Source organism: Stenotrophomonas forensis (assembly GCF_028752115.1).
GTDB lineage: Bacteria > Pseudomonadota > Gammaproteobacteria > Xanthomonadales > Xanthomonadaceae > Stenotrophomonas > Stenotrophomonas forensis.
This window is the reverse complement of sequence record NZ_CP082270.1, coordinates 2434249-2489997: the sequence shown is the minus strand read 5'-3', so window position 1 is coordinate 2489997 and position 55749 is coordinate 2434249. Positions and strand designations below refer to the sequence as shown.

Below are 55749 nucleotides of genomic sequence, written 5' to 3'. Positions count from 1 at the left end.
TGGAAGCAATGAGATAGGCGCCGCCGTCGGCTGCTAATGAAACGATCGAGGGCCTGATGATCCCTTTGGGAGCCATCTCGGATTCAACCCTCGCAGGTCCAAATGGCTCGGCCTTAACCTGGACGATGGCAACACCGAGGCCCAGAGGGCCGCCCACCTCGCGAGCCGGCGGGCAATCAACCCGGACATCGACCCCCCCATCACCCGCTCGCTGATTACCACCCCAAAACACGGCAGCTGGATCCAGGCCGGCGCGCTGGAGCTGAGAACGACACAGGCGGGCCAGCAGCTCTCTGGCTTGGCCGTCGTCCAAGGCTTGGATGTGGTTGGTCTGAATATCGAAGAGAGGGTGCATGGGGCCATTGTCGCAAGGTATGTGCGCCCTGGGCAGCTTGTTCAGAGGCCATCCAGCCGTGGAGGCTTTTGCTGGGCTGTAACTAGAACTTGCAGGTCTCGGCAGGATGGCGGGTATCGCTTTCGGGGCGGGTTGGACCCGAAACCATTGATGTAAGCGGAACGCACCGAAGGAGGCGGCCCCAGCGTCGCGGGCACGGCGGCAGAGCCCGAAGTCGACGTGAGCGTAACCGCCCAGGGGTTCTCGAAGAGCTGCATCAATCTTCTGCAGCTTTCCCACGCATCCTGGCCGCATCAATTCTCGTCTGGGCCGACACCTACTTGCTTACTTAGGATCATGTCCCTGAGCACCTCAAAATTCCCAATAGAATCAACAAGGGGCACGATCCTAAGCAAAGGGACAAGAACCAAGAAAACTGACAGAAGGAGGACCAGTGCTGATCGAAGCACCTGACAGAATTTCGCAATCTTGGTATATTTAGAATGCGTTGCGCTTTAAACACCTTGAGACTACTAGCGCTTCCCATCCAAACTCGTTGAGGTGCGTTGCGCTCGAGAATCAGCGCGGCCTGTTGCGTCGGATCTACTAAGTCGCGCAACAGCACTTAGCGCTCAGCGCAACATCCTGGCCGCAGACCTGCGGGCGCCACTGGGTGGCACCCCCTTCTTTGGCAACCTTCTTTGTGGATCTCGCAAGAGCCAGCTGCGCCTAGCTTGGCCAGCGCATGATTCCACTGCCGCGCGCAAGAAACCGCTTGACCAAGTGGCGCCACTGCAAACTGTGCGGGCCGCAGGGCGACCGACTCATCCGAGAGGGGGGGGCGCTAGTTCAACCCTGGTCCTAGCCAGCCCTTCCCGTGTCGCACCATCCTCGCTGGCGACCTGAACTCTGCATCTCGCGGCGAAGGGCATATCTATTCACACCCTGAAAAATGCACTGGACTGTCGAAGCTCAAGCCAGCTGGGGCCCATGCCTGGGCCTTCACGTAAAGAGGGGGCGCTGCAGCAGGTGGAGCTGGGCGCAAATCTCACGTTTTGAGACCGCCGTCACTAAACGAAACCTTAACTAGCGCTTATAACGATTTATTAATGGGTTGCAGATGGCGGTTGGATGTGCTCTACTGTAATGAGAGGGGTTTTACGTTCATGTGAATATTCCTCTCTAAAAAAGCCACCCCTCAAGGGGCGGCTTCTTCCCAAAGAAGCAGGAAGCGAGCCCAGAAATCCTGAGCATCAAATAGCGAATCGAACGATTATAGCAGCAATTCGGCCAAATAGAAGAGCTGAATGGTGCTATGGCCAGGCCTTCTGGATCTATCTCCTGCGTAGCCGACAAGGAGTTAGACCATTGATTGATCGATTGACCGTACGAAAAGCCAGTCGCTTAGCGGTAGCGACAGTAGAAGAGCTAGCTGAGCAGGACCGGAAGTACCGGCGCAGCAATAATTCGGAAGGGATGTCCTTCCCACTCTGGTACACCAACTGTATCAAGCTAGCTGCCAAAGACGTATGTTCCGGCATGAGCGCCAACGACGCGTGTGCACGGGTGGCGAAGTTCCCAGGCGTACTGAAGGAGAAGGCAGAAGGCCTTGTCCGAAATGTCGCAGATATCGTCGCTGCAAACGACGATCTGGACTTCACCCCCCGGCAGAGTCCGCCCAGGTGCTCGGCCACTGTCGATGGTGTCTTGCTGTCTACCGGCCAAGATGTGATCGCCACACATCAGGATGGAAAGCTGGCCTTTCTCTATCTGCACGTGGTGGACGCCCCCCTCAAAGAGGAGCAGGCCCAAGCCCAGCTACACTTGGCGCAGTTCATTGCTGACGCCAAGGAGCTCAATGCAGACGTCATCATTGTGGACGTGGCCCGCAAGAAGCTAATTACCACGAGCGAACCCTACGATGCTGAGGAAGTCAGGGCGATCGTCGCATCCGCGGTTAGCAAATTGAACTGATCGTTAGCTCTTGCTCTGCAGGCAATGGAACGGGGCTCGCCATGCGGCGAGCCCCGCAGCGCTACTCTTAGCTCTCCAACACGATAAAGCAGGATTTGAGTGATTTTGGGAAGCTTCAGAAGGAGCATGCTGAGCACTCCGCTCACCGCGAGTGCGGCGGTGCCAGCCAATTGATAGATTTTCCACGACACTCGCCGACGTACCGCTCACGCTGAGCCGCGCCCTAGAACTTCATCCTGACGCCGCCGTTCACCACAAATCCTTCCAGCGGCGCCCACGCATCCACGGTCCACTGGCCATCGTCGGCGCGGCGAGGCCGCAACATCGGGTTGTAGCCGCTCTGGCGGACGTTGAGGATGTTTTCCAGGTTGAGGAACAGGCTGACTCTTCCCAGCACGATCTCTCCCAGCGCACCGACTTCCAGATACGGTCGGCTGCGTCGGCGCCAGGGATTGTCATCCAGCGCTTGGATGCCGGTGTAGTACGCCTCGAGGCCTATGCGGCCACGGTCATGCTGCTCCCACATGGCAACCAGGCCTGCGCTATGCCGGGGTGTGAGTGAAACCAGACGGCGGCCGGCGCCTTCCTCACCAGGTTCGCGCGCATCGGTGTAGACATAACTGCCGGTCACCGTGATGTCTTGCCAGCGATAGCGCAGCAGCAGTTCACTACCCCGTGTGCGGGTGACGCCCTCCACATTGGCCAGTTGCACACGTTCACCTGGGGCGGTCGCAGATTCCACCAGGCGTACCGCATGGTCGATGTCAGATGCGAACACGCTGAGATTCATCTCCCAGGGGCCATGCACATAGCCTGCATCGATGGACCCGGTTGTAGCGATTTCCGCGCGAAGGCCGGTGAGCGGCTCCAGGCGTGACAGGCCAGCGGCTTCGATCTGCTCGACGAAGGGCGTGGGAGCGTAGAAGCCTCTGCCGATCGACGCGCGCAGGGTCCACTCGTCAGGGCGGAACAACAGTGACACGCGGGGACTGAAGTGCCCGCCATAGGCGCTGTGGTCATCCCAGCGCGCACTGCCGGAAAGCGTGAGGTCATCGCGCAGCGCCTGCTCGGCCTGCACGAACAGGGCGGGCACGGTGTAGCGGTAATCAAACTGCGGGTATCTGGCGGAACGGAACCGGTCCTGCTGCGCGGCAATGCCCGCCAGCCAGCTGGTGGCGCCTACGCCGGACGCATAGCTGATTTCCGCAAATCCGGTCTGATGGGTGTCGTTGTCCTGCTCAGGGCCATACCCGTGGTCGTGATCGGTGGACATGGCCGATGCGCGCAGCTGCAGGCGGTCGCTCTCGCGCACTGGAACATCGACCACCGCGCCGGCATCAACGCGCTCCGTGCGCTGCGTGAGAGCGAAGGGCTGCCCGTCGTGCGCCCATTGACCGGGCAGTGTTCCGCCCAGCCGACTCTCGCGCATAGCGCCTGCCGTCAGCAGTGCGCGCGCTCCGTTTTCCGATTCCCAGAACAGCCGCGGCCGGACCGTGGCACGCTCGTAGCCCGGGATGTCGGCCCAGCCGTCTCCGTCCAGGTCCTGCCGGTCCTGCCGATGGTAGCCACCCACCACAGAAAGGCCCCAGTGCTCGGCCAGCGGCCCGGCTGCGTAGCCGGTTACGTCCTGCCCGCCACGGTTGGTGGCATTGAGCAGCATTTCGGCCTCGGCGGTTTCCTTGGGCCGGCGCGATATCAGGTTCACCACGCCGCCCAACGCTGCCGGACCGTACAACGCCGACGCGCTACCCTTGATGATCTCGACACTGCCAAGGTCGGTCGGGGGAATCTGCAGCAGGCCGATGGACGATGACTGGCCGCCGTACAGCGGCAGACCATCGGCCAGCAGTTGGGTATACCGGCCGCGCAGGCCCTGGATGCGGATGTTGGATGCGCCCATGCCCGGCGAGGTGTTCTGCACCCGCACGCCCGCCGTCTCGGCCACAAGCATGGAGACGTTGCCCGGCGACATCAGCAGCTTCTCTTCGATCTCTTCCTGCGACACGACGTCAACCCGGATCGGTTCGTCGGAAACGCGACGGCCTGACCGGGTTGACTGCACCACCACCGCATCCAGCTCCACGGCCTCGTCGTGGTGGTCGTCGTGCGCGGCGGGCGGTTCACGCGCATTCGCCGGGGCAAGGGCGGACAGCAGGGCGGCGCTCAGCGCCAGGGCCAGCGGATGAGGTAATAAGGTCATGTGTCGTCAGGGCAGCAAGGCCACGCGGTGGCGAAGTAGCCCGGCGTTGTAAACCTTGATGCGGCTACAAGGTCAAGCGGGAGACTGCGGCTGAAGGGCTTCCAGCACCCTGCAATCGGCCACGCGGCCGCCCGGGCAATTGCCGATCATCCGCTCCAGCTCGCCCTGCAGCGCCTGCAGGTCATGGATCCGGCGCGTGATGTCCGCGATATGCGCCCTCACCACCGCGTCCACCGAACTGCACTCGTGTTCGCGCTGTTCACCCAAGGCAATCAACTCGCGAATCTGTTCGATGGGAAACCCCAGTTCCCGGGCGCGGCGCACGAACGAAAGACGCCTCTGGTCCTGGCTGCCGTAGTAGCGGTAGTTGCCCTCAGACCGCAGCGGTGGCTGCAGCAAGCCGATCTTTTCGTAATAGCGGATGGTCTCGGCCTTGGTGCCGGTCTGGCGGGCCAACTGGCCGATGGTGAGATGGACGGACATAGGCTTGACCTTGTAGCGGCTACAGGGTTGATAACGGCTGCCTCACCTTTTTTCAAGCCCGGGCCAACCCGGCGGGAGACCCCCATGGACCGTTGCTGCGGGCACAAGCGCCAGGAACTGGAAGCGTTGGCCCTCCATACCGCGCAGCGGCGCGTACTGGTGGCGGTACTGCTCATCAACCTGGCGATGTTCTTCATCGAGTTCGGCGCGGGCATCGTGGCGCACTCAAGCGCCTTGCAGGCCGATGCAGTGGACATGCTGGGCGACGCGATCGTGTACGGCCTGAGCTTGTGGGCGGTGAGCCGGGGTGCACGCTGGGAGGCCTGCGCAGCCCTCGCCAAGGGGCTGCTGATCCTGGCTTTCTTCTTCTTCATCGTGGTGGAGGTGGCCAGTAAGCTGGTCCACGGCGTGCCACCTTCGAGCGGCTTGATGCTGCGGTTTGGTGCCATCGCGCTGGTGGCCAATCTGATTTGCCTGGCATTGCTGTGGCGGTTTCGCGCACTCAACATCAACATGAAAAGCACCTTCGAGTGTTCCCGCAATGATGTCGCCGCCAACATTGGTGTACTGGTGGCCGCCGGTGGCGTTGCGGTAACCGGAAGCGGCTGGCCGGACATCGCCGCAGGCGCGGTGATCGCGCTCCTGTTCCTGAAATCCGCTGTGGGCGTGATTGGCGAGGCGTGGCCCACGTGGCGTGCAGCAGCCAAGCGGTGACGCCACTGCATTGGGTACGAAGAGTCACGTTGCGAATGGAGCATGAGACTCGGATTACTCGCCACCGCGATAAGCAGGCGAGGCCTGACGACGGTCACCGACTAGAATCATGACCCCCGTTGTGTCCGCGCGTAGCTAGCAATAGAGGTTCTTGATTGAGTTCTGGGCGTGCAGCAGAAGCGGCTTGGCTATTTGCGTCCACGATGGCCTACATAGCCCTTGGCAGAGCTCCGCTTTCCCGCCTCATGAAGGCGACTAATGCGCTCTTCCATGCGACGCTCAACTTCCGAATGTGGAATGCTCGGGCGAGTCCCTGCAAGACTTGCCGCCACCTTCTCATTCAGCCACGCATCGTAGGACGAAATTCTATCGTCGCCATTTGGCTTCCCTGAGTTTCGCTTACCTTGATCTTTCATACTGACGTTGTAGCTCGATAGGATCGGGGGGGGGGCATGAAGTCGGCATCTGCAACTTTCACGTCTGCGTTTAGTGCTCCAGATGGAACCCTTGCACAGGAGAAGCCAAACAGCTGAGGGGCGTTACCTAACTTGCGTTTCAAGCTCAGGCCATCGCTCGACACCTCTTCCCGACCGGACGCTGGATCGAGGGATCCGAATTCCCTCGCAGTGACGGATTGGTCTACGCATATCCAGATCGCGATAGGCTCGCATCCCGGCTCTTGATGCGGGCGTCCCGCTGAATCGGCCCAGCCAGAAGATCATCTGAAGGAACTGCCCATGACTGAAGGCAATAACATGTGCTTCGTCAGTTCCCGAATCAAACAAGCTAAGCGCGCTATACGCTCGCTCGACCAGCATGGAGAACGATTCGGCACCGGGCCCATCCACGTAGTCCGGATCTCCGCGCCGCCAGTACTCATCCACCCACTGCTTTCGCTCAGCAGGGGTTGTTCCCGCACACTTGCCAGGGCATAGATAGGTGAACTCCTGTAAGGGCTGCTGCTGGACAACGAGACCAAACCGCTCTGCAGTGGGAGATGCCGTCTGAAGTGATCGCAGGTAGGGGGAGCTCCAGACAGCTATCACTGGGGACGGGAGCGCGGACTCCGCCAGCTGCCTGGCCTGCGCCTCGCCCGCAGATGTCAAGGGAATTGATGCAGGATCGTGCGTTACCAGGCCGGCATTTGCCGAGCTTTCTGCATGTCTAATCAGCGTTAGCATTTCCCACACCCCTTGATCGGGCCCGTAGCGGGGCCGCCTTATTTCGCCCCTCTGAGCATCACGCGGACTTCGGTGACTTCAGTCGCGGGCGAATACGCTTTGCCCCGATGATGAGGTCTGTGTTGGCATCAAGAAAGGCTCCCATGTCGCTGCGTCGTTGAAGCACCTTCGCAGGTATTTCAATGTTCAGCCTCCGTGCAATCGATACGGCATAGCTCACCTGGGCAGAAGTCGGAGGCTTCAGGTCCCAGTCGAGACAATCCGATAGGACTGGTAAGAGACGCCTCGAGATTCGAACAGCAAATTCCTGCCGCTCGGGATCGTGGGCGAGACGCTCCCATTGCTCCTGTATGGCCTCAAGCAGGCCAGGCGAGGCGGCTAGATCTAGCAGGAGGTCGTAATCGGGATCAATTAGAAGCAGCGCCATGGCTTCGCCTGATGATACCTATAAGTAGTCTACCTTTGAGGTGGTAGCTATAGAAGTAGCCGAGGCCCAATCCTGTGCGCCATGCAGGAAGAGAACTTCGCCCTCCGACTTGGCTCCGCCATTCGAACCAGCCGACTGGCGACCGGCTGGAGCCAAGAGCGATTCGCGGACGCGATATCGATGCATCGCGCCTACTACAGCGCGATAGAACGCGGCGAGAAGAACATCACCCTTGGCACTCTGATCCGGCTTGCCAATGGGCTAGGCCTCCGGCCTTCTGAGCTTCTTGCTGCTGCTGAGCTCTAACCTGACAGGAAGTTGGAAGATGGCACAGGCCTTGACGCCCTTCATCTCGTCTGCCCCAACTCCCTATCGGGGTCCATGAGCTACTGAAGTCGGGCAGGGGAGGGGTACCGCCACTGCCAAATGGAGGAGAGTCCTCCCTTGACCGATTGCCAACGCCAATCTCAGCAATCGGCGTCATTGAATTGAAACAATAGGGGCAAATAATTCGATATTTCTAGATCTATGGTATAGATCATATGCGTAAGCTGAACATCCTTTTTCTTTGCTCGGGCAACTCGGCGCGAAGCATTCTTGCCGAAGTGCTCGCCAATCATCTCGGCCGCGCCCGGCTTCATGCACACAGCGCCGGAAGCCACCCCAAGGGCCAGGTGCACCCAATGGCTCTGCAGGTACTTCAAGAGGTCGGCCTCGAAACTCACGGGCTCTCCAGCAAGCCGTGGGAGGTCTTCGCGGGTACTACCGCAAAGCACATGGACCTGATCATTACGGTCTGTGATCGCGCAGCTGGAGAGACATGCCCGGTTTGGCCTGGCCAGCCGATTACGGCGCACTGGGGCATTCCTGATCCATCTGCCATCACCGGCAGCGACGAGCAGGTGCACAAGGCATTTCTTGTGGCACTTCATCAGCTTCAGCACCGCATAGCGCTGCTGCTGGCACTCAAACCTGAAGCACTGGATCGGATGACACTGCAATCTCACGTACGCGATTTGGGCGGTGCCGAATTGGTGCGTCAGCCTGCGGGGCGCGATGGATCATCCGCCACATAGGCTTGGACTTGCTTCACCACCTCACGCGCATATCGCGTCACTCCAATCAGCGTTGCGGACGCCGACCCGTTCCAGTCTCCGTAGCCCAATAGCCAGACAGAGGGCACAACGATAGACCGAAGCTCGCTCTCGTCCAGATCCACACGCCCCTGCCCATTGATGACGCCCAGGCCTTCTAAGTGCGATAGGGCAGGACCAAAACCGGTGCACCAGATCACCGCATCAAAAATGCGGTGGCTGCCGTCAGCCCATTCCATACCAGTTGTCGTGAAGCGTATGGGCGGAGGAATCGAGTTCAGCACTCCGCGTTCGCGGGCGTCCCGAACCGACGGCACCATGACGATATCTCCAAAGCCCCCGGGCAGCTCGGGGCTGCGTCCCTCCTGCCGAGCTCTCCATCTCTCAGTGGCACGCTCGAACAGTACGCGTCCATCGACATCGTCCGGCAGGAAGACTGGCGGTCTCTCTGTGATCCAGGTGGTCTCGGCCACTCTGGATACCTCCGCCAAGATCTGCGCGCCGGAGTTACCCCCACCAATGATGGCGACACGCAGGCCGGATAAAGGGGCAGGGCTGGAGTACTGAGCTGAGTGCAGCTGGATGCCCCCAAATACACCTAACCCCTCGTACGGCGGAATGTAGGGGCAGCGCCAAGTACCTGAGGCGCTGATCACCGCAAGCGATCGCCACCGCCTGCCATCGGCCGCATCCACCACTAGCCGACCGTCTGAGTGACGGACCCCCTGCACCTGTACCGGACGAGCAATGTGCAGCGCGTACTTTTGCTCATATCGTGCCAGGTAATCGAGTATCTCGGCTCGTGTGGGGTAGAGCGCCTGACTCGTCGGCATCGGCCAGCCAGCAATAGAGCTCCAGCTTGCCGGTGAGAACAGGCTGAGCGATTGCCAAGCATGCTGCCACGCCCCTCCTGGCGATGTCTCCCCATCTAGAATGATGTAAGACAATCCGCTGCGTCGCAGAAAGTAGCCTGCTGACAGCCCGGATTGGCCACCCCCAATTACCACAACATCAACGCTATCCATCCATGCTTTCCCATGCCAAGGCTATGCAGCTTGCTGCAGCTGAGCGAAGCCCATAAATGCATCTAGGTACCGCTCGGCATCCAGTGCGGCCATGCAGCCGAAGCCGGCCGAGGTGATCGCCTGGCGGTAGTGCTGGTCGGCCACGTCGCCGGCGGCGAACACGCCTTCCACCGAGGTCTGGGTGGCATTGCCGCCCAGACCCGAGCGGATCTCCAGGTAGCCGTTGTTCATCGCCAGCTGGCCGTCGAACAGGGTGGTGTTCGGGTGGTGGCCGATGGCCACGAAGAAGCCGTGGGCATCGATGTCGCGGGTGCTGCCGTCCAGGGTGGACTTCACGCGCACACCGGTCACGCCGGCGTCGTTGCCCAGCACTTCTTCCACCTGGTGGTGCCAGACGGTCTCGATCTTGCCTTCGGCCACCTTCTTGAACAGCTTGTCCTGCATGATCTTCTCCGCCTTCAGCGTGTCGCGGCGGTGGACCAGGTAGACCTTGCGGGCGATGTTGGACAGGTACAGGGCCTCTTCCACGGCGGTGTTGCCGCCACCGACCACGACCACGTCCTGGTCGCGGTAGAAGAAGCCGTCACAGGTAGCACAGGCGGACACGCCGCGGCCCTTGAATTCTTCTTCGGTCGGGATGCCCAGGTACTTGGCGGTGGCGCCGGTGGCGATGATCAGCGCATCGCAGGTGTACTCGTGGCTGTCGCCGATCAGCTTGAACGGGCGCTGCGACACGTCGGCGGTGTGGATGTGGTCGAAGATGACCTCGGTCTCGAAGCGCTCGGCGTGGGCCTGCATGCGCGCCATCAGGTCCGGGCCCATCAGGGCGTGGGCGTCCCCCGGCCAGTTGTCCACCTCGGTGGTGGTCATCAGTTGGCCACCCTGCTGCAGGCCGGTGATGACGACCGGCTTGAGGTTGGCGCGGGCGGCGTAGACGGCGGCGGTCCAACCGGCCGGGCCGGAACCGAGGATAAGCAAGGGGATGTGTCGAGTCGCGCTCATGGCTCAATGGCTCCTTGCATCGCCAGGAAAGTAGCGCTTGCCCAGCCGCAGGGCGACATGGACCAGCAGGATCAGCACCGGCACTTCCACCAGCGGACCGATGACCGCCGCGAAGGCGACCGGCGAGGCCAAGCCGAAGGCAGCGATGGCAACGGCGATGGCCAGCTCAAAGTTGTTGCCCGCCGCGGTGAAAGCGATTGCGGTGGTGCGCGGGTAGTCCTTGGCAATGAGCTTGCCCAAGAAGAAGCTCAGGACGAACTGAATGATGAAATAGAGCGTCAATGGGATTGCGATTCGCACCGCATCCATTGGGATACGAAGCACATCGCCTCCCTTCAGGCTGAACATGGCGACGATCGTGAAGAGCAGGGCAGCTAGAGTGATCGGACTGATCGCCGGCAAAAACTTTTCCTCATACCAGCGCACGCCCTTGCGCGCCTTGAGCCAACGGCTGGTAAGGAACCCCGCAAGGAAGGGGATGCCCAAGTAGATCAGAACCGCCTCGGCAATGGTCCAGAAGCTGACGTCAATGACGCTACCCTGTAGGCCGAACACTGGCGGCAGCCAAGACAAGAAGAACCACGCATACACACTGAACAGCGCTATCTGGAAGATCGAATTAAAGGCCACCAAGCCCGCCACATACTGCCCGTCACCACGGGCAAGCTGGTTCCAGACCAACACCATGGCGATGCAGCGTGCCAAGCCAATCAGAATAAGGCCGGTCATGTATTCGGGGTAGTCGCGCAGAAACAACACTGCCAGCCCAAACATGAGGAACGGACCGATGATCCAGTTCTGCAGCAGGGAGAGCATCAGCACGCGCTTGTCGGCGAACACCTTGGGAAGCTCTTCGTACTTCACCTTTGCAAGCGGCGGATACATCATCAGGATCAGCCCAATCGCGATCGGGACGTTGGTCGAGCCTATAGACAGGCTGTGGAGCGCCTTGGGCACGCCGTCGAACATTGCGCCCAGGCCGACGCCCAAGGCCATCGCCATGAAGATCCAGAGCGTTAGGTACCGGTCCAGGAAGGACAGGCGAGGGGAATCAGTGGTCATGGTAGGTCTCGAGAAAAGCGATTAATCGATCTGCGCAATCGGGTCGAGGCGGGCCTTCAGCGCCGTGCGGTCGTCCCAGGCGCTTTCGGGGATGTCGAGGAAGGCCTGGAGGCGTCTCTTGATGATCTGATGTGCGCGATCGAAGGCTCCTGCCTTCTCCGCATCCGAACCGCCGACGCCGGCGGGATCGAACAGGCCCCAATGGACGCGTACGAAGTCACCAAACACCACCGGGCATGCCTCGGCGGCGGCGCTATCGCACACAGTGACGATCAGATCCATCGCAGCCGAATCAGCTTCGGCAAATTCGTCCCAAGACTTGCTTCGCATTCCATCGACAGGAAAGCCTTCGCGCTGCAACTGGGCAATTGCAAACGGATTGACGCGACCGGCCGGCTGGCTGCCCGCACTGAAGGAGAGATAGCGCCCTTCGCCCCATTTTTTGAGAGTCGATTCAGCAAGCACGCTGCGAGCAGAGTTGCCAGTACACAAGAACAGAACACGACGGATCATTTGAGCTATCTCAATGAGGGGAAGGTCAGCAGCCAGCGGGACGTTCGCAGGCTTGCTCGTCGGCACAACAGTTTTCGGTCAGGTAGGCCACAAGCGCGTTCATCGCATCGAACTCAGCTCGATAACAGATCGTGCGACCGCGCTGCTCAGCGGTGATCAACCCGGCCGCCAGCAACTCCTTCAAATGGAAGGAAAGGGTGGCGCCAGGAAGGGAGAGGGCTTGGGCTATGTCGCCCGCAAGCTTCCCGCCACCGCCCGCTTGGACCAGCAGACGGAAGATCGAAAGTCGGGTGGCGTGGCCCAGGGCAGCCAGAGCGTGGGTTGCGTTTTTATGTTCCATGCTTCTAGAATAGTCGAAGCGAATTAGCAGGACAACCCCGTGCAACAGCTTCCCAACCTCGTCCCCGGCGCCTTGGACCTTCCCTCGGTCGAAAAGCTGAACGAACCCAATCCCGCGCCACATCGGCCCCGCATCTTGATCCTGTACGGCTCCCTGCGGCCGCAGTCATTTAGCCGGAAGCTGGCTTTGGAAGCGCAGCGGTTGCTGGAGCACTTCGGGGCTGAAACGCGCCTATTTGATCCGCACGAGCTCCCGATGCTTGACTCGGTGCCAGCCTCCCACCCCAAGGTCCAAGAACTGCGTCAGGCCTCATTGTGGTCCGAAGGGCACGTGTGGGTCAGCCCGGAACGCCATGGCACCTTGACCGCTGCGTTCAAGAACCAAATTGACTGGCTGCCACTGGAGGAGGGGAGCGTACGCCCGACCCAAGGTCGCACTCTGGCAGTGATGCAGGTCTGCGGTGGCTCCCAGTCCTTCAATGTGGTCAACGCTTTGCGCGTTCTCGGCCGCTGGATGCGGATGGTCACGATTCCGAACCAGTCCTCAGTAGCCAAGGCCTGGCAGGAGTTCGATGACGAAGGACGCATGAAGCCTTCGGCCTACTACGATCGCGTCGTGGATGTGATGGAGGAACTGGTCAAGTTCACGCTCCTCGTGCGTGGCCGCAGTGACTACCTGGTCGATCGCTACAGCGAACGGAAGGGGGCTGTCGAAGCAGCCGCCCTGACCGCCGCGGCCGGCGTCGTCGAGACTGCATTGAATGAAAAGGAGAGCGCATGAACGCTGTCATCTATCACAACCCCAAGTGCGGCACATCGCGAAACACCTTGGCGCTGATCCGCCATGCCGGCATTGAGCCTGAAGTCATTGAGTATTTGGTCGCTCCACCCAGCCGAGCGCGCCTTGTCGAGCTGATTGCCGCCGCCGGATTGGATGTTCGCAGTGCGATCCGCCAGAAGGGGACGCCATATCTGGAACTGGGGTTGGACGATCCCGCGCTGAGCGACGAGGCGCTGCTGGATGCCATGCTGGCCAATCCCATTCTCATCAATCGACCCTTCGTCCAGACCACGATGGGCACACGCCTGTGCCGGCCGTCTGAGGTGGTCCTGGACATCCTGCCAGAAGTGCACGAGCCGTTTACGAAGGAAGATGGCGAAGTGGTAATCGATCAGGACGGGAAGCGCATTCGCTGAGCAGCTGAACGCCAGGGAGAGTTCGAGAGCATGCAAAGCACGCCCAGCCACTCGCAAAGGCTGCCCTGGCTGATCGTTGCACTGGGGGCGGGCCAGATCATTGCTTGGTCCAGCAGCTATTACTTGTTGGCCGTTCTGGCGCTTCCTATGTCCAGAAGCACTGGCTGGTCGCTCGGGCTGCTGGTCGGAGGCCTCTCCACTGGGTTGATCATAGCCGGACTGCTGGCTCCTCTGGCCGGTCGTACCATCGACAGGCGGGGAGGGCGCGCCGTGCTGGCGGCCAGCTCGGCAGTGTTTGCCCTGGGTTTGGTGGTGCTAGCCAGGTCCCACTCCCTAGCAACCTATTACCTTGGCTGGGCGGTACTGGGCATTGCCATGTCTGCGGGCCTGTATGACGCTGCATTCTCAACGCTTGGACAGCTACTCGGGGCAAAAGCGAAGCGATCGATTGCCGGCCTGACCTTGGTGGCCGGCTTTGCAAGCACGCTCGGCTGGCCCGTGCTGACCTACCTTGACGACACCATGGGATGGCGCGGAGCGCTGTGGGCAGCCGCCGCATTCAACCTGCTTGTTGCATTGCCCATCCACTTGCTCGCCATTCCAAAGCGTCAGGCTCTTACTGCGTCAGGCCCGGATCAGCCAGCAACCGTTGCCGCCCGCCCCAATACTGCAGCAACCATTTCGGCTGCAACACCGCCTACACACTGGCTTGTGCTCATCGGCCTGCTGCTGACCTGTCAGGCAGCGATCATGGCGACGCTGTCGGTGCATCTGATTGCATTGCTGGGTGCCATCGGACTGGCGCCCTCGCTGGCCCTTCTCGCCGGGATGATCATCGGCCCCGCACAGGTTGTCGCTCGCTTGCTTGAGATGTACTGCGGGCGAGGCGTGCACCCCACCTGGTCTGCGCGGGCAGGAGTTGCTGCGACCTTGGTGGCTCTTCTGCTGCTACTCACCGGATACCCGTGGGTCGCGATCATTGCATTCGTGATTTACGGTGCCGGCAACGGGATCCTCACGGTGGCCCGTGGCACCCTTCCGTTGGCCGTGATCGGATCGGCGGACTACGGCAAGACTATGGGCCAACTTGCTCGGCCCATGCTTATGGCGCAGGCGGCGGCGCCGCCGCTTGCAGCCGTTGCATTGGAGCGCACCGGACCTACCTGGCTGATCTGCCTATTGGCGCTGCTCGCCACCGTTTCCTTGGTCGGAAGCCGTTGGCTGCCAGTCAAGATGGAGGGCATGCGCCATTGAATGTGGCTGAGCATCGGCTCACTGGCTGCGACACGCTCCAGGCAGTGAAGTAGCCCAGGGTCGCGCCAGGAGGAATGAACTCGGATGACGCGCAAGGCTAGTCAGCCCTCCGCCTACAGGGCATCCTCGCCGGAAGTCCTCTCCTCTGAAATCCCCCCGGGAAGGAAGCGCCGAGTCCCCTTCAATGACGAACGCAAGGCCGACCAATCGTGGCTACATCAATCAGACCCGCATTGCTAAGTACTGAAGTGATTGAGCTACTCAAAGAGCTGAAACTTCCTACAGAGGACCTTCTCGAAAGGCCAGATCGAGCCATCTTCCATGCAGTATTTGAAGACCACGAACTCTGTGGTGTGGTTGCAATGGAACCTCATGGCCATCTGGCCTTGCTCCGCTCGCTCGCCGTGAAGAGACAGCACCAACGAAACGGATTTGGGCAGGCCCTTGTTGCTCATGCAATCGAGGTTGCGCGGAAATCAGGCATAGAGGTGGTCTACCTTTTAACAACTTCATCGAGCCACTTCTTTCAGGGCGTTGGCTTCAGCATCGTCGCAAGAGATGCCGTTCCAATTCAGATACGCGAGACGAGCCAATTCTCCACACTGTGCCCCGCCACATGCGCAGTGATGCGCAAGGAGCTCTAAGAGCGCTCACAAGAGCGCTCAACCAATCACGGTCGGTCGAGTTGAGCAGCTTGCTGGTCCTTCGACAGCGCGACAACACTAGACGCTATCTCTGTCGCGTGATCACCAATCTTCTCAAGATTCTTTATGACGTAGAGAAGGTGAATGAGCCCTACGGCGACCTGGTCTTGCTCGGCAATTCCCTGAAGGATCTCCTTAAACAGAATTGAATGCAGGCCAGAGATGGCAGCGTCATGCTTGAGAACGCGCCCCGCCAGCTCTGCATCTCGCTTCTCGAACGCTACACAAGCGTCTCGGAACTGAATCTGGGCGAGTTCGATCATCTCCAGAAGTGACCCAATCAAATCTTCCGTGGGGCCTGCCCAGGTCATATCCTGCAGATTGTTGCTCTACGGCCCTACCTAGCAGAACGACCTTCGTTTCGACCCGTGCAAGCTCGGAATCCAATGAGGCATGAGGAATTCCTTCCATAGCACTCTCCAGGCTCGATTAGCAGACAGTCAAATCGTGATCCGGATGCTGTAATGTCCCAGTGAAGCCTGCGACCGGCCCCTATCTGCAGGAGCATAAGTTCCAGTGACTGACTTGGACCACATCTAGGGCGCTAGACGGGTGCGCAACTCCTGGCGCGTGCAAGGCTCGAGCCCATGCGACCTCCTTCCACCATGCCGCTGAAACGAGTATCACCGACCTAGGTCTCTCGCTGTCAGCCTTCAGAATTGCGCGACTGAATTGAGCTGAGCTGCGCTACTGGCAGTGCACCGAGATTCACGAGTTGCTCCCGGGACTCACGATACACGCTGTAGAACGACGACCACCTGCTGTACCCACCAAGCTCACCCACTGCCCGAAGCAGCGCAACGTGAGACGCGGTGAGAAGAGCAATCTGTGACTCCAACTTTTCTATGTAGAGATCGCGATCCGCGAGCGCCGCTGCAGCTTCGGTGCTAGCCAGCTTTCCAGGTCTTCCGCACCATTTTCGGTACTCAGCTTGCCGCTCCTGATACTGCGACAGAAGGCGACTACGTTCTTTGCTTCGCGTAATTGATGACGCGGCATTGATGCCAGGATGCAACCGAGCGACGGCACGTGCAGTGATGTTCACATCGCGGGATAGAAGATCATCAAGAACCACCAGCATTTCAGGATCAGATTTCTCCTGGCTTCCATCCAAACTATCAGTACTCATCGATAACTCCCTTGCGGCGGGGAAGTGAAAGGTCCGGACCATCGGGAAATGGCTTCTCACCATAGGGTGTGTTCAAGAGCATGCGTACGCCATCAAGCCTAACCTTCGCGTGGCTGATCTGATTGGTTCGTCCAACGCTATTTGATGGCCTGCCTTCCGCCAGTTCAATCGCAGCAATCAGCTTCACTTCTAGGGATCGAAGATGAGACCGATTCTCTGGCAAGTTAGTCGCCGAGAGATGCCGACAGCCCGAGAAGCACTCCAGGTGTTTCGGACAGGGATCTACGGTGAAGCTATTCAAGCAATGACCATAGGGCGTTGCGTGAAATCCGTCGGCCTCCACCTTCAGGAACTCGAAGGCAGCCGCATCGCCTTCTTCACTCTGTATCCTCTTGAATGAATCCACGATTGGACCTGTGGCCCGACCAGCTTGTATCAACTTTGCGACCGTGCTCGCTTTGTCGCCAAGTGAGGTTTCAACGTCGACAGGAAGCTCCAGCTGATCCAGATCCTCGGCGAGGCTACGATGATCATACACATAACTCTGAGCGACACTTCGACGATTGAAGCGCTTTGAGATTATTGTATCTGCAACCCCGAGGCGAAAAAGCTCCGTGTTCTGCAGGTGGCGAAGGGAGTGCGATGTTAGTGTTGAGCTGCGATCTTCATCGGACCCGCCATAGCGGGTGAATAAGGTTTCATTAGACTTTTGCTCGCCAAGGTACATGTTGACAAGTGAGGGGTCAGGTCGCCCGACAGAGAAGTACCGCGTTACATCGCATAGACCATCATTTCTCTCTTCACTAAGAGATCGTTTCGGGTGAAGGAAGAGGAACTCCCAAGGAGCGAATCTGCGATCCACCAGCTCAAAGTATTCTGTATCAGGAAGCTTGGAGGTCGTCATCGTCCGAACATAGCTCTCGACATCCTCGACCCTTACAAAAACAGAGTGTAGATCGCGGCCGGCACGGAATGGCAAGGGCTCTCCTCTAGAATCCCTGAGCACCAAAGGGTGATTGCGAGCGTCCGCGAGCCTTCGAAAGTACACCTCAATGGCAGCGCTGGGCTTTGCATCCCTCTGAGCTAACATCTGCATCTGTGTGAGCTGAACCTCATCAAAGAGATCACTTGAATAATTCTTGCGGCAAAGGGCTATCCATTTCTGCCTGAGGCCGCTTGGCAAGTCGAGCCAGAAGGAATTTCCAGTTAGGTGGGGATAGATCTGAGTCGCATGAACAAGGTCGCAAGGCTCAAAGCCGGGGAACAGGCGCCCCGACTCGGTCTGCATGCGCAATGTCCTTCTCATTGGGGCGGTAATTGCCTCCGCACGGCTTAGAGTGTCCGAAACAATCTCCTCAAATATCGCCGGTACGTAGTGCGTCTTCTCGATTAGAGCAGTGCTTTTCGCTGCCTTTGACCGCTGCTTCTCCGCAAAGTGACGAATCATGAGCGCCTTCGAGAATCCGCCTAGACGATCCGCAGACTTGCCTCCCGCGTCGTAATAGTGACGCTCGGTGCGCCAATCCGCCGGCAATGAAGTGGCCTCACCAATTCTGAAACCAGTAAGAATCATCGTTCGAATCGCTGCAAATCGCAGTTCGTCCATGAAACTCAAGGGTTGCTCCGTCATGACAATTCTCACCAACTCCCAGAATGCGCGACGTTCCGGCAGGCGCTCAGAGGACTTCCGATCCTCAAGACTCTCCCTGATCTCGGACTGCGACTTAAGATAGCTGGCACGTTGGCTCTGGCGAGGTTTGATTCGTTGAGAAGACAGGGCAGGGGAGAGCGGGCCATGATCCGATAGGTGATTGCCATCGAACACGACCCTAACAAGTCCAACGATCAGGTCCCTCAGCTTTCCTGATGCCTGGAGCCTACCCCCGACCTCCATTGCTGTAGAGATGTCGTCAATCGAGATGTCCCATGGTTCTGTTTCACCAACACAAGTAGCCAGAACTCGAAGGGGGCGTACCACATTGTTCGCCACATGGCCGGGCGAATTCCGGCGCATGAAGACCTGCTCCAGGACCGTCGCTTTGATAAGATTTTGCCAGCTCTGCGAAAGAATGACAGGCTCGCGCATAGGTAGCGCGCTAGACAGACGAATCTCGTTAAGGACAGCAAGAGCTGCAGGCTCTGACCCGAAGTGCCGGAGATATAGCTTAGGAGTGACCCCGCCGGCCAAGGCTGTGATGTTCCACTCATCGCCCCTGACCGCCGATCCAGTAGCGTCTAGAGCAATATCCCACGTCAGGAGTTGAGCTGCGGCAATTTCCTTTCCAAGCTGGACAAATGCCTTGAAGTGAAAGCTCATTTGCCAAGATCCTCCAGTTCCGCGACAACAGCCTTGACATCGGAGATTGTTCTCTCCAACTGAAGATAGGTGGGCGAGACCGAGTCGCTACGCGACGAATCGAGGAAGAACCTGGCGATTCCGCGAAGATCATCCAGAACCTTAGAATGCATTTCTACGTCTTGGACGGGCATGAACCTTCTGCACCCGTAGCACGACATTATTGGATTGAAGGGGCAAGCCGGCTGGCCTGATGTACAACCACCTATTCCCGCGATCGCCACACCGTGCGGAACTCCAGCAATCTGTTGGTCACCCTTGAGCCGAGCGAGCTCCTCCGGCGTGATGTATCGATGATGAGCTATGCTCGCCACGCGCTGGTAGATCTCTGATATCCCGAGCGCTCGATTCACCCGCTCGGCCTGATTTATGGACGTCTCGTAGTAGACAAGCGCTGTCGATGAATTTGAGTGACCAAGAAACTCGGCCAGCTCTTCATGACTGGCGCCAGCGTCCACCAGTCGTTGAGCGGCAGTGTGGCGGAGGTTGTAGGTCGACTCATCGCCCCCCGTTAATCTCCGCAACAGCGCGCTGATGCGCAGGCCAGCTTCATACGAAGATCCAACGCCAAAAGCTCTATCCGCAGCTTCCGCGCCATTGGATTGCGCTAGCATACTGAGAGAAACGAAGATGGAAGCCCACTCAAACTTCACTCGGCGCAACAGCGCCTTGGCTACCACATTGCTTCTCTGCTTCACCATGCGGAACGTCAGATGGACCGACGGAGTTTGGCCCTTCGGATCGGCGCGAATCCGAATATCACGAAAGGTAAGCGACGCGATTTGCACGGGCCGCATTGCAAATTGATAGGCGCAAAGCAGCATTGCAGCATCTTGTAGCGATACTTCATCGACCTTGCCCCCATCCAGGCTGCAGGCAGACTCATCCAGGAAACGCACAACCGCCGCTTCCGCCTCGGCGGAAAGAAATGCACCACCGGACCGAACTACCGCGTACTTGTCGTAGAACGGCAAGGGCAGGGTGGTGAGCAACTCCAAGTAGTCTTCTGACCACCCGTTCAGGCGATGCTTCGAAAGAAGATGCAGCATCGCCTTGGCGCATGCGTATGTGTGCCTGGGAAGATCTAACTCCATAAAGCTAGCCCAAACTGCCGCAACTCCCGCAGGTCCAGCCGACAGCAACCTACTGGCATACTCCGGAGAAATATTCCTTCCAGCAGACACATACAGCAATGCAGTTACTGAAGCGACATCCTCCCCGATTAGAAGCACGAAAACGTGCTTCATTAGCTGAGCAAGGTGCTCGGAGCTGTACTCAAAGGAGAGGGGAGTGACGCGTCCCGCGTAGTGGACACCTACCTTGCTACAACTTGCAATGTCCCTTATGGAACGTTGCCTGTCATCAAAATCATCGTGGTATCGGACTAGTGACGGCAGGGCGGGGAGTGAGGCGACGACCTCACGTATCACACCCGAATCACCTGCAGGATAGGCCTCTTTGGATAGATCCATGTCATACCCCCGGCATCTCTAGAAGTTAAGCGCCCTCAGGACATCAACCCTTGCGTCAAACTCGCTGTTCCAGACGGTCGACAGGCGATCCTCGAACACCGCTCGGGCATAGTGGACCGGCATCTGCGACTCCCTTGACCATCCAAAGAACGAACGAAGCTTCTGCAGGGCCTCGTCCATGCAATCGCCCTGACCGAGCAATTGATTCAGCCGCATCACGGCGCACGTGTGCCTTAGATCGTGAGGTGTAACGGTGATTCTTCCGTTGCGATCACTGAGATCCTTGATGACGGACCTGGGAAGGCTCATGGACACCTTCGCAAACATCTTCGTCAATGACTCTGTAGAAAGCGGAGTGTTCTGCTGTGTGTTCAAGAGAAATGCATGATTGGGCCTGCCTCGGAAGTTCTCCACATAGACCTGAACCATCCCCGCGACCATGTCGCTTACCGGAAGCTGACGAAGGGCGTTGGCTGACTTGATGCTCGGCCGAGAGTAACGCGGATCGTCATCGTTGGAGTACTTGCTTTCCTTGATGTCGAGCCAATTTCGAACTCGGCCCAGCCTTTCATCAAAGCCTCCCTTTACAGCATCTGCTGATAGCAGCAGAACTTCTCCGCGCCGTAGCCCCTGATGAAGCATCAACAGAAATGCAAGGAAGGCAAGCCAGCGCGTGCGCTCTCGTGGAAAGGGATTCGCGCACGATGAAGGGTCAAGCGTTTCGTACAGCGCCGATACCACGCTCGCAGGCAGAGACCGCAGTTGAGTTGTGCGCCGGCGTCCTTGAACATGAAGCTGCCCATAGAGGTGCGACATCCGGTGCAGCCTCGTCTCCATTTGTCGGAGACGATCTGCTGGAAGCGACGTCTTGGATAGCCTGGTAATGACGGACGTTGCGAAGGAGTAGCCAGTCTTCCAGCGCGCATCATCCGCTTGCCCCGCGAGCGGCCGATTCTTGATTGATACGAACCAGGACTCCAGCACCTCTGACAGACGAGCGTCGTCCATTGAGCCAAGAGCGTCATCCAACGAGCCGTGGCCGAACAGAGCGTCAGCATGGGCATAGAGGCTCTCAATGTGTCGGAGCTTCTTGATCAAGCTGGATCGAGCGAGTGATGACCCCTCCATGAGGGCCCAGACGGTCGCCCAGTACCTAGGAAGTCCGTGAGCGTCATCCACGAGTACTGGGCCGTGGAGCACGCTGGGCACTTGAACACCGCTAAGCTGCTGGAGCAAGACGTAGTCCTCGCTGCACTGGCCAGGGAATTTGTACCATTGATCAAGCTTGCGTTGCGGTGCCTAAGCCATGAACAGGGGCTTCAACGCAACAGAAGTAAAAGTACCAGCTTTGCGCATAATGTATATTATGTTCAGATCATCTTGGGGTGGCTGGCACGTCTCTTGCCGCTGCCCCGGCACCTACTCTGGCATGGAGCCTGATCGTGCGTGATCGGAACCTGACCGGCCCTTGGGCCGGTTTTTCGTTTAAGGCTGGCCGACTTGTCACCCCAGAGGGCCGCGAACTGGAGCCGCAGGATCTGGCGTGGCTATCGCTCACTGCGGCGCAGGCTCAGGAATGGCGGCGGATGATGGGCGAACTGCGCAACGATCCTCGATCGGGACACCCTCGGAACCGTTGCAGCACTAAGGCTGCCAGAAACACCTTTCCTGCAGTACCCGCCGATGTGATCGAGGTGGCCACCTTGATGGCCCGCCGACAAGAGCGGTTGTCCAGGGTGATGGCTGGCCCTGACGCCAAGCCGCCGACTGCGGTCCTGCCGGTACCGGGGCCGAGGCGCCGCCAGCGCGTGTGAGGCGATTCCGTAGGGGCGGTGCCCCTACACCCCGGCTAGAATGCGCGCAGGACGCCTTGGGGGACGTATGGAACGCGAACGACCAGACTACCTGCAACCAATCCCGCGCACGCGGTGGGAATTCCCGTGGCTCGGCATGTGGGCTGTTTTGCTACTGGGCATGGCTGGTGCTGGAATCTGGCTGCACCTGAAGACGGGAGACGCGTGGAATGCGCGGTTCCAATCACAGCCTGACCATCAGGCGGCAGCACAACGCCCCGTATCGCCAGCGACGACCGATGCCGTCGAATCGGTACAGCCTGCATCAGCTGAAGAGGAACGACAGCAGTTGATTGCTGAAATCCGGCTGCGCCGGGCAGCTGCCGAAAGGGATGCCGCGGAACGAAAGCGTGAGGAACTACGCTGCATCAGTGGCGTTGCCTTCCGCCGCATTCCAGGCGGATGGGAGAATGTGCCGGGCATGCCCTGCCCCTAAGCGGCCAGCCCCGTCCTGGCTTTAACGCTGGCCATGACGCCGGAAGGCCCGATCCATCCATCGGGCAATCCAGTAGTGAAGATCAAAGTAGCGGCGCATGCTCATGGCCGCAGTATAAGCACTATCAGCCCGAGGCACGCCAGATGCCCCACGTAGTAGCCGTAGAAGACCCATCGCCCGCGTGGCACCGGCCATGCCACACTCGATAGGACAAGCATCACTGGAATCGCGAGCAGCGCCCAGGCATTGCCGTTGTACCAGCAGAGCAGGCCCATGCAGCACCAGAGCCAGTATGGGAACGCCCTCGCCATTGGATCCCATGTGCCGAGCATAGACCGGACCGGCCGGCCACTACCGCAGTTGGAGAACCAGAACCAGCCCTCCACAACGAGCCATACGCCCGCCCACTGGTAATCGACCACCAGAGGTGCCACAAAAAACAGTGCTGCGGCCAAGGCCCATTTGCGACTGGCGTAGGCCCATATGCAGCTCGCAGCCGCGGCGAACGTGAGCAGGATGTTGAGCGGCAACCAGTAGCCGAACACTAGCGCGTGCACCGGCTGCGCGATCACCCCCCACATACTGAGCCTGCGCACCGACTTGCCCACATCGGCGCCTGGCTGGGCGAGGTTGTAGGCCATCACCAGAGCGAACAATGGGAATGCCACCCTCCCCGCCTCGCTCAGCACCGGCACGTAGCCGCCGTAGATCACTTTTGCAACGTGGTCTCCCGTCATGAGAATCACGGCCAGCCACTTCAACACTTCGCGAGCGCTACTGGTCATCAAAGGTCCCGCGTAGTAGGCGGAAGAACTGAGCCGTTCTCGTACGGCGCGGATTCTGGGAACGTCCCCAGCGCACGCGTTTGCTTTTGAATCACGCTCCCTGCCACACCGACAGGTTGTGATTGCATCCTATCGTCCGGGCGATCCATGCGCTCACTTCGACGTTCCTCTGAGCGCTCGCGATACGGGTTATAAACGGGGCCGTTTCGCGCCAGCGTTCGACATTCGGGCTGGCTCAGCTCATACGCGGTTCCTTGTTCGGTCAAGCAACGACAAGTCCCCTCTTGGCGCACGCCCTGCGCATCAAGCCCCTCTAGCGACGACATGCACACCAGCTGCGGATCGGAGCGCGCTTGTCGCTCATCAAAGACTGGCGCAGTCCAGGGCATGGTGCTGATGCGGGGCAGATGGTCTTTGGCGTACGCAGCGGCTGACGGCCAGCGCGGCGCTTCCTCTCTCGCGCCTGCTGGGCGGGACGGCGAAGGGGCCGCATCGGCTGACGCCGATTGCGCCCCCTCTTTCCCCGGCGCACCCGTCAACGATGACGACCGTAGCGACGTATATGCCCAATAGGCGCAAACGGCGGCAACCACGATCATCACCGGCAGAAGCACCACCTTGAGCGGAATGCGCGCCTTGATCGTGTGCACTTCTGCCGACTTGTACTGGCCGTATATCTGGGAAGGCAGAAGCCGCGTCGTGCGTTGGGCCAATTCACGCTTTGCGGACGACTTGATTTCCTCGTTCAACTCGCCCCAACGATAGACGTCGATCATCTTGGTTCCGAACCGACGAACCACATGTGCGTGAGAGCCGATCAGACCGCGAATGAACGGATACAGCTGATTCGGCTGCTGCGTTGTCCAGACGAAGTCAATGCCCCGGTGCCGATGCTCGCTCAACGCAAGAACGTGCTTGGGCGTTTTCTGATTCGTCGCGTTGTGCAGATGACCGAAGTACTTCCACGCCTCATCAACGAAGATCAACGCACCATCCGGAACCAACGTATGGGCATGCGGAGGCCGGGGAATCGGGGTGCCATCAGGCGTGAACTCGATGCCGCAAACACAAGTGCCCTCGACAGTTTGGTCAATCTCATTCCAGCGTGTCGGGTCATCCAGAACCGTCGCAAGTCCAGGACTCAGGCCATTGATGCCAGCTGCGAAGATCGGCCGGCTAGCGGCCTTGGCCTCTGCAACGAGGCGCTCCATCATCAACGCCGTTTTGCCGTTTCCCGGCTGGCCGGTGAACAGTTCGATAGGCATATCAGGTCCGCTTCGTCAGGAACGTCTTTGCAGCGCCAACAGCGAACTTTGCAGTGACCGCTGAGGCGATCATGGTGCAGGCCACATCAAACTTCATGATTCCCGCGTACGCCACGACCAGTGCGCCAAACTCTCCGCCGGGTGCGCCTGCGCGCATTGCCTGCTCCATCTGGTCAATCCATGGCTGAACCAAGAACTCATTCGTTGCCCAGGACAAGCCCAGCCATACCATGGCCTCAGCAACCCACGGCCCCCACTTCGACCGAAACAGCGCCGCGAGCGCCGTCAGCAACGTACTGATTAGCATTGGCATGTCACGCGTCCCTAGTTGCGATGATGCGAAGTGAACCCAACGCGGCCAGACCCAACACGAAATATCCGCCGAGGATCAGCCAGTTGCATATCGGCGCGGTATTGATCTGAATAGAGTTGCCGAAAACATCAATGCTTGGCGGTTGCGGACAGGAGCGCCCCCAGCCATATCCACCCGTATCAGGCTTGATTGGTGTACCGCTACGCGGTGACCACACATCAGAGCTAGGCCGATCCGGGGCTGTTGTGACGGAGCCGCCAGTGCCAGTAAGCGCATCACGAATCGCCTTTACATCAGCCCCGTCGCCCCCGCCGTTACCAGTGCTGGATGCCATCTTTTCCAGAGCGCAGGCGGAGCGCCACTGCATAAGAAGCCCTGCATACTCCATGGCGTCGCACTTATCTCCGGTGCACACAGGCATAGCGTTGCAAAGTCCGCCAGCGATGTTGCGGTTCCTGCGCGTATTGCAGTCGATGCGCCATTGGATGCGAGCTTGACCGCACATGATCGGGGAACCACTACAAGACGGTGGTGTGCTGCAGTCATCGCCGCCGGAGAACGAATCATTCGCCCCCGGCTCATCTGGCTTGCCATCGCCGTCGCCGTCCTTCTTACAGGTGCCATCAGGCCCGCGAACCTCGCCTGCGGCACATTGGCCGTCACCCGGAAGGCACTTTCCATCAGGCGATCTAACCTGGCCTGCGGGGCACTCGTTCGCGGCCTTCTTGCACGTCCCGTCCTGCTGCTGGACCGTTCCAGAAGGGCAAGGCTCAGGCTCACACTTCCCCAGAGAATTTGCCTTACCGCCCCCCTTACACGATGGATCCGGCGGCTCACACACGCCGATCCCCCGATTGTGGTAATAGCCGCCGCCGGGCACTGCCTTGGCGCAGTCATCGTCACTGTCGTAATCATCGCCGGTACACGTCTTACCGAGCGCCTGCCCGTTGACGCTGCCATCGGCGTTATCTGTCCAGATCGTCTCGCAACCAAGGTCGCAGGAGAGAGAGCCAGATCGTGGCTTGATGTTGCCGTTCGGATACGAGCCGTTGTAGTTCGTTCTCGTTGAACACTTCTTGGTGATCGGATACGCAAATGTGCCGTGCTTCGGCGACCATGCCCAAGTCACGTTATCGGGCAGCAAGTACTGGCTCTGCCCCTCGAATATTCCCTGAGTGGTCTGCACTCGATGCGGGCAGCGCGGGCTGCGAGTCGTATTAGGTCGAGCGCTCACGTACTGACCAATGTAGGCCATGCACGCAGCGTACGCCGTGCCTTCATCGCTGTAGTTCTGCGCGCGCACGGAGAAAGGCAGCAGGCTTGCCGTAAACAGGACTGCGACAAGAAGAACGATACGGGGCGCGACGGCTGCGCAGGCGGCCATGCGAGTCAACCAGCGCATCAGTTGAAATCCACAAAAATGATTGCGCATGCCACCAGCCATGCGCCGAGCCAGATCCAACCTTCCATCCCAAGCCCCCTGCCCTGTCCAGGGCGTAGAAAGACCGGGGGGAGGGAGTCGGCCCTTCCCCCCGGGTGCCGTTACATCGCGCGGCGCACCCACTTGTAGACCTTGATGGCCACCAGCACGCTCAGCACGGCAATGCCGATCTGACCGATCGGGCCGAGCGCCGCCGTGATCGCGGAGACGGTTGCACCCACGTCCACACTTCCACCGCCCGAGGCGAACGCCGGGGCAGATGCCAGCGCAGCGGTACCGACAGCCGCCAGAGCGGCACCCTTGCCCTTCTGGGCGTTGAAGATCTTCTGCATGTGTCCTCCTAGGACTGTTCGATTTTCTTGCGGATAAGCCGGAACACGAAAGCCACAGCCCAGAGAAGCGCGATCTTTGCCCCGATGGCCTGTGCATCCTCAATCGGCAGTTCCGGCAGTAGTGCCGGCTGAGGAATCCAGATCACAGCCGTGCAGGTCCCCGTAGCCGTGTCCAGGTCGGCTTCGCGGCATGCGGGGATCAGCACGGCCATGGCTTACGGCTTCGCCGCGACTGCTGCGGCCTTCGCCTGCAGCGGAACCAGATCCACGTAGCGCTTCAACACCAGATCGCCGTACTGGCTCAGGGCGAAGGACTGCGGGTCAATGTCGTACTCACCCGGCGGGTACGGCGGGCGCGAGCCGAGGCCGACACGGAAAGGCAATTCGAAGCCGTTGCCCAGGTCGAGGCCAACGGTCTGCGAACGATTGATGGTGTTCTTGGCTGCGTTGTGCCGCTCTTCAACGGCGGCAGACTTCACACGGCAGATGGGCATAGTTCTTCCCTCACGAAACGATGGAGTGCGTCACCCTTGGCGATACCGCGAAAGCGTCCGGGGTGACCATCACGGACGATGCGGGCCTCGCAGAAGTCGGACCATGAATCTCCGAACGCTCCGCGCAGAACACTGAGAGCCGGGCCTACCTGACGCTCCATCCAGAGCACCATTGCCTCGGCAGAAACTTCGACGTGCTTGCGGATCGTGCGCAGTCGAGTGCACACGCCCTTGATGAGGTCCTGCAATGCACTGTATGAGCCGCGCAGGTAAGCGCCGGGGTTCAACAGCACGTCCAGCGGGATTTCCATGTGCTTGCCGTACAGGCGCACTTCCGCGCGAACCCAGCGCGATGACGGCAGGCCTTCGGCCTTGCCCTTCTCATACACGCACAGTTCCTTGTGGCCTTTGCCGCCGACATACAGCGTGCAGCCGGTGTTGTGACCTTCATCGGAAATGAAGCGGTGACGCGGGGGGCATCCGCCCTCGGTAAAGCCGCCCTGTGCGGCAACCTCACGGAGCGCATGCACGTTCAGGCGTTCGCCTTCGTAGTCGTCGTGCGCGCAGTCAACACGGGTGATCTTGGCGTCGAGCATTGAGCACTGCTTGTAGACCTGCGCCCAGTTTCGGACCCACTTGCAACCCATGCCGGTCAGGCTCAGACACACGGTGCTCTTCTTGCCACCGATGCCGACACGGCCAACAACCTCGTTTTCCCGGTCGATCAACACCGCAGACTGCTCGTAGAAGTTCCAGTTCTTCTCACGAATCGCACCGGCAACAACTTCGCCACGGAAGCCGAAGATGCGGAACAGCAGGAGGTCGAGCTTCTTGCAGTTCACCTCTTCAAGGGCGGAGAGCGGGACCACAATGGTCAGGTAGTCGATGATTGCGTCCTGCTGACCCTTTTGGCCCGTGTTACTCCCCGGGCCAATTGCCGCCGCTGCCAGCTGCCCCTTTTCACCGGGCGAAAGCGGGGAAAAGCCCCCTGCCCCGCCAACGACAGCCATGCGGAAGCGAGCGCGATCAACGGCCACGGTTCACCTCGTCGCGCGTGACCGGGTCGAGGTCGTAATCACGACCGCCCATGAAATCGGAGGCCTCCCACATGCCCGGCAGTTCGCGGTCGTAGGCGGAAGGGTCGCGCTGGTATGCGGACTCGTCGTCCGCGGTCCAGCCGGTAGCGTCCAGTTCGGCGCGTGCCTGGGCGACGATGGCCGCCTCCTTGGCGCGCTGGACGGCGGCACGATCACGCCGGTCCAGCAGCCACGAAACGACGCGAGCGGCACCGATGAAGGCGGTGGCGATGGCCGCCAACAGGGCGAAGGCGAATAGCGGCTCGGTCATGCCAGAATCCCCCCGATGAACTGTTCGCCACAGGGGGAAGAATGGACAAGTGGTACTCGCGAAAGATTGAGGTTCGAGACGTCCTTGTGTCGTGCCTGGTAGCTGGCGGGCTTTCCGCCACGCTTAGCTGGCTGATCTTTGCGTGGGCGGACGGCACCGAAAAGTTTCCTTGGGGCAGCCTTGGAGACTGGGCTGCAGCAATTGGCACATGGGTTATCGGCTACGGAGCCTGGAAGTACGCCGCAGCCACATTTGTGCTGCAAAGCCAGCAGCTTGAGCAGGCTGACGAGCGGTCCCGCCGACTGCGTTCCGCGCAATTGCGTGGCACTGAGACTTGGGCCGGACTGCTGATCAGGCCACTCTTCCACATTAATGAAACGCTCAGAGGCGCTGACAAGAACGGCGCCGTAAGCCTTGGAACGCTTTGCGGAGCCATCGCCGGCACTCGGAACCTTGTTGCAGTAGTTAAGTGGGACGACCCTGCATGGGATGTTCTCGGCGACGACGGAGTCGAAGCAAAAATCTCGGCGCTCACCGTTGCGCGCAACTTTGACCTGCTGTGCGCCGAATTTCTCAAATGCCACTACGGAAAAGAGCGGATGGCAGTTGTCAATGAGATCGGAGGACTGAGGGGAGTACTCACCGGCTGTATGGAGCTCGACAAGGCCGGACGCGCGATCGCTGCTCTTGCCGCACGTGCCAAGGCGGAATTTGAGAGATGAGTTCCTCAACACTGATCCCCTGCCCCAACCCCCAAGAGAACCCGCCAGCGGCCTTGGGGTGCCGGTGGCGGGCGTCAGATACGCATCTGACGCGGAGGATGTAAGCTGATCGCCTGACGACTTGTCAAACGAGTATCTGACATGACCGCTATTGCCGAACTGCTGGATCAGGCGCGTGAGCGCTGCAATTTCAATTCAGACAATGAGTTAGCAACGGCTGTGGGCCTGAAACGGCAGACGATCCACCAATGGCGGCACAGCCTTGCGCCCATCTCAGATGAGCGAATTGCGCAAATCTGCGCGATGGCGAAGCTGGATGGTCCCCACTGGACGGCTCAAATTCACGCCGAACGGGCGCAATCCCCTGCCGAGCGCGCCATGTGGAAATCGATGTTGGACAGGTTGAGCGCGGTCGCCGCCGTGTTGGCGCTGGTAGTGTTCACAGCACCCGGCGCCGCCCGCGCTAAAGCCATTGATTCACAAGGCTTTTCCGGCTCCGATCAGCCGCATTCTGTATATTATGTTCCAAGCATCTTGGCCCGGCCGCCACCTGGCCGTGGTGTCCGCTGATTGGGCAGCTTCGATCTCTTGGCGCAGCTGTTTCTCAAGGCCCCTGTGTCGTTCGGATGTCCTGCTTGGCTGCGTCAGGAGTACCTCCATCTCTGGCCGCGCGCTACCAACACCGCTTCACGTCCGATTCTCGACAGATCTGACGTACTTGGTCCAGCCTTCCCGCTCAGATTTTGCTGTCTCCAGGGCCGCGGGGAGCCGCACGCCAAATTGCTGTCTCGCTGCCTCGGCTCGATCGGCTCTCCGAAGCCCGGTGTCCCGTTGCTCGGCGAGCTATGAGATCTGCAAACGGATCTGATCTTCAGTGCATCACGCTGGGCAGCCACCAACTGCTCACTCAGCAAGCTCTTGATGGTCGGTTTCACCAGGTCACCAGCCAGAGGGTCATAAGGGTCGGCGAGTCCCCCCAAGTGAGCCCGGATCTGCTCGACGGTCGGGCACTCGCACTTGGCCAGCAACTGATCGGCGGCGGCGTGAACACCAGATTCGGTAATGCCGCCGGCCATGCGATGTCTCCTGTACCGGCGCCCTACTCTGCTGGTAACGTACTCGCGATAAGTGATGAGACTCCACATCAAAAGGGGGCGTTATGGGGGCTGAGATATGGATTATTGAGTCGCTGAGACCGGGTGACCGGACCACAGGCAGCCTCTTGTCCAGCAAGATAAAAAATAGCGACGCAGCCCTCACGAGGCAGCTTAAGGTCAAGCTTCTCACCCCGAAAAGCCTGAAGGAGTTCAGTGACTGCTTGAATGATGTACTCCAGTCAGCAGCTGCTGGAAATCACCCAATACTTCATATCGAAGCCCACGGCAACGAGAACGGGCTCCAACTTACGAATGACGACTTGATCGATTGGCCCGATCTCTCGGTACCGTTGGCCAAGATCAATGACATGATGAGGGGGTGGCTGGTGGTGACTGTCGCCGCCTGCTCAGGTGGTCACATGGCACGAACTGTTCTCAATACCGCCCGTGCTCCTTTCTTCGCTTTGGTTGGTCCGCCAGAGGAGATTGAAGAAGACGTTCTTCTGAATGACTATACGGAATTCTATATCGAGTTCTGCAAGACCCGCTCCCTCACCAAGGCAATGTGGGCTCTTAATTCGTTCGGGGCTTCCAAGCGGAACTATTTTTTTACAACGCACAGAAGCTGTTTTGTCCAACTTTTTGAGGAGAGGATCACGGAGAAGATTTCCTCAATGGAGCGATCACAGCGGATAGCCAGACTCGCATCCACGTTGGTAGCGGCGTCAGCAACTCCGGAGGAAATAAGTGCTGCGCACCATGCCGCTACAAAAGTCGTGGACAACCCTACAGAGTCCGCATTCCGCGCGTGGCGTCAGTTCGTGTTCGCTGACAAGTACCCAGAGAATTTGGACCTCTTCCCTTTTCCGTTTCCTTGATCGGACGTCGTCTGCTTTGTAGATCGAGAGCCAGATCAGAACGAAACCTGCGCTCGCACGCCCACAGTGTTGCCGGAATCCGGCCCCTGCGCGTTGCCGACCTTGTTGTCGGTTTTCCAGTGAACGTAGTTCAGCATGACGAAGTCTGGTTTCGATCCCCCATAAGGTCGATGACCTGATCGGCTGCGGTCACAACGCTCCATCGATGGGTGATGGCCAATACAGTCACCTCCTTGGCCAATTCGCGAACGTAGGCAATGATCTCGCGCTCCGTCGCCTCGTCCAGCGCCGAACTGGCTTCATCCAGAAGCAGGATCGCAGGCTCGCCATAGAGCGCACGCGCGATCGCGATGCGCTGCCGTTCGCCGCCGGAGAGTTTCAGCCCGCGCTCGCCCACCGTGGTTTCAAAGCCCTCGGGCAGCGCGTCGATCAACGCCAGGATCGATGCCCTGTGGGTGGCGAGACGCAACCGGGCATCGTCGCGGGGGCGCCCCAACAGAATATTGTCAGCCAAGCTCTCGTTGAGGAGGATGACATCCTGGGGAACCACCGCGACGGCGGCATGCCAGGCGGCACGTTCGATCTGGGCCAGGTCGGTGCCATCTATCAAGATCCGGCCGGCCTGGGGCTCGATCGACTTCAGTGCCAGCTTGAACAGCGTCGACTTCCCTGCCCCGGTCTCCCCCATCAGGAAGTTGATGCCACCGCGCCCGGCGTGGAAGGACGCATCGTGGACGCCGCGGCCATTGCCGTAACGATGGCTGACATGCTGGAACTCGATCTGGCCGCATTCTCCGTGGAATCGGCCGGCGTTCTCGGCCTGCCGTTCTTCGGGTGCCGCCCACAGCGCCGACAACGGCGTCAGCAGGGTCCAGGAACGGGCGACGTCATCGATCGAGCGCGCGATCATTTCAAAGGGCATGTTGAGCTGCAGCAACAGCAGGTTGAACAGCACGATATCGCCGACGCTCAGGTGGCCGCTCTGGTAGCGCGGGAGCAGCAGTGCGAAGGTGACGATGAACTCGACCGCCAGGCAGATGCCCAGCAGCGCGATGAAGCCGATCCGCTGCAGCACGTACGCGCGCCAGCTGTCGCGGACCTGCTGGGCCTTCTGCTCGAAGCGCTGGATCATCCAAGTGCTGCCACCGAACTGCCGCAGCGTCTCCATTGCGTTCATCGCATTGCCTACGAAGCGGGCATTCTGCTGGCCCGCCTCGACCGCCGACTCACGATGAATCCGCGCACGGCGGGTGGCGATGGCCGAAAGCGTGATGGCAACAGAACCATAGCCCAGCACGATGACCACCACCTGCAGGTTGATCAGCGCCCCCAATGTCACCAAGGTCAGCAGGATCTGCAGTGCACTGGGGATGAACACCACCAGGCCGAGCTGCACCACGATCTTCAGGGCATTGCGCCCCTTCTCGCCGGCCACCTGCAATTCGGCTGCGTTGTAATCCAGGAAGAAGCTGTGGGTCTTCTTCAGCAGGCGCGCGAAATAGCGGGTGCTGGTGATGAAACCCAGGTTCTCGCCACTGAGGAACGACAGGTACTGCACGGTGTTCTGCAGGATGCTGGCGGCACCGAGCATCACCGCGTAGAGCAGGAACCATGCCGCCAGTTCACGCAGGTCTTCCGCGCTGATGCGGTCGATCAGGCGCGAGAACAGATACGGCGCTGCCACCGTGGCCAGGCTGGAAAGCACGACGCTAGCGGCGATCAACAGTAGCAGCCTGCGATCAGCCTTCCAGTACGCGGCAAGGATCTCGGTGACCGGCGGTGGCAGCGCGAACGTTCTCATCAGCGTCGGTCAGGCATTGGTGCAGTAACTCCCGTGTGGCGGTGCGCCTGCCCTCGCCTCTGGCCACCGCAAGAGGCGTCGCGCATCTCGAATGATATGATATAACATCGCCATTGAAGGCGCGATGGCTCGTGCCGCAGACCAACATCTGATGAGATCGATGGACCGGGGCATGAACAACGCATCCACCGCCAGGCCGGCGGCACTGGTGGTCGCCAGCCTGGCCGCCGCACTCCAGCTCAACGCTCCGGCAATGGCGCAGGACGCCGGCGCTCCCGCCAGCCCTGCCCAGGGCGACCGGCGATCCGACACCGCCACGCTGGACAAGGTGATGGTCATTGGCAGCAACATCCGCGACGCCATTGGCGGCGGTGCCTCCCCGGTCATCGTCATCGACCGGGAGGCCATTGATCGAAGCGGGGTGCCCTCGTTGCAGCAGCTCTTCGAGAAGCTGCCGCAGAACTTCGGTGGCGGCGCCAACGGCGCCAATGTCGGCAACCTCGGCGTCGACCGCGACACCGGCAACAACTTCGGCCAGGGCACTGCCATCAACCTGCGCGGCCTCGGAACGGGCACCACGCTGACGCTGATCAACGGCCACCGTGTGACCTCCTCGAACCGCTATCAGTACGTCGACATCTCGCTGATTCCGCTGAGTGCCATCGAGCGCGTGGAGATCCTTACCGATGGTGCCTCTGCCATCTACGGCACCGACGCCGTCGGCGGTGTGGTCAACATCGTTCTGCGCCGGGATTTCACCGGCTATGAGACCTCGCTCCGCTATGGCAGCGTCACCCGCGGCAACATGGACGAGTACCAGGCATCACAGTCCGCCGGCTGGTCCTGGGAGGGGGGCCATATGATGGCCAGCTACGAGTTCCTGAAGCAGGCCAACCTCGCTGCGGTCGACAAGGACTTTTCCCGGAACGTTACCGTCAGGCCGTACGACATCTATCCCGGATCGAAGCGGCACAGCCTGTACCTGGATGGCGAGCAGGAACTCAGCGATGTGCTGACGCTCAACCTGACCGGCTCCTTTGCCAGGCGCGAGATGGACACCACCATTTCCGGAACCGCCGACGAAACCCGCCTGTTCCCGCATACGCGGCAGTTCGATGTGTTCGCCGGCCTTACCCTCGAGCTTCCGCGCCAGTGGCAGGCACGCCTGAACTCCGGATTCGGCAGGAGCGATGTCTCCTACGAGAGAACCACCATCTCGGGCAGTTCGGTCAGCACCGCACCGCCGACGGATACGAATTCCGAATCGCGCTATCTGGAAGTGATTGCCGACGGCGAGCTGTTCAATCTCCCGGCCGGCGGCGTGCGCGCGGCATTCGGTGCGGGCTACCGCCGAGATGGCTATGAACTGCTCGACCACCGCGGCCTTGAGAAGCCGCTGGATCTGCAGCGTACGATCCGCTCCGCCTTTGCTGAGCTCAATGTTCCGCTGCTCGCAGACACGCCTGGCGTTCGTCGCCTGTCACTGACTGCGGCCGCACGCTACGACGACTACAGCGATTTCGGATCCACCCTCAATCCCAAGCTGGGCCTGCTGTGGGAGGCGATGGAAGGACTTTCATTCCGCACCAGCTACGGCCGCTCCTATCGTGCGCCGGTCTACCAGGACATGCAGCTGAACAACACCGTGGTGGTGGCCAAGGTACCCAACCCGAGCGCGGCCAGCGGAAGCACGGTGCTGATGATGCTCTCCAACGGCAACCCGGATCTGGGGCCTGAACGTGCCAAGACCTGGACCGGCGGCTTCTCGTTCGCGCCCCCGTCACTGCCGGGCTTCAAGGTTGACGCGAACTACTATCACATCGAGTATGCCGACCGGATCGGCAGCGGCTTCGGTGGCAGCTTCCCGTCGTTGTTCCTGCAGTCCACCGCGCCCTATGCGGACCTGCTGACCGTCAACCCGACGCCGCAGCAGATCCAGCAGGCGCGCCAGCTCGGCGCCTCCGGCCTGGGCCTGTTCGTATCGCGGGCAGGCCCTTATGCCCTGGCGCCAGGTACCGATGAAACCAGCAGCGAGGTCATCCTCGACAACCGCTTCCGCAACAACGCGTTCACTTCCCAACGCGGCGTCGATTTCAATGCCTCCTACGACTTCGACGCCGGCCAGACCCGCTTTGCGTTGAACCTTGCCGGCCAGTACATCATCGATTCCAAGCGCCGCGTGACCGCCACCTCGCCCGAGGTCGACGCGGTGAACACGGTGTACTTCCCGGTCGACCTGAAGGTGCGCGGTGGCCTCGCCATGAGCCACCGGCAGGTCGCCGGCGGGCTGTTCGTGAACTACGTGGACAGCTATCGCGATCCCGCCAACCGGGCCGACCCCCACGTCAGCTCGTGGACAACGGTCGACCTCAATCTCAAGTACGACTTCAGCGACTCTGCCGGCGCCGGACAGGGCACCTCGCTGGCCTTCAACGTGCAGAACCTGTTCGACAGGAACCCACCCTTCATCGTCAACAGCATCAACACCGGTTTCGACCCGACCAATGCAACGGCGCTTGGCCGCTTCCTGTCCATGACGTTGACCCATCGCTGGTAGGGCCCCGCCATGAGCGATGCCTCCCCCGCCTTCTCCAGATCCGCATCGGCCCTGCGCCAGACCCTGACCGTTGCCGCGACCCAGCTGAAGCTGATGTGGCGCGAGCGGCGCCTGTTGTGGCTCGCGCTGACCCTGCTGCTGCTTGCGGGGGCGTCGGTTACCACGGGGGCAGCACGGCTGGCCCAGCAGGCCCAGGAGCGCCAGATCGTAGCGGAGCAGGAGGCCGGGCTGTGGGACAGCCAGGGCATGATCGATCCGCATGCCGCCGCGCACGTCGGCCGCGCCATTCCCGCACCTGTGCGGCCGCTGGCGGCGCTTGACCCGGGCATCTCGGATTTCGTTGGCACGTCGGTGTTCATTGAAGGCCATGCGCAGAACCCGGCCCGGCACCGCCCCATCGACGCCGGCGCCGCGCTCAGCCGCTTCGATGGCTTTTCCGCAGCATGGACGCTGCAGGTCGTGGCACCCCTGCTGATCATCCTTGCCGGATTCGGCAGCCTCTCCGGCGATGTTGCCCGCGAAACCCTCCGCCAGGAGCTCGGCAGTGGCGCATCGGCCCATGTGCTGATCGGTGGCCGGCTGATCGCGCTGGCGACGGCGTCGCTGCTGCTGGTCCTCGCCCTGCTGGCGGTCAGCCTTGCGGGCATGGGCGGACACCTCCTCGGCACGGCCGACATCATCGCGCTCGTTGCGATGGTCGCGGCGTACACGCTTTATCTCCTGGTGTTCTGCGCCATCACCATCGGCGTCTCAGCGCGCTTCAGCGCAGCACGCACGTCCCTGGTGGTGCTGCTCGGCTTCTGGGTGGTGGCCACCCTGCTCGCGCCACGGGTGGCCCCCGCGCTGGCCGAATCGCTGGATCCCACGCCTACTGCACCCGCGTTCCGGGCGGCGGTCACCGAGGACGCGGAGAACGGTGCCGATGGCCACGACCCAGCGGACAAGCGGCTGGACGCGCTCAGAGCAGAGATGCTTGCACGCTACCAAGTGAGCGACGTGGACGATCTCCCGGTCAATTTCCGCGGTGTGGCGCTGGAGTTCGCTGAAGCGAATTCCAGCGAGACTTACAATCGCCACTTCGAACGCATCTACACCGCCTACCAGCGGCAGGAAACTACGCAACGCGCCTTCGCGGCGTTGTCCCCCACCCTCGCGCTGCAGGCCGCGTCACGGGCACTGGCCCGCACCGATTTCCCTGCACATCTGGCCTTCCTGCGGGGCGTCGAAGACTATCGTTACCGGCTGATCCAGGCACTCAACCTGGAAGTGAAACAGCACAAGGCAGCGAACGGCAGCAAGCATCTGGCCGATATTGCGACTCTTACCCGCTCCGTGGTGTACAGCCCACGGCAGCCGTCGCTGGGCCAGATCGCCGCGGCACAGTCGGTGAACGTCGCCATTCTGCTGGCCTGGGTGCTGCTGGCGCTGGGGCTGGTGCTTACGTCAGCGCGGCATCTCGGGAGTGCCCCATGAGCAGCCTGTCGATCGCAGGGCATGAGATCCGTCGTCTGCTGCGTGACCGGGCCTTGCCAGTGCTGCTTGGCCTGCTGGTGGTGCTGGCGGCCTATGCAGCCTGGAATGGCAGTGCATGGGTGGGGCAGCGCGAGGCTGCCATTGGCTTGATCCACGCGGAAGAACAGGATGCCAGGGAGCGCAGCCGGGGGTTCGTTGGCAAGGCGCCGTCGGTACTGCCCCGGGTCCAGCCGGTGCTCCCTCCCGCCCCGATGGCGGCCTTGTCGATTGGGCAGGCCGAAGCCTACCCCTATACCGCCGACGTGGTTGCGCTGGGTGACCGTACCCAGCTGCTCAGGCATGTGTGGTCCGACATCGGCAATCCCGCCGTGCAGGCCGCTGGCCGATTCGATCTGGCCTTCGTCGTTGTGTTCCTGCTGCCCTTGGTCATCCTGGCGGCCACCTTCGACCTCTGGTCGCGCGAACGCGAACGCGGCATCACAGCGTTGGTGTTGTCACAGCCCATCGCGGCAGGGCGACTGATCGCGGTGAAGGCATCGGCCCGCGGCGCCATCGTGCTGCTGCCTGCACTGGCCATCGTCGTTGCCGTTGCCGCTGGGTCGGGTGCAACAAGCCCTTCGGGCCTGGCCGTGCTTGCCCTGATCGTGCTCGCCTACGGCAGCTTCTGGCTGGCGCTGGCGGTGCTTATCGGCTGTTTCGCCCGGCGCACCACCGAGGCCGCCATCGCCGCCGGCGCACTGTGGCTGCTGATCGTGGTCATGGCCCCGTCGTTGATGCTGGCAGCGGTGAACCTGATGGTTCCGCCGCCCTCACAGATGCAGCTGGCCACCGCGCTGAAGGCGCAGCTGGCCGACACTGCCCGCCAGCAGCAGCTGCGCCACGCGGCAGAACCACCCGCCACGCGTTCGCCAGCGCCGCGCATTGCCGATGCCGTACGAGTGGTCTATGCCGATCTTGTCCAGGCCGATCAGGTCATCGCCCCCTTGATCGCCGCCCATGCAGAGGCAGAGGATGCGCGGCGCCAGTCACTCGACCGGGTGCGCCTGCTGCTGCCGTCGGTAGCGGTGCAGGATGCACTGGATCGCCTCGCCGGGTCGGACGCCGACCGTGCGCTGGCGTTCCAGCAGCAGGTTCTCGCCTACTGGCAGGCACGTCGGCAACTGCACAAGGACTATCTGGACCGTGACATGCCACAGACGCTGGCCGAGTATGACGCCCTGCCCCGTTTCGAATTCCAGGAAACAGCGGGTGCCCTGCAACGCGGTGTACTGATCGACCTGGCCGCACTGGCCGTGGCCACCCTGCTACTGCTGATCGCGGCCGGGTTGCTGCGGCGTCGGCTGGGCACTCCCTGAGGTACATCACATATGCTGACTGCAACGCATCTTGTCAAGGAACACGGCACGCATCGGGCGCTGGATGATGTGAGCTTCACAGTGCGCCCCGGCGAGATCTTCTGCCTGCTGGGCGCGAACGGGGCCGGCAAGTCGACAACCATCAAGCTGTTCCTGGGCTTCCTTGAACCTACCTCCGGATCCGCCGAGGTTGATGGGCTCAGTGCCTGGCAGCGGCCACAGCAGGTGCGCCGGCGCCTGTTGTACATCCCGGAGAACGTGGCGCTGTATGACGAACTGACCGGCTATGAAAACCTGGATTACTTCGCGCGGCTGGCTGCGGTGGAGCAACGTTCGCCCGCACGGCTGAAGGACGCGCTCAGGTCCGCCGGGCTGGCGCCGGAGGCATTCGGGCGGCGCGTCGGGTTCTACTCCAAGGGCATGCGCCAGAAAGTGGGCATCGCGCTGGCCATCATCAAGGAAGCCGGGGCGTTGCTCCTTGATGAACCGACGTCCGGCCTGGACCCGACCGCTTCGGCCGAGTTCCATGAGTTGATCGTGCGCCAGCGTGACCGAGGCACGGCGATCCTGATGGCCACCCACGATCTGTTCCGTGCCCGCGAAGTGGCGACGACCATCGGACTGATGCAGGCCGGCAGGCTGCGCAGGACGCTGGATGCCAGCACGATCACCGCCAATGATCTTGAGAGCCTCTACCTTGAGGAAATGAGCCGGAGCGCCTAGGCCACGCCGACCGCAGGCACGCCGGGTCGGCCCATCCAACGCCTGAGCCAGGCTTCGATGTTGACCTGGGGGCCGAAGATACCCAGCACCTGGGATGAGTGATCCGGGCTGACCCGGCGGATACCCGCGTCGGCCGATGCGCTGTCGATGTAGCCGCGCCGCGCCAGCAGGCCGTCCACCAGCAGGCCCCTGATGAACTGCTGATGCCGCTGGGTGACGGCGACCGAGTGATCGTCCAGGTAGCACTTCACCTTGCGCGAGAGCAGGGCCTGCGGCAGCAGGCCCTGCAGTGCACGACGCGCGATCGTCCTGTCCTCCGCGCCGGCCATCAGCAGGTGCAGCGGCAGACGGGCAAAGAGTTCGACCACAGGCTGTGCGCTGAGCGGTGACACCCCGTGCCAGCGCCCTGCGCCCTCGAACGGATCGAGCACGCTGGTCGGGAAGATCATGCGCCCGATGTGAGCCAGCTTGTGCGGGGAGAGCCTGTGCCCCTGTGCTCGTGCATGCCGCAACCAGGCAGGCGGCGTGCCATCCTGTTCAGAAGCATCCACCTTCACCCATTCGCACGGGTTGCCCCAGCGGCCATTGATGCTGCCTGGCCTCTTCAGCACGCCATGGACGAAGGCATCCTTGAATACCCCGTACAACGAATCGCCCGACTGCGCGGTTTCGAACGCAACACGGAAGAAGTCGCGGTCGATCCCCCGCCGCCACGCGTAATCGATGGCAGCGGCATTGCCTTTGAAGCGCAGGAAGACCGCATCGCCGCCGACACCGGTGAACTGCACCGTATCTGCGTCGAAATCCACGTCGCGCCGATGCAGCAGGTAGCCCGAGCAATGTGCAGGACGAGCGGTTCGCGGGAAGTCCATGATTTCTTCCAGCGAGCAGTGCGGCTGCCGCTGGTACTGGACGAACTCGCAGCTTCGCCCCGAGGATTCACGGGCACCGGCAATGGCCATGCGCGCGAACATCCGCTCATCGGCACCAATGCCGGCATCGTAGTGATGGACGCACTTCACTTCCGGTGAGGAGGGCGCATGCAGCAGGCCGGCGAGGACAACGGAGGAGTCCAGCCCGCCGGACAGCTGAAGCTGGATGCATCGATGCTGGCTCGCCAGCGCACCGATGCAGCCCAGCAACGTTGCGCGTGCCAGCTGCACGGCCTCCTCCAGATCTTCGATGGGCGCTTCACTGGCCTGCCGCACCACGTCCCATTGATAGTGCCGGCCAACCGGCTGGCCATCGCGGATCGTCACCGCCTCGCCCGCCTCCAGGGCGACGACCTCCTCGAATCCTGTCTGAAGGCCATCACGGAACGGGAACAGCAGCGAATAGGACAGGAACGACCAGTCGACGTTGAAGTCACCCAATCCCAGCAGCAGGCAGTCTTCCATGTTCGAAAAGACCACCGTCAGCTGATCGGCCGTGGTCATGTAGCACGGAATCTCCGCCGTCGGGTCGCGCAGCACGAACCAGCTGGCGGTATCCGGCTGGTAGCCCAAGGCCACGTAGCGCCCCCAGTACTGCTCCACCAGGCTCCTGCCCTGCGTACTGCAGGCGGTCGTGCCCGCGGCAGCATCGGGAACTGCCTGGGCGGGAACGGTATCGGCGCCGAACACCTTGTGGAACAGCTTGCCGAGTACCACCAACGGGCCGGACCGGCTGTACTCGAAGTAGCCAGGGTTGTCAGTCTGGGCATAGATGGTACCGCCGCTGCCCTTCATCACGCATGCGATTCCGGGGCGGCCCACCTCGATCCGCTCCATGGCCTGCAGGGCCTGCGCACGGGCAGATTCGGAATGATCGTTCCAGAACACAGCGACATATCGGTACATGGATCAGGCCGGCTGCAGCACCAGGATGGGCGTCATCCGGCGCAGGTTGAAAGGGATGTCGGTCAGGACACGGTCGCCGTGCTGCAACCAGCAATGCGCCGCAAACGGCTGGGTCCGCACCGCGAACACCCAGACGGGAACGATGCCGTACGACCCCAGGAACTCGCGCATGGCCAGGCAGTACAGGAAGCACTCATCGGTCTTCCTGAAGGCGATCGGTCGCAGCCAATCGAATACCCGAACCAGGAGGGCCAGCTGCTGCAGGTCCACCTCGCCCGGCGTGGATGCCTGACCACGCCGGCGCGCTGCCGAAACCGTGTAGCTGAAAGGCAGGAACATCCTGCTGCATGCCGCACGCGTGACGGAAGCCAGGAAGCGGCGCACATCGCGGGCCGTGATCGGTGGACATCCCCGGGACTCGCCCTCGCGCACCCAGTGCCGGGGCAACGCGATTGCGGCGCTTGCTGCGGATTTTCCGCGCAGCGGATCCTGGGTGATCAGGCGCCGATCAATCAGCGACTGGAGCATCCTCGGCCTGGGCACTCCGTCGGAGGCCAGGGGCCAGTCCTGCACCAGCCCGCCAAGCCCCGCCGCCCAGCGCCGATCGATGGAAAGATAGCTGCCGGAGGCCTGGTCAAGAATGACCATCGCGTCACCGGTCACGCAGACATGCGCGTGCTTCGAAAGGAAGTATGGAGCTTCAGGCTGGTCCATCGCGAGCGTGATCTCATGCTGCTGCAGGCATCAGAGCGGTGCATGCAGGGGCATGCACCGCAGGTCATGCATGGTGCGATGGATCAGGGCGAGGTGGTCGGGAAGACGCCATCCCACAACGTGCCGTGGTTGTGCGCCTTCGTTTCGGAAACCACCGAGCCCAGCTCGATCAGTTCACCCTGGTCTTCGTGATTCTGCTCTCCAGCCACTACGCCCAGCTCAATCAGTTCGTTCATGAACATCTCCTCTAGTTAGTGGGTGCACCCACGCAATGCAGTGGATGCACAGCGGCCAAGCCGGCGTCGCCCTGCGTTGTTCAGCACGATTGCCGCCAAGGCATACAAATGTTACGATATAACATATTATTTTTGTGTGACGGCCGACCAGTTTGGACGTCGCTGCAGCGACTCCCACGAGAGCGAGATGGATGCCCACCGACATCAATGACGATGGCCTTGATCCCACCCTTTTGCTGAAGGGCCTGTTTCCGCTGCCGAAATTCATCCGCTTCGTCAGGGAGCGTTGCCCGCCAGGACGCTTTGATGAAGCGACGCTGGTGGAGGAATGGCGAAACGCCCGCGCCCTGGTGCGTCGTCTTCATCAGGACGAAGCAGACGCCGCCGACGCCATGGACGCCCTTGCCCTGCCCGAAGAGATGCAGCCATTGGCGGAGCAGGCCCTCCGCCAGCCCTCGATGCACCGCATGACGAGCGTGGTGCCCCGCTGCTGGCAGATGGTGGAAATCGACCGGCTGGTGGTCTTCCAGGAGTGCATCAACCTGCGCCACATCGATCAGCTGGCGGCGGCCACGGCCGCGTCACCCGATGCACGGGAGATCATGGAGCTGGTGGCCCGAAGTGGACGCCATGCACATCCGGATGTGCGCTTTACCCAGTCCGATGGCAGCTACACATTCGCCTCTGCGTCCAACGACCTGAGGTTTCTGGACGTGGCGGCGATCGACCCTCGCAGCATCGCCGATTACGAGCCGTTCGGCGCGGCCAGCCACGCCCTTGTCATCTATCTCGGTTTCAGCGACAACCTCATCAGCGCAACGCGCATTGGCCGCCGGATCATCCTGACCAATGGCTCGCACCGGCTGTACCTGCTGCGCAGGCTCGGCTTCCGCCATGCACCCTGCCTGGTGACCGATGCGTCCGACAGCGATCTGTCCGACGTACTATTGCCAGCCGCGGTCAAGCAGGATCGGCAGTTCTATCTGGGCGCTTCGCGACCGCCGATGTTCAAGGATTACCTGGATCCAAGGCTGACCTGCACCGTGCCGGTCACCCGCAAGCACTATGCGCTCAGGGCCAAGCTGGATCTGCAGAGGATCACGGTACCCTCGCTCTAGCGATTACCGCTCCAGCTCAAAGAAGACATGCTGTTGTAAACGGAGTTGATGCCCGGGGCAGGATCGGCGTCAACCAGTGGATGGTCTGCGTCGCTCCGTTCGGGACCCAATTGAAATCAGGCCGAACATCCGCCTTCGCCGGCCGCGCTGTCACCTTCTGCAACTCGATGCAGCGCAGAGCGAGTGATCTGCCGCCATCATCACCCGCCTTGATCGATCCATCGTGGGACAGCAGCACGGCTTCACGCCTCACCCGATACGCCGAATCCGAAGATGCTCGCGTTGGTTCATCCACGCCCCCTTGAAGCGGCGCTCCTGGCAACGCGGATTCGGGAATCGCCCCAAGAACGGCGAGCTGAGCGCACAAGCCCGCGTAGTAGGCATAGTACTCATCCTGCCCACGGGCATCCCGGGCAATTCGACCGAGAATATGAAAGGTCTCATGCGCCACCAGATCAACAAGATTGCCTTCTCGTCTCTCTTGGTTACCGAATGCCGGCGCAGCCAACGCAACATGCGCTGATCGATAGCCAAAGCTCCACCTGCTCACGGAAATAGATTGCCCTTCAGGCACGATGATCACCGAATAGCGGATGCTGCGCTTGGGGAACCATCGCTCCGCTTCGGTGGCGGAGGCGTCTATGTTCCGGCAGGTACTTTCAACATCTGGCTCGGTGCCCGGGTAGATCTCAAGTTGGATCCTGTGTGCGACAGACTCGCATACCTTGATCTCAGGCGTGCCGGACGCAAGATTCGATCCAGGTAGATAGCTTTCACTGCGCAGGTAGATCCAGCTTGCCAGAAGGGTCGAGCTGACCGATGTGTAACCTGCGGATGAGACCTGCGGTGGCATGCTCTTTGGCTGCAGGCCACAGGCGCCCATGAAAGAGCAGAATACAAAGACGCAGGATGTTCGCCAGATCATGCTCGCTCTACTTCAGGCCACTACAGGAACCGGTGCATCACAAACACGTCCACCAATCCCAGCGTTCGATGCCGGAATGCTTCCGGTAGCGCTCCGACCACCGCAAACCCCAGCTTCCGGTACAACGCGACGGCCGGCGCATTGGTGCTGACCACGTAATTGAACTGCATGGCCAGGAAGTCTTCCGCCCTCGCCCGTTCCAGGCTGTGTTCCACCAGCACCCGGCCAATGCCTCGCCCCTGCACTGTCGGGTCGACCACGTAGGTGGCGCTGGCCACGTGTGCGCCCAGATCGGGGAAGTTGGCGCCCATCTTGTACATTCCGACTACGTGGTCTTGCAGAAGCGCCACATAGGCCGGCTGCAGCCCGAACCAGTGGCCCTGGAAGGTGCTGGCCTCGAAGGTGCCGGCGAACGGCAGCGCATCCTCGGTCGCGATGGCGGCCCTGAAGATGGCCCACATGGCGTCGAAGTCACCTGCGGTGGCAGCCCGGATTTCCATGCGATTCCTCGCGGATCGGCGTAGTGGCCAAGGCGGACACTAGCAGAAACAAACCGCCCGGCCGCGGCTGCTTCACGTACCGCCGCCATCGGTTCCGCAATAGTTGAAGCAATTCCGGCCTGCAGAGCAGTACATGCCCCCTACTTCCGCGCGCATCCCGCACCGTTTTCGCCGATGGCGCGTCGCGGGCTATGTCCTGCTGGGCATCTACGCGCTCTACCTGCTGGCCGGCAACGTTTTCCTCAACACCCCGCTGTTCGACCAGGTCACCAACCGCAAGCCGCACAAGTTCGTGATGACCACCGGCCCGGCCATCACGCTGCTGCCGGGCCACGTCATTGCCTGGAACGTGCACATGCGCGGCCACGTGAACCACACCGTCTACGTGCTGCACGCCGAGCGCGCCAGCGCCCGGTTGGCGGTGTTTCCCCTGTTCAAGCGGGAGGTCCGGGTGCCCCGGCTGCAGGCCACCGGGGTCTCCGCCGAGATCAGCCGGGTCGAGGACGCCATTCCGCCACCGCCGCGCAGCGACCAGGGCTGGACCCTGCGCTTCGATGCCATCCACAGCGACAGCATCCGCAGCGCTCGGTTCGGCAAGCTGTTGATCATTGGCAAGGGCCAGGGCACGGTCGGGTTCCTCAAGCAGCTGCGCGGTGGCCCGTCCGAACTGTTCGATTCGGAGGTCTCGTTCCGCGATGCGGACACCAGCTTTGACGGTGTGCAGCTGCTGGGCGACATGAACCTGACCGCGCGCTTCAGTTATCCACGCCACTACCGCGACCAGGCGCCCGGGTTGGCCAAGCTGAAGATCCTGCATGCCCAGCTGGACGTGGATGCACGCAGCCAGGGCCTGCGCATGGACACCGATGCACGGCAGCCGCGCATTTCCAGCGCGCCGGTGCCCGGTCGCCTGCAGCTGGCGGCCCACCTGATCGACGGCCAGCTGCAACCCGGCGACCGTGCGCTCTGGCAGGTTCCGCTCTATCTGGGCGATGGCGCGCCTGATCGTGGCCTGCTCGCCCTGCAGCTCAACGTGGCCAACGACCTGCGCCTGCAGGCGCGCCTTCCGCCTCGGCCGGGCTCGGGCAGCGAAGTCGATGCGGACATCCACATCACCGGGCGCGACATCCCGTTCCAGGCTCCAGCGCAGCTGCTGGAGCGCAGTTCCGGCACCGTGCGCGGCGAATGGACCTTCACCTCGCTCAACTGGATCCCTGCGCTGTTCGTGCGCAAGCCGTGGCTGCAGCTGGATGGCGGCGGCACACTGAAGGCCGACCTGCGCCTGCGCCATGGCGAGCTGATCGAAGGCAGCACCGTGGACATTCCCTCAGCGGCCGCCGTGGCCGAAGTTGCCGGCGTGCGCCTGGCCGGCACCGCCAGCGCGCATGGCGAATTGAAGGCCGGCACGCCCAATCAGGCACAGCTGGCGATCCGGCTGCCCCGTTTCAGTGCACGCCCCAGCGATGCCAAGGACGTGCGCCTGTTCGATGGTCGCGATCTGGCCGTGGACCTGACCGGCGACGGCCGCCTGCAGGAACTGCGCAAGGGTGTACGTGCCCGGCTGCGTTTCAGCGAAGCCACCATTCCAGACCTGGCCGCCTACAACCGCTACCTGGGGTCGTCGCAGCTGCGGCTGTTGCGTGGCACTGGCAGCCTCAGTGGCGATGCCACGCTCGACACCGATGGCCGCGTCGGCCATGGCACGGCGCGCCTGCTGGGTCGCAACGCCAGCGCCAAGGTCGCAGGCCTGGACATGGGCGGCGATGTGGACGTGAACGCAACCCTGCGCCGCGGCGATTTCAACCAGCGCCACTTCGACCTGTCCGGTACCACCGTCGAACTGCGCAACGTGCAGGTGGCCGGCACAGAGTCCAGCGCCGCATGGAAAGGCCGTGCTGCGTTCAAGCGGGGCCGCATCGACGCGCAGTCCCCGTTCCAGGTGGACGCCACCACCGACCTGACCCTGAGCGATGCGCGCCCCCTGCTGGCGGTGTTCGCCTCGCGCACCGACTACCCGCGCTGGACCCTGTCGCTGCTGGATTCCGGCCAGGTCGATGCGCAGGCCAGGCTGCGCTGGCGGCCGGGTCACCTGATCATCGACGGTCTGCAGGCCGAGAATGATCGCCTCTCGGTGCGCGCACGTCTGGATCTGCTGGAGCAGCGCAAGCGTGGCGACCTGTATCTGCGCTGGGGGCTGCTGGGTGCTGGTATCGAGCTCGATGGCGACCAGCGCCAGTGGCACCTGGCCAAGGCGCGCGAATGGTTCGACCAGCGCCCTTCCCTGCTGCCTTCAAGCCAGGACGGGAGCGCCGCGGGCACTTCAGACTGATCGCCGCCGGCCTGCATCCATTTGCCGCCTCCGTTCGTATGAGGGGGCATAGGCATCATGGAGTTGTACGCAATGAAGCGGAGTTCACAGGCACTGGGTCTTCTGGGATGGGTCGCGGTTACCTTTGCGGCGGCTGCAATGGGCGCGTGGGCCTCCACGTCCGCTGCCAGCTTCTACGCCAGCCTCACCCTGCCGGCCTGGGCACCGCCTGCCGGTGTATTTGGGCCGGTCTGGACCCTGCTCTACGCGATGATGGCGGTTGCCGCCTGGCTGGTCTGGCGGGAGCGCAGTTGGCGCGGTGCGCGTCCGGCGCTGACACTCTATCTAGTGCAGCTCGCGGTCAACGCCTTGTGGAGCTGGCTGTTCTTCGGCTGGAAGCTGGGCGCACTTGCCTTCGCTGACATCCTTGTACTGATCGTGCTGGTGTGCGCGACGATCCTTGGCTTCCTGCGCATCCAGCGGGCCGCCGCAGTACTGTTGCTGCCCTACCTTGCCTGGATCTCGTTCGCCTCGGCGCTCAATTTCGCCGTGTGGCGCGCCAACCCCGGGGTATTGTGAAGCACCCATCAGAGCCCTCAAGCCTGTGCGGCCACCTGCGGCTGCCAGGCACGCAACAGCGACGGCTTGAATGCCTGCTGGCCGCAGCCGGCAGGGCAACGCACCACCCGTGATGCGGAATGGCTCACCAGCCCCTGCCCTTCCTCGGCCTTGAACACCGTTTCGCACGACAGGCAGCGGGCGACCAGCGAGTACAGGTGCAGCAGGCGGCCACTGGCCGGGTCCTGCAGCGCATCCACATCCAGCAGTTCGAACTGGCAGCTGTCGGGCAGCATGCGATACGGCATGGAAGGCAGGGTCTGCAGGTTCACGGTCGTGGTGGCTCAAGGAGGTTGGCCTACGGTAGGCAACCCCGTGTGCAGCGAGCGTGCAGCGCGCATGTACCTTCTGCGAAACGTGAAAGTGCCCGCCGCACGGCGAAAATGAAGAATTCAGTTTTCAATGAAAGGCTCTTCACGCTTACGAAGTGGTATGCGAATGCACGCTTTTGCTTCACCATCACCGGATACCGGATGCAGTGCTGGGTTGTCCCCATCTGGGATGTTCCCGTCATCCATGAATCATGAGTGCCGCCTTTGATGCCTTCCGTTGAGTCCAAGCACGACGTTGCGCTGTCCCGTTGTGCACGCGAACCGATTCATACGCCGGGCGCAATCCAGCCGTACGGTGTGCTTCTGGTACTGGAGCCGCAGTCACTGCGGGTGCGCGAGCGCGCCATCAGCCAGCCCAGGCTGCTGCAGCAGTTCGGCGAGCCGCTGATGCAGCACGTCAGCGAGGTGCTGGGCGGCGTGCTGGCGCCGTTCGAGGCGTTGTTCCAGCAGGCCGCGGTCGGCAGCAGCGCCCACGTCGGCGCCGTGCACCTGGACGGCCACGGCCGGCATCAACTGCTGGTGCACCGCTCCGCCACCGACCTGCTGGTCGAGCTGGAGTCGCCCGTTCCCGGCCAGCCGGGCTCGCTGGAGGAACTCTACCCGGCCATCCGCGAGCTGATGACCGCCATCGAGTCGGCCACGACGGTGGAAAACCTGTGCCAGCTGGCCGCCGAACACATGCGCCGGCTCACCGGCTTCGATCGCACCCTGGTCTATCAGTTCGACCCCGGCTGGAACGGCATCGTGGTGGCCGAGGATGGCAACGGCCTGTTACCGTCCTACCTGGACCTGCGTTTCCCCGAGTCGGACATTCCGGCCCAGGCCCGCGAACTGTATCGCCGCAACCGGGTACGGCTGATCGCAGACAACAACTACACCCCTGCCCCACTGATGCGCGCCGAGGACCATCGCGACGCACCGCCCACCGACCTCAGCCTGGCGGTGTTGCGCAGCGTTTCGCCGGTGCACATGCAGTACATGCGCAACATGGGCACCGGTGCATCGATGTCGGTGTCGCTGGTGCACGAAGGCCAGCTGTGGGGCCTGGTGTCGTGCCACACGGTGCATCCGCGCCGGCTGCCCTACCACGTGCGCACGGCCTGCGAGTTCATGGGCCAGATCCTGTCGCTGCAGATTGCCCTGAAGGAACGTGCGCGGGCCATTGAAGAGCGCGTGGCGCGCCGCTCGGTGCTGGTCAAGCTGCTGGCCCGCATGGCCGGCGACGAGGACTTCATGGCCGCGCTGCGCCACGACGAAACCAGCCTGCTGTCGCTGACCGGCGCCGCTGGCGCTGCCATCGTGCACAAGGGCGACTGCATGCGCGTGGGCGTGTGCCCGCCCGCGACCGACGTGCTGGCCCTCACCGATTGGCTGGCCGCACAGCAGGCCGGGCAGGAAACGTACTGCACCGACCATCTGCCCGGTGACTGGTCGCCCGGCGTGCGCCTGGCCGACGTGGCCAGCGGCGTGCTGGCGGTGTCCATCTCGCAGCTGCATGACAGCTACCTGATGTGGTTCCGCCCCGAGGTGGTGCGCACCGTGCGCTGGGGCGGCGACCCGCGCAAGACCGCCGCGCCGGACGTGGTGCTGTCCCCGCGCAGCTCCTTCGAGGCCTGGAAGGAAACCGTGCAGCAGCGCAGCCTGCCGTGGAATGACGCCGACCGCGATGCCGCGCACGAGATGCGCACCGCCATCGTCGACATCGTGCTGCGCAAGGCCGAGGAAATGGCCGAGCTGAACGAACAGCTGATGCGCAGCAACAAGGAGCTGGAAGCCTTCTCGTACTCGGTCAGCCATGACCTGCGCGCGCCCTTCCGCCACATCGTCGGCTATTCGGAGCTGCTGGGCAGCTCGGCCGGTGAACGCCTCAACGATACCGAACGCCGCTTCCTCGACACCATCGTGGAATCGGCCAAGTCGGCCGGTACGCTGGTGGACGATCTGCTGAGCTTCTCGCAGATGGGGCGCTCCACCCTTGGCCGGGTGCGGCTGGACATGGCCGCGCTTGCCGAGGACGTGCGCAGGAGCCTGGCATTGGACTACGCCGGCCGCGACGTGCAATGGACGCTGGCGTCGCTGCCGGAAGTGCAGGCCGATCCGACGATGATGCGCCTGGTCTGGCAGAACCTGCTCTCCAACGCGGTCAAGTTCACCCGCGAGCGCGAGCATGCGGTGATCGAGGTCGGCCATGAGCGCAGCGAGGAGGAGGATCACTTCTTCGTGCGCGACAACGGCTGCGGCTTCGACATGCGCTATGTCGACAAGCTGTTCGGCGTGTTCCAGCGCCTGCATCACGTCGAGGAATTCGAAGGCACGGGCATCGGCCTGGCCAATGTCCGCCGTATCGTCAGCCGCCACGGCGGCAGGACCTGGGCCGAGGGTGAGCCCGGCAAGGGCGCCACGATCCACTTCACCTTACCCCGTTCCACAGGAGATCACCCATGAGGGACCTGCGGCCGATCCTCCTCGTCGAGGACAGCCCCAAGGATGCCGAGCTGACACTGGCCGCGCTGTCGCGCTGCCAGCTGCTGAACGATGTCATCCATGTACGCGACGGCGCCGAGGCGCTGGACTACCTGCGCTGCGAAGGCAAGTTCGCCGGCGCCAACCACGGTGGCCCGGTGGTGGTGCTGCTGGACCTGAAACTGCCCAAGGTGAACGGCCTGGAGGTGCTGGAGCAGGTGCGCGGTGACGCGCAGCTGAGCAGTACGCCGGTGGTGATGCTGACTTCCTCGCGCGAGGAACAGGATCTGGTGCGCAGCTACGAACTGGGCGTGAATGCTTTCGTGGTCAAGCCGGTCGATTTCAAGGAATTCTTCGATGCCATCCAGGGGCTGGGCATGTTCTGGGGCATCACCAACCAGCCGCCGCCCCATCGCCCCAATGGATCGGGGCAGCACAATGCATGATGGATCGCGCCGCAGCGAGCGCCTGCGCATCCTCATGCTGGAGGACAGTGCGCTTGATGCGGAGCTGATCACCGCACAACTGCAACGGGCCGGCCTGGATTTCGAGGTCGAGCGGGTGTGGTCACGCAACACCTTCATCGAGGCGATCGACCAACGCGCGTTCGACGTGATCCTGGCCGACCACGTGCTGCCGGGCTTCGATGGCGACGCGGCGCTCGCGCTCGCACGCGAGCGGATTCCGCATACACCTTTCATCTTTGTCTCCGGCACGCTTACCGAGGAGCTGGCAGTGCAGGCGCTGACCCGCGGCGCACGCGACTACGTGGTCAAGCAGCGGCTGCAGCGCTTGCCGGATGCCATCCGGCGGGCACAGCAGGAAGCCCGCGAACGCACCCAGCTGGCCGATGCACAGGCCGCGCTGAACGACAGCCAGGCCCAGTTGCAGCAGGTGACCGATGCCGTGCCGGCGTTGATCGCCCAGTTCGACAAGGAGCACCGCTACCGCTTTGCCAACAAGGCGTTCCTGGACTGGCACGGTATCAGCCTGGCCGAGCTGCTGGGCCGTAGCGCGCGTGATGTCAGCGGCATTTCCGCGTTCGAGCACGCCCTGCCCAGCCTGCAGCAGGTGCTGCGGGGCGAGCGCAGCAGCTTCCAGGTGGAGCTGGCGCACCGCAGTGGCGAGTCACGCTTCGTGCAGATGGACTGCGTGCCCGAACGCGGCGCCGATGGAGAGGTGGTGGGTTACATCTGCCTGGGCAGCGACGTTTCCGGGCTGAAGCAGGCCGAGCTGGCGCTGCGCGAGGACAATCAGCTGCTTGAACGGCAGGTGCAGGCGCGCACCACCGAACTGCGGGCCAGCAAGCGACGGCTGCAGGCGATCTTTGAATCCAGTTTCCAGCACCAGGTGCTGCTGGATCTTGCGGGCCAGGTGGTGGATGCCAACATCGCCTCGTTGGCCGCGGTGCTGGCCGACAAGCCCGAGGTGATGGGCCTGCGTTTCGGGCAGTCGCCCTGGTTCGCGGGCACCGATGACGTCGGCGCCACCGTTGACCGGGCCATTGCCGATGCGGCCAAGGGGCACAGTTCGCTGCATGCGCTCGACCTGGAGTTGCCGACCGGCCGGCGCAGCTTCGATTTCTCGTTCCGCCCGCTGCTGGATGCCGAGGGCGCGGTCACCGCCGTGGTTTCGGAGGCGGTGGAAACCACCGCCCGGCTGCAGGCCGAGCACGCGCTACGGCAGGCGCAGAAGATCGAGGCGGTGGGCCAGCTCACCGGCGGCATCGCCCACGATTTCAACAACATCCTCACCGTGATCTCCGGCAACGTCGAGCACGCCATGCTGCTCAGCGAGCGTGCCGGCGAGCCCGGGGCGATGGTCGGCCGGGCGCTGGACAATGCCCTCAAGGGCGTGGGCCGCGCCGCCAGCCTGACCCAGCGCCTGCTGGCGTTCGCCCGCCGCCAGCCCTTGCACAGCCAGGCCGCCAACCTCAACGACCGCCTGTTGGACATGCATGACATGCTGCAGCGTGCGCTGGGCGAACTGGTACAGCTGGACATCCGCGTCGCCGAGGACATCTGGTGCATCGAGATCGACGTCAGCCAGCTGGAGGCGTCCGTGCTCAATCTGGCCGTCAATGCCCGTGACGCCATGCCGCACGGCGGGCGGCTCGTCATCGAAGTGGACAACAGCCATCTCGACCACGACTACGCCGCCCTGTTCCCTGATGCAGCACCCGGCGAGTACGTGATGCTGCGGGTCCGCGACAACGGCCACGGCATGGATGCGGCCACGCTGGCGCGGGTATTCGAGCCCTTCTTCACCACCAAGCAGGTGGGCCGGGGCACTGGCCTGGGCCTGTCGATGGTGCACGGCTTCGTCAAGCAGTCCGGCGGGCATGTGCTGATCGATTCGGTGGAAGGCGGCGGCACCAGCATCACCATGATGTTCCCGCGCTCGGCACTGGCCCTGCCCTGTGAGGGAACGGCACCGCAGACCGGGCTGGCCGGCTATTCGCCGCGCGAAGAGACCATCCTGGTGGCCGAGGACAACGATGATGTCCGTGCCCATACCGTGGACGCGCTGCGCATGCTGGGCTACCGCGTGCTGGAAGCACACGACGGCCCTTCGGCCCTGCGCCTGCTGGAGCGCCCTGACACCACGGTGGACCTGCTGTTCTCCGACGTGGTGATGCCTGGCATGTCGGGTTGGGAACTGGTGCGCGAAGTGCGCGAACGCTGGCCGGACGTCGCGGTGCTGTTCACCTCGGGCTACCCGCGTGACCACGATGCGGTCGGCAGCCAGGGCCGTGCGGCCGCGCTGCTGCCCAAGCCGTTCACCCGCAGTGATCTGGCGCAGGCGGTACGCACCGCGCTCGAAGCCGCGCTGCACTGAGGTCAAAGCGCCGGATCGCGCACTCCCGCTGCGATCCGGTTGATGTCCGCGCACTCCACCGTGGCCGGCGGATGCTCCCGGCCGGCCAGCGCGATCATTGCCTGGCCCAGTGCCAGATTGCTGGTCACCAGCGAGGGCGCGATCGCGCCGGCCAGTTTCATCAGCGGCGCGCCACCCCAGTACAACGGCTTCAGCAGGCCATGGCGGGTGCCGGTGCCTTCCACCGGGCGCACGCCACCTGGCCGCAACATCACCGTGCGAACCGGCAATGCCTGCAGTGCCTGCTCGGTTTCGCCCTTGATGCGCAGCGGCATCAGCCGACTACCCGCATCTGCGCCTGCACCGGACACATACAGGAAGCACCCCTGCGGATTGGCCGCTGCCCACGCCCGGGCAACCGCAAGCGTGGTGTCCAGCGTAACGCGACGGTACTCGGCCTCGGCGGTGCCTACCGGCGGCGCACCGGCACAGTAGAAGCAGGCATCGAATCCTGCCAGTTCATCCTGCCGCGCTTCGACGTGCAGGAACTCCGGCACGATCAGTTCGCTGCCGGCTCCGCGGAGGCTGCCCGGATGCCGGACCAGTGCAGTCAGCTGAGACACCTGGTGCGAGCGCTGACAGGCCAGGGCCACGCCCTGCCCCACCAACCCGGTAGCGCCGGTCAACAGAACCCGCAATGCACCGGCAGCCGCCATTGTGGTCCCCCTAAAGCTTCACGAAACGCTGGATCTTCCGCGCCAGCCAGCCACTGAACACCAGCGGCGCATCCAGCGCGGACACGCAGATGCACGGCACTCCCGGTGCGGTGACGGGCTGGTGCTCCACCTCCTCATCCAGGTCCGCCACATCGCCCGGCGCGAACAGGCCCAGCGCGTCGTTGTACGAACCGCGCAGGATCTGGGTCAGTTCACTGCGTCCGTGGCTGTGCATCGGCAGGCACTTGCCCGGCGCGATCTTCAGCATGATCAGCGATGGCATCTGTTCGGCGCGGATGCAGTGCACGCCCGGTGCCATCCAGCGCCAGCGCAGGGCTGCCAGCGACGCACCGAAGTACGGGTGCAGCGACGCCGGCAGGTGATCAGGATCGGCCTCCGGGCGCTCCCGCCGCGGCATGCTCGCCGCCAGAGGCAGGCTGATGGGCGACTCGCTGGCAAGCTGCGCCAGCATCGCCTGGCGCAACGCGCTCCGGCGCGCGTCACCTTCGGCTGACGCAGGTTGCGTCTGTTCCAGCAGCACCGACCCGATCGCCTCGGCTTCGCGCAGGCGCTGGCGGCACTGCGAGCATTGCTCCAGGTGGGCGCCGGCCACGATGCTCAACGGCGCGGGCAGCGCACCGGCCGCATAGCTCATCAACGTGGATTCGTGCAGATGGTGGTGCGGATTCACAGCGCACCTCCCACTTTCGACTGCAGTTGCAGGAACGCACGTCGTAGATGCGATTTGACCGTGCCCAGCGGCATGCCCAGCGCCTCGGCAATCTCACTGTGGCTCTTGGCTTCGAAATAGGACATCCGCACCAATCGCGCCTGCACGGCAGGCAGCTCGTTGATGCGCTGGCGCAACCGCGCCTGGTCAGCGAACTGTTCGGCACTGCTGCGTTCGACCATATCCACGGTTGCCGCGTCCTCCACCGCCGCCTGCACCTGCAGCCAGCTGCGCTCGCGCCGCACCCGATCAATATGCAGGTTGCGGGCAATCCGGTACAGCCAGGTACTCAGTGCACCCTGGCCGGCATCATAGTCGGCGGCGCGCAGCCACAACCGCAGCAGGCATTCCTGCGCCAGCTCTTCAGCCACCGCATCCGGTGCCTCCAGGCCGCGCAGATAGACGCACAGCCGTGGCATGAAATGGTCGTAGATCCGCATGAAACAGTCGCGGTCGCGCAGGCGGGCAACCCTATCCATGTCACCGGCCCAGTTCGTGGGCTCGCTGCTCGGCTGCTGGGAACTGGACACGATGCGTGCGGTATCGAAGGTGAGGAGAGTGCTGGCGGCGTCAGGGTACATCTGCGTTCGCGGCGGGCAGGTGAAGGTCTGCCCTCTGTACGCGCGTCGGTGGCGATTGGATGCAGGCCACGTACCGCATCCATCCGGCCACGCCTGCCGTATGACCAGGGCCCTCCCTGCGGATGACGATCATGCGGACCGCCTGGCTGCTGTTGTGCCTCCCCCACGCCGCGCTGGCAGCCCCCTGGCTGCGGACCGAAGGCCTTGCCAGCACCGGGCAAGGCGCCACTGCCTATCGCGAAGTGCACTGGCAGCGCGACGCGACCGAAGGCTCCGAACGCTGGGTGCTGTACCAGTGCCCGGATGGGCGCCCCTTCGCCCGCAAGCACCTGCCCGCGACCTCCCGCCCGCAGGCGCGCGGCTACTCGCTGGACGATCTGCGCAGCGGCCAGAAGGTGCAGATCGAGGTGGCCGGCGGCAGTGTCCTGATCGACTGGAAGGAGGATGCCGATGCGCCATCGCGCCAGCGCCGCCTGGACCTGCCTGCTGATGCCGTGATCGATGCCGGGTTTGACACCGCC

General features: G+C 62.2%; 59 protein-coding genes (2 of these 59 cut by a window edge). 24 read left to right on the top strand and 35 right to left on the bottom strand.

The genetic code is table 11. The features are described from left to right. Positions 1-355: the 5' end (the start) of a hypothetical protein gene (locus K5L94_RS11735; protein WP_274510480.1), read on the bottom strand. 3461 nt of this gene lie to the left of the window's left edge; the window shows 355 of its 3816 coding nt (coding positions 1-355); the start codon lies at positions 353-355; its stop codon lies beyond the left edge, outside the window. A gap of 1518 nt (positions 356-1873) precedes the next feature. Here K5L94_RS11735 and K5L94_RS11730 point away from each other — a divergent pair. After that, complete coding sequence (locus K5L94_RS11730) at positions 1874-2308, top strand: hypothetical protein (protein ID WP_274510479.1); 435 nt, start codon at positions 1874-1876, stop codon at positions 2306-2308. 223 nt (positions 2309-2531) lie between these two features. On the opposite strand, the gene K5L94_RS11725 is transcribed toward K5L94_RS11730, so the two are convergent. Continuing rightward, positions 2532-4391, bottom strand: coding sequence for a TonB-dependent receptor plug domain-containing protein (locus K5L94_RS11725; protein ID WP_274510478.1), 1860 nt, complete (start codon positions 4389-4391; stop codon positions 2532-2534). A gap of 189 nt (positions 4392-4580) precedes the next feature. After that, positions 4581-4991 carry a MerR family transcriptional regulator gene (locus K5L94_RS11720; RefSeq protein ID WP_274510477.1) on the bottom strand — a complete coding sequence of 137 codons (411 nt, stop codon included), beginning with the start codon at positions 4989-4991 and terminating at the stop codon, positions 4581-4583. An 84-nt stretch (positions 4992-5075) separates the two neighbouring features. On the opposite strand from K5L94_RS11720, the gene K5L94_RS11715 reads away from it, so the two are divergent. Further along, positions 5076-5705 (top strand): cation efflux transmembrane domain-containing protein, encoded by a 630-nt coding sequence (locus K5L94_RS11715; RefSeq protein ID WP_274510476.1) that lies wholly within the window; start codon positions 5076-5078, stop codon positions 5703-5705. Positions 5706-5893: 188 nt separating this feature from the next. Here K5L94_RS11715 and K5L94_RS21990 read toward each other — a convergent pair whose 3' ends face one another. The 3 genes from K5L94_RS21990 to K5L94_RS11710 form a co-directional block, all read right to left on the bottom strand. After that, positions 5894-6121 (bottom strand): antitoxin PaaA2 family protein, encoded by a 228-nt coding sequence (locus K5L94_RS21990; RefSeq protein ID WP_425507568.1) that lies wholly within the window; start codon positions 6119-6121, stop codon positions 5894-5896. Between the two features lie 123 nt (positions 6122-6244). Next, positions 6245-6886, bottom strand: a complete 642-nt coding sequence (locus K5L94_RS21985; protein WP_425507567.1) for a histidine phosphatase family protein — start codon at positions 6884-6886, stop codon at positions 6245-6247. Positions 6887-6944: 58 nt separating this feature from the next. Further along, entirely contained in the window at positions 6945-7313 is a 369-nt protein-coding gene (locus K5L94_RS11710; protein ID WP_274510475.1) for a hypothetical protein, read from the bottom strand. Positions 7314-7394: 81 nt separating this feature from the next. On the opposite strand from K5L94_RS11710, the gene K5L94_RS11705 reads away from it, so the two are divergent. Then, positions 7395-7619: a helix-turn-helix domain-containing protein gene (locus K5L94_RS11705; RefSeq protein WP_049422337.1), complete on the top strand. Its 225-nt coding sequence runs from the start codon at positions 7395-7397 to the stop codon at positions 7617-7619. Positions 7620-7855: 236 nt separating this feature from the next. Next, positions 7856-8389 carry an arsenate reductase ArsC gene (locus K5L94_RS11700; RefSeq protein ID WP_274510474.1) on the top strand — a complete coding sequence of 178 codons (534 nt, stop codon included), beginning with the start codon at positions 7856-7858 and terminating at the stop codon, positions 8387-8389. Here the strand turns inward: K5L94_RS11700 and K5L94_RS11695 are convergent. From K5L94_RS11695 to K5L94_RS11675, 5 genes are read right to left on the bottom strand one after another with little or no spacing between them, the layout of a single operon-like run. Then, positions 8353-9432 (bottom strand): ArsO family NAD(P)H-dependent flavin-containing monooxygenase, encoded by a 1080-nt coding sequence (locus tag K5L94_RS11695; protein WP_274510473.1) that lies wholly within the window; start codon positions 9430-9432, stop codon positions 8353-8355. The two genes, K5L94_RS11700 and K5L94_RS11695, sit on opposite strands and share 37 nt — an antisense overlap. Positions 9433-9453: 21 nt before the next feature. Continuing rightward, positions 9454-10434 carry a thioredoxin-disulfide reductase gene (gene trxB / locus K5L94_RS11690; protein WP_274510472.1) on the bottom strand — a complete coding sequence of 327 codons (981 nt, stop codon included), beginning with the start codon at positions 10432-10434 and terminating at the stop codon, positions 9454-9456. Positions 10435-10437: 3 nt separating this feature from the next. Then, positions 10438-11496, bottom strand: a complete 1059-nt coding sequence (gene arsB / locus K5L94_RS11685; RefSeq protein WP_274510471.1) for an ACR3 family arsenite efflux transporter — start codon at positions 11494-11496, stop codon at positions 10438-10440. 21 nt (positions 11497-11517) lie between these two features. Next, complete coding sequence (locus K5L94_RS11680) at positions 11518-12009, bottom strand: arsenate reductase ArsC (RefSeq protein ID WP_274510470.1); 492 nt, start codon at positions 12007-12009, stop codon at positions 11518-11520. 25 nt (positions 12010-12034) lie between these two features. Then, on the bottom strand, positions 12035-12349 hold the full coding sequence (locus K5L94_RS11675) for an ArsR/SmtB family transcription factor (protein ID WP_274510469.1): 315 nt from the start codon (positions 12347-12349) through the stop codon (positions 12035-12037). A gap of 39 nt (positions 12350-12388) precedes the next feature. Between K5L94_RS11675 and arsH the strand changes: the two genes are divergently transcribed. The 4 genes from arsH to arsN2 all read left to right on the top strand — a co-directional run bounded on the left by arsH (position 12389) and on the right by arsN2 (position 15443). Beyond that, positions 12389-13129 carry an arsenical resistance protein ArsH gene (gene arsH, locus K5L94_RS11670; RefSeq protein WP_274510468.1) on the top strand — a complete coding sequence of 247 codons (741 nt, stop codon included), beginning with the start codon at positions 12389-12391 and terminating at the stop codon, positions 13127-13129. Next, positions 13126-13545 (top strand): arsenate reductase (glutaredoxin), encoded by a 420-nt coding sequence (arsC, locus tag K5L94_RS11665; protein ID WP_274510467.1) that lies wholly within the window; start codon positions 13126-13128, stop codon positions 13543-13545. The genes arsH and arsC overlap by 4 nt, the downstream gene beginning before the upstream one ends. A 30-nt stretch (positions 13546-13575) precedes the next feature. Continuing rightward, entirely contained in the window at positions 13576-14799 is a 1224-nt protein-coding gene (locus K5L94_RS11660; protein ID WP_274510466.1) for an MFS transporter, read from the top strand. A 209-nt stretch (positions 14800-15008) separates the two neighbouring features. Next, a complete protein-coding gene (gene arsN2, locus K5L94_RS21980; protein WP_425507566.1) occupies positions 15009-15443 on the top strand; it encodes an arsenic resistance N-acetyltransferase ArsN2 in 435 nt (144 codons plus the stop codon). Positions 15444-15469: 26 nt separating this feature from the next. Here arsN2 and K5L94_RS11655 read toward each other — a convergent pair whose 3' ends face one another. The 5 genes from K5L94_RS11655 to K5L94_RS11635 form a co-directional block, all read right to left on the bottom strand. After that, positions 15470-15814 (bottom strand): phosphate signaling complex PhoU family protein, encoded by a 345-nt coding sequence (locus tag K5L94_RS11655; protein ID WP_274510465.1) that lies wholly within the window; start codon positions 15812-15814, stop codon positions 15470-15472. Positions 15815-16149: 335 nt separating this feature from the next. Next, a complete protein-coding gene (locus K5L94_RS11650) occupies positions 16150-16632 on the bottom strand; it encodes a hypothetical protein (protein WP_274510464.1) in 483 nt (160 codons plus the stop codon). After that, positions 16622-18949 (bottom strand): hypothetical protein, encoded by a 2328-nt coding sequence (locus K5L94_RS11645; protein ID WP_274510463.1) that lies wholly within the window; start codon positions 18947-18949, stop codon positions 16622-16624. Before K5L94_RS11645 ends, K5L94_RS11650 begins: the two co-directional genes overlap by 11 nt. Then, on the bottom strand, positions 18946-20235 hold the full coding sequence (locus K5L94_RS11640; protein ID WP_274510462.1) for a site-specific integrase: 1290 nt from the start codon (positions 20233-20235) through the stop codon (positions 18946-18948). Before K5L94_RS11640 ends, K5L94_RS11645 begins: the two co-directional genes overlap by 4 nt. A gap of 243 nt (positions 20236-20478) precedes the next feature. Beyond that, positions 20479-21558, bottom strand: coding sequence for a tyrosine-type recombinase/integrase (locus tag K5L94_RS11635; RefSeq protein ID WP_274510461.1), 1080 nt, complete (start codon positions 21556-21558; stop codon positions 20479-20481). Positions 21559-21845: 287 nt separating this feature from the next. On the opposite strand from K5L94_RS11635, the gene K5L94_RS11630 reads away from it, so the two are divergent. Both K5L94_RS11630 and K5L94_RS11625 read left to right on the top strand, forming a co-directional pair. Continuing rightward, positions 21846-22274 (top strand): DUF3653 domain-containing protein, encoded by a 429-nt coding sequence (locus K5L94_RS11630; RefSeq protein ID WP_337999978.1) that lies wholly within the window; start codon positions 21846-21848, stop codon positions 22272-22274. Positions 22275-22341: 67 nt separating this feature from the next. Continuing rightward, entirely contained in the window at positions 22342-22749 is a 408-nt protein-coding gene (locus K5L94_RS11625) for a hypothetical protein (protein WP_180878362.1), read from the top strand. Between the two features lie 101 nt (positions 22750-22850). Here K5L94_RS11625 and K5L94_RS11620 read toward each other — a convergent pair whose 3' ends face one another. From K5L94_RS11620 to K5L94_RS11580, 9 genes are all read right to left on the bottom strand, one after another. Continuing rightward, positions 22851-23534 (bottom strand): TraX family protein, encoded by a 684-nt coding sequence (locus K5L94_RS11620; RefSeq protein WP_274510459.1) that lies wholly within the window; start codon positions 23532-23534, stop codon positions 22851-22853. Then, positions 23534-24799 carry a zonular occludens toxin domain-containing protein gene (locus K5L94_RS11615; protein WP_274510458.1) on the bottom strand — a complete coding sequence of 422 codons (1266 nt, stop codon included), beginning with the start codon at positions 24797-24799 and terminating at the stop codon, positions 23534-23536. The genes K5L94_RS11620 and K5L94_RS11615 overlap by 1 nt, the downstream gene beginning before the upstream one ends. 1 nt (position 24800) lies before the next feature. Beyond that, on the bottom strand, positions 24801-25112 hold the full coding sequence (locus K5L94_RS11610) for a DUF2523 family protein (RefSeq protein ID WP_274510457.1): 312 nt from the start codon (positions 25110-25112) through the stop codon (positions 24801-24803). Between the two features lies 1 nt (position 25113). Further along, positions 25114-26544, bottom strand: a complete 1431-nt coding sequence (locus K5L94_RS11605) for a virulence factor TspB C-terminal domain-related protein (protein ID WP_274510456.1) — start codon at positions 26542-26544, stop codon at positions 25114-25116. 110 nt (positions 26545-26654) lie between these two features. After that, positions 26655-26885 carry a major capsid protein gene (locus K5L94_RS11600; protein WP_274510455.1) on the bottom strand — a complete coding sequence of 77 codons (231 nt, stop codon included), beginning with the start codon at positions 26883-26885 and terminating at the stop codon, positions 26655-26657. An 8-nt stretch (positions 26886-26893) separates the two neighbouring features. Next, entirely contained in the window at positions 26894-27097 is a 204-nt protein-coding gene (locus K5L94_RS11595; RefSeq protein WP_180861049.1) for a hypothetical protein, read from the bottom strand. Between the two features lie 3 nt (positions 27098-27100). Then, positions 27101-27379: a single-stranded DNA-binding protein gene (locus K5L94_RS11590; RefSeq protein WP_274510454.1), complete on the bottom strand. Its 279-nt coding sequence runs from the start codon at positions 27377-27379 to the stop codon at positions 27101-27103. Beyond that, entirely contained in the window at positions 27361-28416 is a 1056-nt protein-coding gene (locus tag K5L94_RS11585; RefSeq protein ID WP_274510453.1) for a replication initiation factor domain-containing protein, read from the bottom strand. Before K5L94_RS11585 ends, K5L94_RS11590 begins: the two co-directional genes overlap by 19 nt. Further along, on the bottom strand, positions 28406-28726 hold the full coding sequence (locus tag K5L94_RS11580) for a hypothetical protein (RefSeq protein WP_274510452.1): 321 nt from the start codon (positions 28724-28726) through the stop codon (positions 28406-28408). Before K5L94_RS11580 ends, K5L94_RS11585 begins: the two co-directional genes overlap by 11 nt. A gap of 41 nt (positions 28727-28767) precedes the next feature. Between K5L94_RS11580 and K5L94_RS11575 the strand changes: the two genes are divergently transcribed. From K5L94_RS11575 to K5L94_RS11565, 3 genes are all read left to right on the top strand, one after another. Continuing rightward, positions 28768-29448, top strand: coding sequence for a hypothetical protein (locus K5L94_RS11575; protein ID WP_274510451.1), 681 nt, complete (start codon positions 28768-28770; stop codon positions 29446-29448). A 141-nt stretch (positions 29449-29589) separates the two neighbouring features. Then, positions 29590-30018 carry a DUF3693 domain-containing protein gene (locus K5L94_RS11570; RefSeq protein ID WP_274510450.1) on the top strand — a complete coding sequence of 143 codons (429 nt, stop codon included), beginning with the start codon at positions 29590-29592 and terminating at the stop codon, positions 30016-30018. A 652-nt stretch (positions 30019-30670) separates the two neighbouring features. Beyond that, positions 30671-31423, top strand: a complete 753-nt coding sequence (locus K5L94_RS11565) for a hypothetical protein (RefSeq protein WP_274510449.1) — start codon at positions 30671-30673, stop codon at positions 31421-31423. Positions 31424-31553: 130 nt separating this feature from the next. Here K5L94_RS11565 and K5L94_RS11560 read toward each other — a convergent pair whose 3' ends face one another. Continuing rightward, a complete protein-coding gene (locus K5L94_RS11560; protein ID WP_274510448.1) occupies positions 31554-33224 on the bottom strand; it encodes an ABC transporter ATP-binding protein in 1671 nt (556 codons plus the stop codon). 172 nt (positions 33225-33396) lie between these two features. On the opposite strand from K5L94_RS11560, the gene K5L94_RS11555 reads away from it, so the two are divergent. Genes K5L94_RS11555 through K5L94_RS11540 form a run of 4 tightly spaced genes read left to right on the top strand, consistent with a single transcriptional unit; the run spans position 33397 to position 39332 of the window. Continuing rightward, positions 33397-35781, top strand: a complete 2385-nt coding sequence (locus tag K5L94_RS11555; protein WP_274510447.1) for a TonB-dependent receptor plug domain-containing protein — start codon at positions 33397-33399, stop codon at positions 35779-35781. Positions 35782-35790: 9 nt separating this feature from the next. After that, positions 35791-37254 carry a DUF3526 domain-containing protein gene (locus tag K5L94_RS11550; RefSeq protein WP_274510446.1) on the top strand — a complete coding sequence of 488 codons (1464 nt, stop codon included), beginning with the start codon at positions 35791-35793 and terminating at the stop codon, positions 37252-37254. Further along, positions 37251-38609 (top strand): ABC transporter permease subunit, encoded by a 1359-nt coding sequence (locus K5L94_RS11545; RefSeq protein ID WP_180878348.1) that lies wholly within the window; start codon positions 37251-37253, stop codon positions 38607-38609. Before K5L94_RS11550 ends, K5L94_RS11545 begins: the two co-directional genes overlap by 4 nt. Before the next feature lie 12 nt (positions 38610-38621). Then, positions 38622-39332 carry an ABC transporter ATP-binding protein gene (locus K5L94_RS11540; protein WP_053449737.1) on the top strand — a complete coding sequence of 237 codons (711 nt, stop codon included), beginning with the start codon at positions 38622-38624 and terminating at the stop codon, positions 39330-39332. Here K5L94_RS11540 and K5L94_RS11535 read toward each other — a convergent pair. The 3 genes from K5L94_RS11535 to K5L94_RS11525 form a co-directional block, all read right to left on the bottom strand. Then, positions 39329-41170, bottom strand: coding sequence for an asparagine synthase-related protein (locus K5L94_RS11535; protein ID WP_274510445.1), 1842 nt, complete (start codon positions 41168-41170; stop codon positions 39329-39331). The genes K5L94_RS11540 and K5L94_RS11535 overlap by 4 nt on opposite strands. Before the next feature lie 3 nt (positions 41171-41173). Continuing rightward, positions 41174-41884: a lasso peptide biosynthesis B2 protein gene (locus K5L94_RS11530; RefSeq protein WP_274510444.1), complete on the bottom strand. Its 711-nt coding sequence runs from the start codon at positions 41882-41884 to the stop codon at positions 41174-41176. An 83-nt stretch (positions 41885-41967) separates the two neighbouring features. Continuing rightward, positions 41968-42120 (bottom strand): hypothetical protein, encoded by a 153-nt coding sequence (locus tag K5L94_RS11525; RefSeq protein WP_162292569.1) that lies wholly within the window; start codon positions 42118-42120, stop codon positions 41968-41970. A gap of 191 nt (positions 42121-42311) precedes the next feature. Between K5L94_RS11525 and K5L94_RS11520 the strand changes: the two genes are divergently transcribed. After that, positions 42312-43238 carry a hypothetical protein gene (locus K5L94_RS11520; RefSeq protein WP_053449734.1) on the top strand — a complete coding sequence of 309 codons (927 nt, stop codon included), beginning with the start codon at positions 42312-42314 and terminating at the stop codon, positions 43236-43238. 16 nt (positions 43239-43254) lie between these two features. Here K5L94_RS11520 and K5L94_RS11515 read toward each other — a convergent pair whose 3' ends face one another. After that, positions 43255-44163, bottom strand: a complete 909-nt coding sequence (locus K5L94_RS11515; protein ID WP_148564964.1) for a hypothetical protein — start codon at positions 44161-44163, stop codon at positions 43255-43257. Positions 44164-44183: 20 nt separating this feature from the next. Then, a complete protein-coding gene (locus K5L94_RS11510) occupies positions 44184-44663 on the bottom strand; it encodes a GNAT family N-acetyltransferase (protein ID WP_053449733.1) in 480 nt (159 codons plus the stop codon). A 133-nt stretch (positions 44664-44796) separates the two neighbouring features. Between K5L94_RS11510 and K5L94_RS11505 the strand changes: the two genes are divergently transcribed. Together K5L94_RS11505 and K5L94_RS11500 are read left to right on the top strand one after the other, a co-directional pair. After that, positions 44797-46992 carry an AsmA family protein gene (locus K5L94_RS11505; protein ID WP_053449732.1) on the top strand — a complete coding sequence of 732 codons (2196 nt, stop codon included), beginning with the start codon at positions 44797-44799 and terminating at the stop codon, positions 46990-46992. Between the two features lie 72 nt (positions 46993-47064). Then, positions 47065-47550 (top strand): TspO/MBR family protein, encoded by a 486-nt coding sequence (locus K5L94_RS11500; protein ID WP_053449731.1) that lies wholly within the window; start codon positions 47065-47067, stop codon positions 47548-47550. A gap of 17 nt (positions 47551-47567) precedes the next feature. On the opposite strand, the gene K5L94_RS11495 is transcribed toward K5L94_RS11500, so the two are convergent. Further along, positions 47568-47861, bottom strand: a complete 294-nt coding sequence (locus tag K5L94_RS11495) for a hypothetical protein (RefSeq protein ID WP_049458084.1) — start codon at positions 47859-47861, stop codon at positions 47568-47570. Positions 47862-48128: 267 nt separating this feature from the next. Between K5L94_RS11495 and K5L94_RS11490 the strand changes: the two genes are divergently transcribed. From K5L94_RS11490 to K5L94_RS11480, 3 genes are read left to right on the top strand one after another with little or no spacing between them, the layout of a single operon-like run. Then, on the top strand, positions 48129-50366 hold the full coding sequence (locus K5L94_RS11490; protein WP_274510443.1) for an ATP-binding protein: 2238 nt from the start codon (positions 48129-48131) through the stop codon (positions 50364-50366). Next, entirely contained in the window at positions 50363-50830 is a 468-nt protein-coding gene (locus tag K5L94_RS11485; RefSeq protein WP_053449729.1) for a response regulator, read from the top strand. Before K5L94_RS11490 ends, K5L94_RS11485 begins: the two co-directional genes overlap by 4 nt. Beyond that, complete coding sequence (locus tag K5L94_RS11480) at positions 50823-53222, top strand: hybrid sensor histidine kinase/response regulator (RefSeq protein ID WP_274510442.1); 2400 nt, start codon at positions 50823-50825, stop codon at positions 53220-53222. Before K5L94_RS11485 ends, K5L94_RS11480 begins: the two co-directional genes overlap by 8 nt. Before the next feature lie 2 nt (positions 53223-53224). On the opposite strand, the gene K5L94_RS11475 is transcribed toward K5L94_RS11480, so the two are convergent. From K5L94_RS11475 to K5L94_RS11465, 3 genes are read right to left on the bottom strand one after another with little or no spacing between them, the layout of a single operon-like run. After that, positions 53225-53917, bottom strand: a complete 693-nt coding sequence (locus K5L94_RS11475) for a Rossmann-fold NAD(P)-binding domain-containing protein (RefSeq protein WP_274510441.1) — start codon at positions 53915-53917, stop codon at positions 53225-53227. A 10-nt stretch (positions 53918-53927) separates the two neighbouring features. Next, on the bottom strand, positions 53928-54608 hold the full coding sequence (locus tag K5L94_RS11470; RefSeq protein ID WP_274510440.1) for a ChrR family anti-sigma-E factor: 681 nt from the start codon (positions 54606-54608) through the stop codon (positions 53928-53930). Beyond that, positions 54605-55228 (bottom strand): sigma-70 family RNA polymerase sigma factor, encoded by a 624-nt coding sequence (locus K5L94_RS11465; protein ID WP_274510439.1) that lies wholly within the window; start codon positions 55226-55228, stop codon positions 54605-54607. The genes K5L94_RS11470 and K5L94_RS11465 overlap by 4 nt, the downstream gene beginning before the upstream one ends. Before the next feature lie 131 nt (positions 55229-55359). On the opposite strand from K5L94_RS11465, the gene K5L94_RS11460 reads away from it, so the two are divergent. Beyond that, a protein-coding gene (locus tag K5L94_RS11460) for a hypothetical protein (RefSeq protein ID WP_274510438.1) crosses the window boundary here: on the top strand, positions 55360-55749 show its 5' portion. 378 nt of this gene lie beyond the right edge of the window; the window shows 390 of its 768 coding nt (coding positions 1-390); its start codon is at positions 55360-55362; its stop codon lies beyond the right edge, outside the window.

Coding starts and splice junctions, on each gene's coding strand:
- K5L94_RS11715 (WP_274510476.1), top strand. CDS start 5,076: ATGGACCGTTGCTGCGGGCACAAGCGCCAGGAACTGGAAGCGTTGGCC.
- K5L94_RS11595 (WP_180861049.1), bottom strand. CDS start 27,097: ATGGCCGTGCTGATCCCCGCATGCCGCGAAGCCGACCTGGACACGGCT.
- K5L94_RS11485 (WP_053449729.1), top strand. CDS start 50,363: ATGAGGGACCTGCGGCCGATCCTCCTCGTCGAGGACAGCCCCAAGGAT.
- K5L94_RS11700 (WP_274510474.1), top strand. CDS start 7,856: ATGCGTAAGCTGAACATCCTTTTTCTTTGCTCGGGCAACTCGGCGCGA.
- K5L94_RS11540 (WP_053449737.1), top strand. CDS start 38,622: ATGCTGACTGCAACGCATCTTGTCAAGGAACACGGCACGCATCGGGCG.
- K5L94_RS11535 (WP_274510445.1), bottom strand. CDS start 41,170: ATGTACCGATATGTCGCTGTGTTCTGGAACGATCATTCCGAATCTGCC.
- K5L94_RS11610 (WP_274510457.1), bottom strand. CDS start 25,112: ATGCCAATGCTAATCAGTACGTTGCTGACGGCGCTCGCGGCGCTGTTT.
- K5L94_RS11710 (WP_274510475.1), bottom strand. CDS start 7,313: ATGGCGCTGCTTCTAATTGATCCCGATTACGACCTCCTGCTAGATCTA.
- K5L94_RS11720 (WP_274510477.1), bottom strand. CDS start 4,991: ATGTCCGTCCATCTCACCATCGGCCAGTTGGCCCGCCAGACCGGCACC.
- K5L94_RS21990 (WP_425507568.1), bottom strand. CDS start 6,121: ATGAAAGATCAAGGTAAGCGAAACTCAGGGAAGCCAAATGGCGACGAT.
- K5L94_RS11580 (WP_274510452.1), bottom strand. CDS start 28,726: ATGACCGAGCCGCTATTCGCCTTCGCCCTGTTGGCGGCCATCGCCACC.
- K5L94_RS11650 (WP_274510464.1), bottom strand. CDS start 16,632: ATGAGTACTGATAGTTTGGATGGAAGCCAGGAGAAATCTGATCCTGAA.
- K5L94_RS11615 (WP_274510458.1), bottom strand. CDS start 24,799: ATGCCTATCGAACTGTTCACCGGCCAGCCGGGAAACGGCAAAACGGCG.
- K5L94_RS11655 (WP_274510465.1), bottom strand. CDS start 15,814: ATGACCTGGGCAGGCCCCACGGAAGATTTGATTGGGTCACTTCTGGAG.
- K5L94_RS11505 (WP_053449732.1), top strand. CDS start 44,797: ATGCCCCCTACTTCCGCGCGCATCCCGCACCGTTTTCGCCGATGGCGC.
- K5L94_RS11695 (WP_274510473.1), bottom strand. CDS start 9,432: ATGGATAGCGTTGATGTTGTGGTAATTGGGGGTGGCCAATCCGGGCTG.
- K5L94_RS21985 (WP_425507567.1), bottom strand. CDS start 6,886: ATGCTAACGCTGATTAGACATGCAGAAAGCTCGGCAAATGCCGGCCTG.
- K5L94_RS11705 (WP_049422337.1), top strand. CDS start 7,395: ATGCAGGAAGAGAACTTCGCCCTCCGACTTGGCTCCGCCATTCGAACC.
- K5L94_RS11545 (WP_180878348.1), top strand. CDS start 37,251: ATGAGCAGCCTGTCGATCGCAGGGCATGAGATCCGTCGTCTGCTGCGT.
- K5L94_RS11550 (WP_274510446.1), top strand. CDS start 35,791: ATGAGCGATGCCTCCCCCGCCTTCTCCAGATCCGCATCGGCCCTGCGC.
- K5L94_RS11660 (WP_274510466.1), top strand. CDS start 13,576: ATGCAAAGCACGCCCAGCCACTCGCAAAGGCTGCCCTGGCTGATCGTT.
- K5L94_RS11590 (WP_274510454.1), bottom strand. CDS start 27,379: ATGCCCATCTGCCGTGTGAAGTCTGCCGCCGTTGAAGAGCGGCACAAC.
- K5L94_RS11525 (WP_162292569.1), bottom strand. CDS start 42,120: ATGAACGAACTGATTGAGCTGGGCGTAGTGGCTGGAGAGCAGAATCAC.
- K5L94_RS11645 (WP_274510463.1), bottom strand. CDS start 18,949: ATGAGCTTTCACTTCAAGGCATTTGTCCAGCTTGGAAAGGAAATTGCC.
- K5L94_RS11575 (WP_274510451.1), top strand. CDS start 28,768: ATGGACAAGTGGTACTCGCGAAAGATTGAGGTTCGAGACGTCCTTGTG.
- K5L94_RS11475 (WP_274510441.1), bottom strand. CDS start 53,917: ATGGCGGCTGCCGGTGCATTGCGGGTTCTGTTGACCGGCGCTACCGGG.
- K5L94_RS11515 (WP_148564964.1), bottom strand. CDS start 44,163: ATGATCTGGCGAACATCCTGCGTCTTTGTATTCTGCTCTTTCATGGGC.
- K5L94_RS11490 (WP_274510443.1), top strand. CDS start 48,129: ATGCCTTCCGTTGAGTCCAAGCACGACGTTGCGCTGTCCCGTTGTGCA.
- K5L94_RS11730 (WP_274510479.1), top strand. CDS start 1,874: ATGAGCGCCAACGACGCGTGTGCACGGGTGGCGAAGTTCCCAGGCGTA.
- K5L94_RS11600 (WP_274510455.1), bottom strand. CDS start 26,885: ATGCAGAAGATCTTCAACGCCCAGAAGGGCAAGGGTGCCGCTCTGGCG.
- arsB (WP_274510471.1), bottom strand. CDS start 11,496: ATGACCACTGATTCCCCTCGCCTGTCCTTCCTGGACCGGTACCTAACG.
- K5L94_RS11620 (WP_274510459.1), bottom strand. CDS start 23,534: ATGACCAGTAGCGCTCGCGAAGTGTTGAAGTGGCTGGCCGTGATTCTC.
- K5L94_RS11560 (WP_274510448.1), bottom strand. CDS start 33,224: ATGAGAACGTTCGCGCTGCCACCGCCGGTCACCGAGATCCTTGCCGCG.
- K5L94_RS11530 (WP_274510444.1), bottom strand. CDS start 41,884: ATGGACCAGCCTGAAGCTCCATACTTCCTTTCGAAGCACGCGCATGTC.
- K5L94_RS11570 (WP_274510450.1), top strand. CDS start 29,590: ATGACCGCTATTGCCGAACTGCTGGATCAGGCGCGTGAGCGCTGCAAT.
- K5L94_RS11520 (WP_053449734.1), top strand. CDS start 42,312: ATGCCCACCGACATCAATGACGATGGCCTTGATCCCACCCTTTTGCTG.
- trxB (WP_274510472.1), bottom strand. CDS start 10,434: ATGAGCGCGACTCGACACATCCCCTTGCTTATCCTCGGTTCCGGCCCG.
- K5L94_RS11605 (WP_274510456.1), bottom strand. CDS start 26,544: ATGCGCAATCATTTTTGTGGATTTCAACTGATGCGCTGGTTGACTCGC.
- K5L94_RS11500 (WP_053449731.1), top strand. CDS start 47,065: ATGAAGCGGAGTTCACAGGCACTGGGTCTTCTGGGATGGGTCGCGGTT.
- K5L94_RS11680 (WP_274510470.1), bottom strand. CDS start 12,009: ATGATCCGTCGTGTTCTGTTCTTGTGTACTGGCAACTCTGCTCGCAGC.
- K5L94_RS11465 (WP_274510439.1), bottom strand. CDS start 55,228: ATGTACCCTGACGCCGCCAGCACTCTCCTCACCTTCGATACCGCACGC.
- K5L94_RS11555 (WP_274510447.1), top strand. CDS start 33,397: ATGAACAACGCATCCACCGCCAGGCCGGCGGCACTGGTGGTCGCCAGC.
- K5L94_RS11510 (WP_053449733.1), bottom strand. CDS start 44,663: ATGGAAATCCGGGCTGCCACCGCAGGTGACTTCGACGCCATGTGGGCC.
- K5L94_RS11640 (WP_274510462.1), bottom strand. CDS start 20,235: ATGAAGCACGTTTTCGTGCTTCTAATCGGGGAGGATGTCGCTTCAGTA.
- K5L94_RS11480 (WP_274510442.1), top strand. CDS start 50,823: ATGCATGATGGATCGCGCCGCAGCGAGCGCCTGCGCATCCTCATGCTG.
- arsC (WP_274510467.1), top strand. CDS start 13,126: ATGAACGCTGTCATCTATCACAACCCCAAGTGCGGCACATCGCGAAAC.
- K5L94_RS11675 (WP_274510469.1), bottom strand. CDS start 12,349: ATGGAACATAAAAACGCAACCCACGCTCTGGCTGCCCTGGGCCACGCC.
- K5L94_RS11625 (WP_180878362.1), top strand. CDS start 22,342: ATGGAACGCGAACGACCAGACTACCTGCAACCAATCCCGCGCACGCGG.